A 54,733-nucleotide genomic window follows, 5' to 3' on the forward strand; every position below is an offset into this window, starting at 1 on the left:
TCATGCAGCAGACGAACCCGATCGACGGCCTGACCCACAAGCGCCGCCTCAACGCGCTGGGCCCGGGTGGTCTGTCGCGTGAGCGCGCCGGCATGGAGGTCCGCGACGTCCACCCGTCGCACTACGGCCGGATGTGCCCGATCGAGACGCCGGAAGGCCCGAACATCGGCCTGATCGGCTCGCTCTGCTCGTACGCGCGGGTCAACCCGTTCGGCTTCATCGAGACGCCGTACCGCAAGGTCGTCGAGGGCCGGGTCACCGACCAGATCGACTACCTGACCGCGGACGAAGAAGACCGGTTCGTCAAGGCCCAGGCCAACGCGCCGATCTCGGACGACGGCACCTTCGTCGAAGACCGGGTCATGGCCCGCCGCAAGGGCGGCGAGGTCGAGCTGATCGACCCGCTCGACATCGACTACATGGACGTGTCGCCGCGGCAGATGGTCTCGATCGCGACGGCGATGATCCCGTTCCTCGAGCACGACGACGCGAACCGCGCGCTGATGGGCGCGAACATGCAGCGTCAGGCCGTGCCGCTGCTCCGCAGCCAGGCGCCGTACGTCGGCACCGGCGTGGAGCTGCGCGCCGCGATCGACTCCGGCGACATGCTCGTCGCCGAGCAGTCGGGTGTGGTCGAGGAGCTGTCGGCCGACCTGATCACGGTCATGCACGACGACGGCACGCGGAAGAGCTACAGCCTCTACAAGTTCCGCCGCTCGAACCACGGCACCTGCTTCAACCACCGCCCGATCGTCAACGAGGGCGACCGGGTCGAAGCCGGCCAGGTCATCGCCGACGGCCCGTCCACCGAAAACGGTGAGGTGGCGCTCGGCAAGAACCTGCTGGTCGCGGTCATGCCGTGGGAGGGCCACAACTACGAGGACGCGATCATCCTCTCCGAGCGCCTGGTGCAGGACGACGTGCTGACGTCGATCCACATCGAGGAGCACGAGATCGACGCCCGCGACACGAAGCTGGGCGCCGAGGAGATCACCCGGGACATCCCGAACGTCTCCGAAGAGGTCCTCGCTGACCTCGACGAGCGCGGCATCATCCGCATCGGTGCCGAGGTCCGCGACGGCGACATCCTGGTCGGCAAGGTCACGCCGAAGGGCGAGACCGAGCTGACCCCGGAGGAGCGCCTGCTCCGCGCGATCTTCGGCGAGAAGGCCCGCGAAGTCCGCGACACCTCGCTGAAGGTGCCGCACGGCGAGACCGGCAAAGTCATCGGCATCCGCGTGTTCTCGCGCGAGGACGACGACGAGCTGCCGCCCGGCGTCAACGAGCTGGTCCGCGTCTACGTGGCCCAGAAGCGCAAGATCCAGCCGGGCGACAAGCTCGCCGGCCGGCACGGGAACAAGGGTGTCATCGGCAAGATCCTGCCGGTCGAGGACATGCCGTTCATGGAGGACGGCACCCCGGTCGACATCATCCTGAACACCCACGGTGTGCCGCGACGGATGAACATCGGCCAGATCCTCGAACTGCACCTGGGCTGGCTGGCCTCGCAGGGCTGGACGATCGAGGGCGACCCGGACTGGGCGAAGAACCTTTCGCCCGAGCTCCGCGACGTCGCGCCGGGCACGAACACCGCCACCCCGGTGTTCGACGGCGCGAAGGAAGAGGAGCTCACCGGGCTGCTCAGCGCGACCAAGCCGAACCGCGACGGCGAGCGGATGGTCAAGGAGAACGGGAAGGCCAACCTGTTCGACGGCCGCTCCGGCGAGCCGTACCCGTACCCGGTCGCGGTCGGCTACATGTACATCCTGAAGCTGCACCACCTGGTCGACGACAAGATCCACGCCCGCTCCACCGGTCCGTACTCGATGATCACGCAGCAGCCGCTGGGTGGTAAGGCGCAGTTCGGTGGCCAGCGCTTCGGTGAGATGGAGTGCTGGGCGATGCAGGCGTACGGCGCCGCCTACACGCTGCAGGAGCTGCTGACGATCAAGTCGGACGACGTGGTCGGCCGCGTCAAGGTGTACGAGGCCATCGTCAAGGGCGAGAACATCCCCGAGCCGGGCATCCCGGAGTCGTTCAAGGTGCTCCTCAAGGAGCTCCAGTCGCTGTGCCTCAACGTCGAGGTGCTCTCCAGCGACGGCGCGGCGATCGAGATGCGCGACTCCGACGACGAGGACCTCGAGCGCGCCGCGGCGAACCTCGGCATCAACCTGTCCCGCAACGAGTCGCCCTCGGTGGACGACGTCGTGCACTGATCGCGAGCTGAGCTGGGCCCCACCTCCCGCGGGGCCCAGCTCGCCCGCCAACCCCTCTAGCCGAAACAACCCCAAGGGGATCTAGACGTGCTGGACGTCAACTTTTTCGATGAGCTCCGCATCGGGCTCGCCACGGCCGACGACATCCGTCAGTGGTCGTACGGCGAGGTCAAGAAGCCGGAGACCATCAACTACCGGACGCTCAAGCCCGAGAAGGACGGCCTCTTCTGCGAGAAGATCTTCGGCCCGACCCGGGACTGGGAGTGCTACTGCGGCAAGTACAAGCGCGTCCGCTTCAAGGGCATCATCTGTGAGCGCTGCGGCGTCGAGGTGACCCGCGCCAAGGTGCGCCGCGAGCGGATGGGCCACATCGAGCTGGCCGCCCCGGTCACCCACATCTGGTACTTCAAGGGTGTTCCCTCCCGCCTGGGCTACCTGCTGGACCTGGCGCCGAAGGACCTCGAGAAGATCATCTACTTCGCTGCTTACGTCATCACGGGCGTGAACACGGAGCTGCGTCACAACGACCTGCCGACCCTCGAGAACGAGATCGGCGTCGAGCGCAAGAACCTCGAGACCAAGCGTGACGCCGACATCGAGGCCCGCGCGCAGAAGCTCGAAGCCGACCTGGCCGCGCTGGAGGCGGAGGGCGCCAAGTCCGACGTCCGCCGCAAGGTCAAGGAGGGCGGCGAGCGGGAGATGCGCCAGATCCGCGACCGCGCCGGCCGCGAGCTGGACCGCCTCGAGGAGGTCTGGACGACCTTCACGAAGCTCGACACCCGCCAGCTGATCGCCGACGAGCTGCTCTACCGCGAGCTCGTCGACCGCTACGGCGAGTACTTCACCGGCGGCATGGGCGCGGAGGCCATCCAGAAGCTGGCCACCGAGTTCGACGTCAACGCCGAGGCCGACAACCTGCGCGACACCATCCGCAACGGCAAGGGGCAGAAGAAGCTCCGCGCGCTGAAGCGGCTCAAGGTCGTCGCGGCCTTCCAGGCCACCGGCAACGACCCGCGCGGCATGGTGCTCGACGCCGTCCCGGTGATCCCGCCGGACCTGCGCCCGATGGTGCAGCTGGACGGTGGCCGCTTCGCGACGTCGGACCTGAACGACCTGTACCGCCGGGTGATCAACCGGAACAACCGCCTCAAGCGGCTGATCGACCTCGGCGCGCCCGAGATCATCGTCAACAACGAGAAGCGGATGCTGCAGGAGGCCGTCGACGCGCTGTTCGACAACGGCCGCCGCGGGCGTCCGGTCACCGGCCCGGGCAACCGGCCGCTGAAGTCGCTGTCCGACCTGCTCAAGGGCAAGCAGGGCCGGTTCCGCCAGAACCTGCTCGGCAAGCGCGTCGACTACTCGGGCCGTTCGGTCATCATCGTCGGCCCGCAGCTGAAGCTGCACCAGTGCGGTCTGCCGAAGGACATGGCGCTCGAGCTGTTCAAGCCGTTCGTCATGAAGCGGCTGGTCGACCTGAACCACGCGCAGAACATCAAGTCCGCCAAGCGGATGGTGGAGCGCTCGCGGCCGCAGGTGTGGGACGTGCTGGAAGAGGTCATCACCGGCCACCCGGTGATGCTGAACCGCGCGCCGACGCTGCACCGCCTCGGCATCCAGGCCTTCGAGCCGCAGCTGGTCGAAGGCAAGGCCATCCAGCTGCACCCGCTGGTCTGCGAGGCGTTCAACGCGGACTTCGACGGTGACCAGATGGCGGTGCACCTGCCGCTGTCGGCCGAGGCGCAGGCCGAGGCCCGGATCCTGATGCTGTCGGCGAACAACATCCTGTCGCCGGCGTCGGGCCGTCCGCTCGCCATGCCGCGGCTGGACATGGTGACGGGTCTGTTCCACCTGACCCGCCTCACCGAGACGGCCGAGGGCGCGGGCAACGCGTACTCGTCGCCGGCCGAGGCGATCATGGCCTACGACCGCAAGGCGCTGAGCCTGCACGCCCCGGTCAAGATCCGCATCACCGACCGTCAGCCGGCGAAGGCCGACGAGGCGCGGCTCGCGGAAAAGGGCTGGGAGCCGGGCAAGCCGTGGCTGGCCGAGACCACCCTGGGCCGCGTGCTGTTCAACGAGCTGCTGCCGGCGGACTACCCGTTCATCAACGAGCCGATGCCGAAGAAGCGGCAGGCCGCGATCGTGAACGACCTCGCCGAGCGGTACTCGATGACCCAGGTCGCGCAGACGCTGGACAAGCTGAAGGACGCCGGTTTCTACTGGGCCACCCGTTCGGGTGTCACGGTGGCGATCTCCGACGTCCTGGTGCCGGAAGGCAAGAAGGCCATCCTCGACGAGTACGAGGGCAAGGCCTCCCAGGTGGAGAAGCGCTACCAGCGCGGTCAGCTGTCGCACGCCGAGCGCAACAACGAGCTCGTCAAGGTGTGGACGCAGGCCACCGAAGAGGTCCACAAGATCATGGAGACGGCGCTGCCGGACGACAACCCGATCGCCATGATCGTGAAGTCGGGCGCCGCCGGTAACATGACGCAGGTCCGGTCCCTGGCCGGTATGCGTGGCCTGGTGTCGAACCCGAAGGGTGAGTACATCCCGCGTCCGATCAAGGCCAACTTCCGTGAGGGCCTGTCGGTGGCGGAGTACTTCATCGCGACGCACGGTGCCCGGAAGGGTCTGGCGGACACGGCGCTCCGGACCGCCGACTCGGGTTACCTGACCCGGCGTCTGGTGGACGTCTCGCAGGACGTCATCGTCCGCGAGGTCGACTGCGGCACCACCCGCGGCATCATGATGCCGATCGGCGAGGACATCGGCGACGGCAAGGTCCTGCGCGACCAGCACGTCGAGACCTCCGTGTACGCGCGGAACCTCGCGACGGACGCGGTGGACGCCAAGGGCAACGTCGTGCTGAACGCCGGCGACGACATCGGCGACCCGGCCATCGACAAGCTGCTCTCCAGCGGCATCTCGAAGGTCAAGGTCCGCTCGGTGCTGACCTGCGAGTCGGTCGTCGGTATCTGCGCGACCTGCTACGGCCGCTCGATGGCGACCGGTCTGCTCGTCGACGTCGGCGAGGCCGTGGGTATCGTCGCGGCCCAGTCGATCGGTGAGCCCGGTACGCAGCTGACGATGCGTACGTTCCACCAGGGTGGTGTCGCCGGTGACGACATCACGACCGGTCTGCCGCGTGTCCAGGAGCTGTTCGAGGCCCGCGTCCCGAAGGGCAAGGCGCCCATCGCCGACGTCGACGGCCGCGTGCGGATCGAGGAGAGCGAGCGGTTCTGGAAGATCACCCTCATCCCGGACGACGGGGGCGAGGAGATCGTCTTCGACAAGCTGTCCAAGCGGCAGCGGCTCGCGAACACCCCGAACGGCCCGCTGGGCGACGGCGACCACGTGCACGTCGGTCAGCAGCTGCTCGAGGGCACGCCGGACCCGCACGAGGTCCTGCGGGTCATGGGGCCGCGCGAGGCGCAGATCCACCTGGTGGACGAGGTCCAGAAGGTGTACCGCGCCCAGGGTGTGTCGATCCACGACAAGCACATCGAGGTCATCGTCCGGCAGATGCTGCGCCGGGTGACGATCATCGACTCCGGGTCCACGGACTTCCTGCCGGGCGAGCTGCCCGAGCGGACCAAGTTCGAGGCGACGAACCGGGCCGCGGTCGCCGAAGGCGGCGAGCCAGCTTCGGGCCGTCCGGTGCTGATGGGGATCACGAAGGCGTCGCTCACCACGGACTCGTGGCTGTCGGCGGCGTCGTTCCAGGAGACCACGCGAGTCCTGACCGACGCGGCGATCAACGGCCGCTCGGACAAGCTCGTGGGCCTCAAGGAGAACGTGATCATCGGTAAGCTGATCCCGGCCGGTACGGGCATCAACAAGTACCGCAACATGCAGGTGCAGCCGACCGAGGAGGCCCGGGTCGCGGCGTACGCGATCCCGTCCTACGACGACGGCTACTACACCCCGGACGTGTTCGGTACGGGTACCGGTGCCGCGGTTCCGCTGGACGACTACGACTTCGGCCGCGACTTCCGCTGAAGCTGAGTCACACGGGAAAGGCCCCCGCCGGGTTTCCGGCGGGGGCCTTTCCCGTGCTCACGGCCGATCGCGGAAGCTGATGCGCATCAGCCGGCTGTCGGCCCAGTCTTCGAGCCGCGTCGGCCGGATGGTGCCGGGGTCGTGGGGCTGGTTGAGGTCCGCGACGATCTCCGCCAGCACGGCCTGGCGTTCGGCCGGGTCGGTGACCGGCGTGGCCCGGGCCGGCAGATCGGCCCGGATGCCGTGCTTGAGGTGGAAGGTGAAGTCGGGATCGGCGAGGAGGTTCGCGTACCAGCCGGTCGCGGCACCGCCGGCGCCGCTGCACAGGTACGTCTCGCCCGCGGCTCGGTAGAAGAAGATCTCGATGCGGCGTGCCCGGCCGGTGCGGCGCCCCCGCGTCGTGATGTCGATGATCCGTTCCCCGGTGCCCGCGGCGGGGGTGATCTCGATGGCTCGCCGGAGGGGGCCGGGCAGGTGGGCCGACGACGACCCGGCCGGGTCCGGACTGCTCATGCGGCTTCGGCCTGGAGGGCGGGGCCGAGGAGGAGCCCGCCGTCGATGACGTACTCCGACCCCGTGACGAACGACGCGTCCGACGACGTGAGGAACAGGAGCAGCCGGGTGACGTCGGCGGGCTCCCCGAGCCGGGGGATGGCGAACGGCTCGGGTGAGTAGAACTCGGCGATGGCCGCGGTGGCGCCGGCGGCCGGTTCGTGGATGAACGGCGTCGAGATCACGCCGGGGTGGATGGTGTTCACGCGGATGTGGTCCCGGCCGAGCTCGAGTGCCGCAGTCTGGGTGAGGCCTCGCACGGCCCACTTGCTGGCGACGTAGGGCGCGTAGTGCGCGGTGCCGCCCAGACCCATCGTCGAGGCGATGTTGACGATGGCTCCCCCTGCCGCGCGGCGCAGAGCCGGGGCCGCGGCCTTGATGCCGAGGAACGTCCCGGTGAGGTTGATGTCGAGGATGCGCGACCAGGTGGCCTGGTCGGTGTTCTCGATCGTGGCCGGCGGGTTCTGCACGCCCGCGTTGTTGACGAGCACGTTCAGGCCGCCGAAGGCGCTCTCGGCGGCCAGCACGGCGGCGGACCACGAGCTCTCGTCGGTGACGTCGAGGCGGACGAAGCGCGCGCGAGTCCCGAGCTCGCCGGCGAGGGCGGCGCCGCGGTCCGCGTCGATGCCGCCGATGACGACGTTCGCTCCCTCCGCGTGGAAGGCGCGCACGTGGCTCGAGCCCTGGCCGCCGGTCCCTCCGGTCACCAGCACGGTCTGGTTGTCGAAGCGGGGCATGGGTGTTCCTCCGGTAGGTGGTGAGCCGGTCGACTCACCATGCTCCCGACAGTAGGTCGGCCGCAGTGGCGAGTCAAGCCACTCACCTCGTATGCTCGGGCCATGAGCCGGGTCGTGCCGACGTATCACCAGCGCGTCGCCCAGGAGAAGCGCGCGCTGATCGTGACGGCCGCGACGGCGCTGTTCCTCGAGCTGGGCTACGACCGGACGTCGCTGGCGCGGATCGCGGAGCGCTCGGGCGTTTCGCGGGCCACCTTGTTCAAGCAGTTCCCGACCAAGGCGGCGCTGTTCGACGCCATCGTGACCGAAGCCTGGTCGACCGCCGAGGAGGAGGATCCGCCGCCGGCGGGCAACGTCGCCGACGGGCTCGGCGTCCTCGGCCGCCGGTACGCCGCGCTGCTGGGCCGGACCCGGATGACCGACCTGTTCCGGATCGTCATCGCCGAGCTGCCGCGGTTCCCCGAGCTGGCCCAGGCGCAGTTCGTCCACGGGAAGATGCCGTACTTCGAGTCCGTGCGCAGCTACCTGCTGGCCGAGCGCGCGGCGGGAACGGTGCGGATCGACGACGTGGACCTCGCCGCCACCCAGTTCCTCGGCATGATCTCCAACTACGTCTTCTGGCCGACCCTCCTGGTGCCGGGCTGGGAGGTCAGTGCCGAACGCGTCGCCGAGGTGGTCGACGAGGCCGTCCGCACCACCGCCGCCCGGTACGCCACGCCGGGACCGTCCACTCAGGACTGAGGAGGCGCTTTTCGTTCAGCGCAGGCTTCCCCGGGACACCGGGAAGTCGAAGTACGTGTCCGGGAACGGTTCGCCGTTCAGCGTGAAGTGCCACCACTCCTCGGGCAGGTTGCGGAACCCCGCCGCGGCCATCGTCGAGCGCAGCAGGTCGCGGTGCTGCCGGGCGGCACCGGTGACGGCCGGGTTGTCGGTGTGGGCGAGCGGGTCGAAGCAGTCGTAGCCGGTGCCCATGTCGACGGTGTTGTCCGGGAACCGCTGCTCCCGCGGCGCGAAGCACGGGACGAGCGGCTCGCCAGGAACGTAGGGCCGCTGGACCGGCGGCGGGATGCGGACCAGCGTCAGGTCCATGGTGCTGCCGCGGCTGTGCCCGGACTTCTCGGCGATGTACCCGTCGGCGAAGAGGCGGTCCTTGGCGACGTTGGGGTAGAACTCCGCCTTCATCTTCTCGTCCGCGAGGTCCTTCGCCCACCGCACGAAGTGGTCGACGGCGCGCTGCGGCCGGTAGCAGTCGTACACCTTGAGCGTGTAGCCCCGCCGGACCAGCTGGGCCTGCGCCTCCCGCAGGCCCTCGGCGGCCTGCCGGGTCAGGATGCACAGCGGCCGGCGGTACCCGTCGATCCGGCGGCCGACGAAGTTGTGCCGCGTGTCGTAGCGGATTTCCTGCAGGATCGACGGTGCGACGTCGGAGAGCGCGACGAAGGCGCCGGACGTGCCGGCCTGGGCGGGGGTGGGGACGGCGAGACCGGCCGTCGCGGCGAGGGTGACGGCGAGGGCGCGCACCCGGCGAGTGAAGATCGGCATCCCTCTCGTCTAGCAGCCGGGCGCCCGGAACTCAGCCGCCCTTCGGGTCACGACCAGCCTTCCGAGGTCGTCGCGCGCAGGAAGTCGTCGGACGGCGGCTGCACCGGCCGTCCCTCGAACTGCGTCGACAGCACCACCGACGACCGCAGCTCGCCGTGCTTGCCCAGCCGTTCCAGCAGGCCCTCGAAGTGCTCGAGGGACGCGGCCCGGATCTTCAGCATGGTGCAGTGGTCGCCACTGAGCCGGTGGATCTCGACGACCTCCGGGTAGTCCTCCGACTTCGACGTCTTCAGCAGGCAGCTGCTCAGCGCGCAGCGCATCTCGACGAACGCCCGCAGCGGCTGGCCCGCGCGCCGCGCGTCGACCTGGGCGCGGTAGCCGGTGATCACCCCGGTCTCTTCGAGCCGCCGCACCCGCTCGGCCACCGCCGGCGCCGACAGGTTGATCCGTCGGCCGAGCTCCTTGAACGACAACCGCCCGTCGGCCTGCAGCAGCTCCAGCAGCCGCCAGTCGACGTCGTCCAGCGTCTTTTCCGAACGCAAGGTCATGGCCCCCATCTTCCTTCCGAAGCGGGGGCCGGGCGAGCGAAATCCCGTTCATCGTCCCTTCGAACGACGGCCGGATTTCCCTAACGTTGCTGCTCATGGGGATATCGGAGGTGACCGGCCGGACCCGGTCCATGGGGGCGCTGTTCGCGGGCGTCGCGCTGCTCAACACGGCCATGGTCGGCCTGACGACCGCGGCCACGCTGATCGTCGCCGCCGGCAGCGGCGCGGCCTGGAGCGGACTGCCGAGCGTGGCGAGCGTGCTCGGCACCGCGGGTGGCGCGTTCGGCGCCGGACTGCTGCTGCCGGTCCACGGCCGCCGCCGCGTCCTGGTGTGCGGGTACGGCGTCGCGGCGCTCGGCTCGCTGGTCGCGTTCACCGGCGCGCTGGCGACGGCGGTGCTGCCGCTGCTGCTGGGCATCCTGCTCGTCGGCGTGGGCAACGGCGGCGCCCAGCTGTCCCGCTACCTCGCCGCGGACCTCTACCCGCAGGAACGCCGGGGCCGCGCGCTGGCCACCGTCGTCTGGGCCGGGACGGTCGGCGCGCTCGCCGGCCCGGCGCTGATGGCGCCCGCCGCCGACGCCGCCACCGGGTTCGGCTGGCCGTCGCTGTCCGGGCCGGTCGCGGTCGCCGTGCTCGCCACGGCGGGCGCGGCACTGGCGGCGGCCCTCCTGCCGCGGCACATCCCGCTGCCGCGGGAAAAGCCGGTGACCGCGGCACGCGGGCCGGTGCGCTCGCCCGCCGTCGTGCGGCCGCTGGTCGCGATGGTCGCCGCGCAGCTGGCCATGGTCGCGGTGATGACCATGACGCCGTTGCAGCTGCAGAGCCACGGGCACGGCCTCGACGCCGTCGGCTGGGTGCTGAGCGCGCACATGATCGGCATGTTCGCGCTGGCGCCGCTGTCCGGCCGGATCGCCGACCGCTGGGGCCCGGCCGTGGCGGTCAACGCGGGCCTCGGCGTGCTGGCCCTGGCGACGGCGACCGCGCTCGCGGCCCCGACCGCGCACACGTCCGGGCTGCCGGTGGCGCTGTTCCTGCTCGGCTACGGCTGGAACCTGGTGTTCGTCGGCGGGAGCGCGCAGCTGAGCCGCGACCTCGCCCCGGAGACGCGCAGCCGGGTGCAGGGGACGGTGGACGCGGTCGTGTGGTCGGCCTCCGCGCTGGCCGGCCTGGGCTCCGGGCAGCTGTTCGCGGGCGGCGGGTACGGGCTCGTCGCGGTCGTCGGCGGGGTGCTGGCTCTGGTCCCGCTGGTGCTGCTCGTGCCCCGTGACGGCCGGTAGCCGGACCGTTGTCGGCAAATGTCTCGTCGCCGCGGCCGCGGCGACGCGGCCAAGATGGGCCGTGGCTGACTCTGTGCCCTTCACGGACAACTTCTCGGACCTCTCGAACACGCAGGGGTACCAGTTCGAATTCCGCTGCGAGCGCTGTGGCAACGGGTTCCGCTCCGCCTTCCAGCGCGACAACGTCGAGACGGGCCGAAGCGTGCTCCGCGCGGTGGGTTCGTTCTTCGGCGGCACGCTGCGCGACCTGAGCTATTCGGCCGACCAGTGGCGCTACGACCGCGCGACGAACTCGCCGGCCAAGGACCGGGCCCTGGCGGCGGCGGTGGCGGAGATCACCCCGAGCTTCCGCCAGTGCCGCGGCTGCGGCGACTGGATGTGCCACAGCCAGTGCTGGAACGAGGAGATCGGCCAGTGCCTGCGCTGCTCGCCCAGCGTCACCGAGGAGATCTCGCGCGCCCAGGCGGCGGCCCAGCGCGACCAAATCTGGGACAAGGCCCGCGAGCAGGACTGGACGGCGGGCCTGGACGTCGGCACGCGAGCGAAGGTCACCTGCCCGGGCTGCGGCCTGAAGACGGACGGCGGCAAGTTCTGTTCGTCGTGCGGCACGTCGCTGGCGCTGAAGGTGACCTGCGGTGGTTGCGGCAGCGAGAGCGGCAAGCCGGGAGCGCTGTTCTGCTCGGATTGCGGCGCCAAGCTCTGAGCCGAGTCCTCCGGAAACCGGGGTTTACCCGCCCTTTCCCACGAATTCCGTCACCGGCGCCCGAGTCCTTTTCCGGGCGTCGACAAACCGCCTCCGACCCGGGTATTTGTCTAGGGTGCGCGAGGGGGGCTCGCGGGCACGGAACCGGATCGGCGGTCGTTCCGGGACTCGTGGAGGAGGGTGCGGCGTGGCGGCCGACGGTGCGGGCGAACACAACGCGGAATGGCCCGGTGGCACGGTCATGTCCCGGTTGCCGGGTGCGCTGGCCGAGGAACTGCTGAGACTGGGGAGCCCCAAACCGTGCTCCGCCGGGACCGTGCTGCTGCACCAGGGCGAGCCGAGCACGCACGTTTTCCTGCTGGGGCACGGGAAGCAGCCCCGGTTGGCGTGCGTGAAGGTCACCGCGGCGGACCGGAACGGCACGGAAAGCCTGCTGGGCATCAGGGTGAGCGGTGACCTCGTCGGCGAGATGGGCGTGCTGCGCGACGGTCCTCGCGCGGCCACGGTGACGGCGTGCCGGGCGATGACGGTGCACCGGATCCCGCTGGAGCACTTCCGGCACTTCCTGCGGCGCCGGGAAGAAGCCTGGCGGGTGGTCTGCCACATGATCGCCGACCGGCTCGACTGGGCGAACCGCCGCCGGCTCGACTTCGCCGGGTACGACACGACGGTGCGGCTCGCCCGCGTCCTGGTCGAACTGGCCGAGCGCCACGGTGCGCCGGGTGAAGCCGGGATCCGGCTCGGGATCCAGCTTTCGCAGCCGGAATTCGGCAAGCTGATCGGGGCGGGCCGGGACGCGATCCAATTGGCTGTCCGTCAATTGAAGGTGAAGAACTACATCGCGTACCGATACCGGACAGTAACCATTCTTGACCTGATCGGACTAGCGAAGTTCGCTGATCCTGACTAACGAACCGGTGCAGATCGCGGAATTTTCCGGAGTCTTGGTCACGGAGTGCAGGCAGACTCTCCGCTCATCTCCTACCGGCTCCGAAAAGGACAATGACCTTGGCTCGCGGCAGCGATTTTTCCCGTCATCTGCTTGTTTCCATGGACGTACAGGGCTACGGCGGCCGGGACGACCGGCAGCACGCTTCGATCCAGTCCGGCCTGCTGGCCGTGGCGGACACCGCCGCCCTCCGGTGCGGCCTCGACCGGGACAGCTGGCACCGGCAGGGCGCCGGCGACGGCGAACTGGCGATCCTCCCGGTGGGCACGCCCGAACCGGCCGTCGTGGACGACTACGTCCGCGAGCTGGCCGCGGCGCTCGCCGACCACAACCACGACCTCGCGGCCGAAGCCCGGATGCGCATCCGGATCGCGATCCACCACGGGGTGGCGATGCCCGGCGCGAACGGCTGGACGGGGCAGGGGGTCGTGGGCGTGAGCCGCCTCGTCGACAGCGCGCCCGTCCGCGGCGCCCTCCACGCGTTCCCGGACGCCGACCTCGCCGTGATCGTCTCGCGGCAGATCCACACCGACGTCGTGGCCCAGCGCCACACCTCGCTGAAGCCCGGCGAGTTCCGGGAAGTGGTGGTGCGGCAGAAGGAATTCACCGACGTGGCCTGGCTCCGGGTCCCCGGTCACGACGTGCACGGTGCCCGGCTCTCCGCCGATCCGCCGGAGCGCCCGCCCGCGCCCGGCACCGCGCCCGTCCCCGCCGCCGGGCACACCTACCGCGCGGACGCGATGACCGTCGTGAACGGAAGCGTCGACGCGACGAACGCGGTCTTCGGGATCAAGTACGGCTCATGAGCGAGGAAGAACCGGCGGAAAAGCCGCCCGAGGCGACGGCGCCCGCGCCCGGCGACGACTACACCGAACAGCTCGCGGGCGCGGTCAACCAGTTCAACGGCCCGATCTACGCCGACGGCGCCCAGTTCGGCATCGGCCCGCGGCGGCCGGCGCGCGTCAAGGCCGCGGCCGGCAAGCTCGACGACGCCGACATCCGGGCCGAGCTGAGCCACTACGTCACGCCCGACTGCTACGACACGGCGCTCGGCGCGCTGCGCAAGGACCACGTCGTCAGCCTGCACGGCGACCGGGGGACCGGGAAGCGGGCCGGGGCGATCGCGCTGCTGCGCGAGGTCACCGACGGGCCGCTGTACCTGCTCTCCCCGATGAACCGGCTGAAGAGCCTGGCCGAACGCGACTACCCGGCCGGCAGCGGCTACATCATCACCGACCGCATCGCGGAGCGGAAAGCCGCCGACGACGACTTCACGTGGCGGACGGTCCGCGACCGCGTGCGCGATCAGGGGGCCCACCTCGTCGTCACCACCACCACACCGGCCCACCCCGGCGAAGTCGACGCCGTGGCGCAGGTGCGCTGGGAACCACCCGACCCGCGCCGGGTGCTGCGCGCCAGGCTCGGCGGCATCGAGGACGCCGGCCACGTCATCGACCAGATCTTGCGCGCCTGGCCCGACGGCGGGAAGCTGACCGATCTCGTCGCCGTCGCGGCCGACATCACCGACGGGATGACGGTCGGCGAGGCGCTGCCCAAACTGGACGCGTTCCTCCACGACCGGGTCCGGGCCTGGTTCGACGAAGAGCGGGACGAACGGGACTTCCTGGCCGCCACCGCACTGGCCTTCCTCGACGGCACCCGGCAACGGACCTTCGAGTCGGCGCTGGGAAAGCTGGAGGCGAAGCTCGCCGAGTCGGTGGTGGGCGGCGAGCCGGACCCCGTCGAGCGCCCGCGGCCCGAACTGCTGCGACGGCACCGGCTCAAGCTCTACGCGCACGACAGCCTGATCAAGGTGGAGCGGGCCGGCTCGGACGGCGTCGCCCGGCACTGTCCCCGGTTCCGGGAGCCGGGGTACCGCCGGTTCGTGCTCGCCGAGCTGTGGAGCCGCGAAGAAGCGCCGTTCTGGGACGGCGTCTCCGCGTGGCTCGACGAAGTGATGCCGGAGGAGGGCCTGCGGGTCGCCGCCGGGCTCGCCGAACTCGCGCGGTACGCCTTCGACGAGGTCGACGACATCCTGGCGCCGTGGGCCGACGGGAAGCGCGGCTGGCCGGGCCAGACCACCGCGACCCACGTGCTGTGGCTGCTGAGCTACGACGACGCCCTCGCCCCGGAGGCGCTCCAGCTGGCGGCGCAGTGGGCCGGGCGCGGCACCCCGGCCGAACGGTGGACGGGTGCGGTCGCGCTGAGCGGCGAGCTCGGCGCCCGCTACCCGCACGAAGCGGCCAACCGACTCTGGCAGCTCATCCTGCAGAGCCACACGGTCACGGGCGACGCGCACGTCGCTCTGGCCGCCCTGTTCGTCACGCTGACCCGGCGCACCGAAGACGCCGGGGTCGTCTTGACGCTGCTCGACGGGAAGGCGCGGCGGCTGGGCAACCCGGGCACCAAACCCGAGTACGTCCGGGCGGCCACGCGGGCGATCCTCGCCGTGCTCGCCGCGCGCGACCGGATCTCCGGCCGGCACGTCGCCACCGCCTACCTCTGCCGCACCGGCGACCGGACCGCGCCCGTCCAAGGGCGGCTGTGGGCGACGGTGCTGCGCAACCGGCCGACGCGCAAACGGGCGCTGACCGTCCTGCGGGCGGCGCTGGACGACCTCAAGCACCTCTGCGACGACCCGATCGCCGTCGCGACTTCGCTCGGGCGGGCCATCTCGATGGCCCTGCCCGCCGGCGAAGCCGAGCTCCTCCGCGCGGACTTCGCCGCGTTGGAGGCCCGCACGCACAAGGACAGTTCCCCGCTGGTCGAGCACCTGCTCGCCGCGATCGCCCACCTGCACCGAGAGGCTGCCGCACTGCGATGACCGAGCCCTACCCGATCGTCGAACAACGACCACTGGACCCCGCCCAGACCAAGGGGAAGTTCTTCTGGCGCAAGGAATACCGCGAACACGGCGAACTGCCGAGGCCGAACGCGCACCAGGTCTTCGTCTACCGCGTCGACGGCGAGTACGTCCTCGACAGCGCCCAGCGGCGCCTGGACGAGGAGCAGGTCGTCCGCGCCACCCACGTCAGCCTGGTGGACCTGACCCGCGACGCCGAAGTGCTCGTCGAGCTGGCCATCCCGTCCGCCGAAGCCGACGACTTCACCATGCGCGTCACGTTCGTCTGCACCGTCACCAACGCCGTCAGCGTCGTGCGCGAGGGGCGGGGCGACGCCCAGACGCTGTTGCGGGCCTACCTCAAGAGCCACCACCGGATCTTCGAGCTGGGCCTGGAGTACCGGCTCGGGCAGATCAACGAAGTCCGCCGGGACGTCAACGCCCAGGTGAAGGCGTTCACCACGCTCAAGCCGCCGGTGATCTCCGGCATCGCCGTCGAGCTGCGCAGCGTCGAGGTGCTGACGCCGGACGAGTACCGGCAGCTGATGGGGAACCGCCGCTCCATCGAGTACCAGCACGTGCTGGACACGACGCAGCAGCGGCTCGAGCACTCGCTGACCAAGGAGCGCCAGCACAACGACCAGTACCTCGAGCGCGACCGCACCGGGCACGACCACCGGCTGAGCACCGAGCGGCAGGCGCACGAGCAGCAGCTGGAGTGGGACCGCGTCCACCACTCCGGGGTCGTCGGGATCGAGCAGCAGCGGTACGAGCTCGACCGGCTGGCCGACCGGAAGGCATTCGACCGGCACCAGCGCGGGCAGGACCGCGAGGAGATGACCGCGCTGGCCGAGATCATCCGCAACAACCCGGACAGCGCGCTGGCCAACGCGTACGTGGCCGGCTCGCTGGACGCGTCCGAGATGGCCGAGCGGCTGCTCGTCGAGAACCGCTACCGCGGCGAGATCGAGCGCACCGAGCGGCAGGCCGCGTTCGACCGCCGTCACGAAGAGCGGCTCTACGAGATCGAGCGCCGGAACGAGGAGCGCCGCTGGAACCGCGAGCAGTACCGCGAGGAACGCAAATGGCGGCGCGAGGACCACGGCCTGGCCCGCGCGGAGACCCGGCGCAGGGAGGAGATCACCCTCGAGGTGATCCGGGAGCTCGGCAAGCACGGCTACCTCGACATGACGAACCTCGACCCGAACACGCTGATCACCAAGCTGACCGGAGCCGAGCCGCGTGAGCAGCTCGAGGGCGGCGGCGCGACGGCGCCGGCCGCGGACGGCCGGCCGTCGCCCGCTCCGCGGGCCGGCCTGGACGAAACCGAAGACGACGACACCGGGGTGAGGGAAGAGGATGTCAGTTGAGACCGAGGCGCCCACGCGGGGCGCCCTGCCTCCGGACGTCCCGCTGGGGACCTACCGGCCGGTGGACCCGCACCGCGGGCTCGGCAGGCGGCTGCGGGCACTGGCCGGGATCCGCGAGGAGATCCTCGACTGGGTGCCGGAAGAACGGCCGCGCTACACGCGGCTCGGCGCCATCATCTTCAACACCGGCCTGCTCGCCGGGGTGTCGCTGCTGGTGGCGCTGGCCGGCATGGTCGCCGTGCCGTGGATCCTGCTGCTGCCGGCCGCGGCGCTCTGGGCCTACGTCATCATCAGCTTCGACGGCTGGCTGATCGCCAGCACGCACGGCATGCTCGGCGCGGGCAAGGCCCGGGTGTTCCTGCCCCGGCTGGTGATCTCGCTGCTCATGGGGGCCGTCATCGCGGAACCGCTGCTGCTGTGGATCTTCCAGCCGGCCATCCACAAGGAGGTCCTCGACGGCCGGCAGCACGAACTGTCCTCCTACGAGAGCCAGTACCGGAACTGCAACCCCGCGGGTGCGCCGGCGCTGCAGACCCCCGGGTGCGCCGAGTTCCAGCTGACCATCGCGAACTCGCCCGACGCGGCACAGCAGGAGCTGGAGAAGGCCGTCAAGAACCGCGACGCGGCGAAGGCGGAGTACGACACCCTCTACGCCAAGTGGGACGGGCTGGAGAAGCTGGCACGCGGGGAATGCAGCGGCTCGGCGGGCGAAGGGCTCACCGGAGTGGCGGGCGACGGTCCGGAATGCGACCGGAACCGCGACGTGGCGGACCGCTTCCGCACCGACAACCAGCTGGAGAAGCGGCAGGCCGACCTCACCGCGGCCAACGCGAACATCGACGGGCTGACCGCGAAGCTGGGCAGCGCCCAGCAGACCGCCGGACAGCAGATCAGCGCGGCCATCAAGGCGAAGGTCGATTCGATGCGCGAGCACCAGGGCGTGATCGGCATTCTCGACGAGGACGAAGCGCTCGGCCGGCTGTCCGACCGCAGCACGATGGTGTTCGCGGCCGAGTGGCTCGTGCGGCTGCTGCTGATCGCGATCGACTGCATGCCGGTGCTGACGAAGCTGATGAGCGGCTCGACGGCCTACGACGTGCTCGTCTCGCGGCAGGTCGAGGTCGCGCGCCGGCTGCACGACAAGCACGTCACGCTGCGGGAGCGGCAGGACACCGCGGACAACGACGTCTGGCTGCAGCGGACGGAGTACAACCTGCGGACGCGGATCGACAGCATCGAGGAGGCCGACCGTTCGGCCCGGGCACGCCGGGAGTCGGACCTGGACGCCGAGATCGACCGGCTGGCCGCGAAGCTGCGCAACCAGCAGTAGCGAAGTGCCCGCCGTGGGGGGCACTTTCACGTGAAAGTGCCCCCCCACCTCTTACGGCACCCGCGGCCCGCACCGGGCGGCTCGGCCGCCGTCCGGCGGATCCGGGCGCTCCCGGGCACCATGAAGGCATGACGCCCGTCACGAAGCGCCTCACGGTGGTCGCCGTCGTGCTGATCACCGCGGGCGCGATCCTGCTGTCGGTCGGCGCGATCGGCTTCCGGGCGACGTCGGATCAGCCGGACGCCAACATCGGGGCGGGGTTCGCCCTGCTGGCCGGGCCGTACGTGGTCGGTCTCGGGCTGGTGTTCGCGTTGTCGGCGGCCCTGACCCACCTCACGACGCGTCGCCGCTGAGGTTCCACAGCGCGGCGGGCAGGTGATCGGCCAGGTCGGCGAGGTACCGGGCTTCGGTGGTGAGGTTCTGCCGCGTCGCGCGGCCCGGGCCCCAGGTCCGCGCGGCGCCGTTCTCGACGACGACCTCCCGCTGCCCGAACCGCGGGTTCGCCGCCAGCCAGCGGGCCAGCTCCGCGTCCAGCGCCGAGTCCGGCGGGAGGGTCGGCATGGACACCGGCCGGCCGGGGACGATCCGCAGCTCCGGGCCCGGCGGCACGCGCACCTGCGTCACGTGGAGGTCGCGGAAGTGGATGTGGTCGTCGAAGTGCCGGTACGACTCGCGCGTGTCGATCCCCAGCACCGGCCGGTCGCCGAGGCGGAACTCCACCCAGGGATCTTCCGGTGCCCCGGTCAGTGGTCGCCCGGTCGGGTGAAACACGCCGAACGACGGCACCCGGTCGCCGCCGCCGAACGTGCCGCCCCGCTCGGCCGCGAACGCCTTGAACCAGTGGCCCGCACGGCTCGCGGCGGCCGTCCGCTGCGACCGCCACCAGATCGCGGCGGCCACCGCGGCCACGACCACGAGGACGCCGATCGTGAAGAGCGTCTGCATCGTCAGAAGTCCAGGTCCTCGCGGGTTTCCTCGACGGACTGGTCGCGGCCCGTCCCGTCGTAGCCGCTCGCCTTCTTGGCGTTCTTGACGTGGCTGTTGAGCTTGCCGAGGTGGTCGTTCACCGTCTTGGCCGGGTTGTCGCCGGGGTTGGCCGGGTTGTAGCCGAGGACCCCCTTGATCGCCGCTTCGCCACCCTTCTTCAGCGCTTCGGTGGCACCGGCCCTGAGCATCGTCTTCCGGTAGTCGACCTTGCCCGCGGCGTCGAGCACCGGGTTCTCGAAGGCCGTGGCCCACCGCTTGCCGATCATGCCCTTGTCGCCGACGGCCTTCTGGAGGAGGTCCTTGCCCTCGTTCTCCCGCGCGATCTTCGTGAGCGACTTGCCCAGCGTCGTCGAGGCGAACTTCTGCTGCAGCTTGCGCAGCCAGTCGAGCACCTTCTGCAGGAGCTCGCGCAGCTTGTTCACCTTCTGGGTCGTCTTCGCGGTCGTCTGGGCCGCCTTGACCTCGGTCACCGGGGCGGCGGCGGACAGCGAAGCGCCGCACGTCGGCACCGCGGCGGCCAGCGCCGGCACCCACAGCAGGATCAGCCAGGTCACGAACTCGGTGAGGATGGCCTTGACGAGGTCCTCGACGAAGCTCATCAGCATGCTGTTGAGCTGCAGCATCCGGGCCAGGTCGCCGGACTTCCCGGCGACGCCCTCGATGCCGTGCGCGAACTCGCCCAGCGCCGTCTTCGCCGCGTTGCTCGCGTCGCCCTCCCAGCTCTTGAGGGACTCGTCGGCCACCTCGGCGAAGTTCTTGGCCAGCTCGTCCAGCCCGGTGGCGATCGCCCCGAAGTTCTCCGCGGCGACGCCGAGCGCCGGGCCGTCGCCGCTGACGAAGTGGATCGCGTCCTGGATCGGCTGGACGGCGTTGACCAGGAAGTTCAGCCCCTGCCCGACCAGCCAGCCGAGCGGGTCGGTCGCGATGTCGGTGATCGTGCTCGAACTCGACTGGATGAAGCTCGCGGTGTCGGTCGCGATCGTGCCGAGCGCGAGGGTGATGTCCGCGCCGTCGGGCTGCGGCGCGAAGACGGCCTTCGTCACCGAGACCGCGTTCTTGCCGACGGTGACCGCGCTCCCGGCGAACGGCGTCGCCTTGATCGCGTTGTCGACGTTGACCCCCAGCACGGTTTTCGGGTCGTCGGGCTTGACGGTGATCCCGCTCGCGACGTCTTCGACCTCTGCCATGGCGTTCCCCCTCAGTGCTTCGGCTTGCCCGGGCCGTCGAGGAGGGCCTCGACCTGGCCGAAGAAGGCCTTGTGGTCGTCCTCGACGCCTTGGTAGACGTTCGCCGCGTCGGTCAGCTTGGCCTGCGCCGAGGCGAGCCCGTCCGCGATCGAGGCCAGCAGCGACCGCAGTTCGCGGAGGGTGTCGTCGTAGCCGCCCTTGGTGAAGACGCCCACCACGCCCCACGACTTGTCGCCGACGTCGGCCTCGGCCACCTTCTCGGTGATCTTCGTGCCCTGGTCGCGGTACTTCCCCAGGTCGCCGACGTACTTGTGCAGCGCGTCCACCTCGACCCGGTAACCGCCGGCTCCGTCGGGCATCAGTCCTCCTCGTCGAACAGGTTCCGCAGGAAGCGGTCGCCGGCGCTCGGGCCGGCCGTGGGCGGCGCCGTCGGCGGATCGGCCGGGCGGAGCACCCGCTGCTCCGAGAAGTCCTCGGGCGCCGCCGGCTGCTCCGCCGTGAGTTTCGACCGCAGTTCTTCGACGGTGGTTCCGAACGCGACGGCCTGCGTCTCGAGGACCTGCTCGACCAGGCCCAGGTCGTCGCCCATGCTCTCCTCGACGATCACGGCCTGCCGCCGCGCCGCCTCGCCGACGGCCTCCCGCAGCGTGGCGAGCAGCGTGGCCGAGAGGGCCTGCGGGCCCTTGGCCAGCGCGGCCTCGGTGAACCTGACGTCCAGGACGGCCCCGCCCGGCCCGGTGACCACGGTGACGCCCCCGTCCGGCGACGCGGCGCTCGCCCGCAGCTCGGTCAGCTGCTGCCGCATCGCGCCCAGCCCGGCGAACCGGTCGTCGGCGTCGCGGATCCCGGCCTGGAACCGCTCGAACTCGGCCACCAGCTGCTCGAACTCGCCCGCCATGCCCCCGCCTCTCCGTGTCGTGGTGCACCCATCGTGACCCTTCGGCCGCACTGTGACGCACGGAACGGCCGATCCGATCCCACTGCATCACCCGACCGGGTAATGGGTAGGTTCGGCCGAGAGGGAAGCAGGGGGACAACGCGCGAGGAGTGTGTGATGACCAGCACCGACGGGACGGGAAGCCCGGCCGAAGAACCGAAGTCGACGGGCAGCCACGCGGCTCCCGAGGGCGCCGGCGTGCACCCGCTGATCGACCTGTCCCGCGACCCGAACCCCGGCAAGCCGGACCACGCGAAGCCCGACGAGGACTGAGCCGGCGGGGCGGCTCCGCCGGGGTCTTGAAGGAGTCATTCAAGACCCCGGGCGTCGGGAAGGACTCATTCAGGACATCGAAGGCCCGGGTGAGGGGCGGCCGCGGCCCGGCACCCGGCGACCTCGTCGGAGGCGGTGCGCCGGTGAAGCCGCCGGGCCCGGCCGCCTCGCCGACCACGCGCCCGCCGGGTGTGACCGGCCCCGGGACCCGAACCCGGCAAGCCCGACCCCGGCCGCCAACCGCCGACCCCGGCTCCCGCACCCCGCGCCAGAACAGCCGGCCCACCCCGCGAACCCCGTACCCACGGGCGCGATCGGCCCCGCGACCCGAGGTGTGGAATGTCCCGCGGCACCGGGGCGTTGAGAGGTACGCTGGAGGTTCGCCGACCTACAGACCCCCCGCCGCGTTCCTCCCGGACCCGGGCGGGTATCTTTGGAGACCGTGCCCGGCATGCGTCGGGCCGCTCCGCGTGCCGTGCGCATGGGCGGGGTGCTCAGGCACCCGGTCACCGGCTTCGGCAGGTCGGGGTTCCGACGGAAATCCCTCCGGGAAGTTACCGGTCGCGAGACCGTGACGCGGGCCGACACGCCCGACCGCGGGGGCCGGTGAAGACACGAAGAAGCAGATCACGACAGGAAGCTGGTCCATTGCCCACGATCCAGCAGCTGGTCCGCAAGGGCCGCCAGGACAAGGCTGCCAAGCAGAAGACGGCGGCCCTCAAGGGGAGCCCGCAGCGGCGTGGCGTGTGCACCCGCGTGTACACCACGACCCCCAAGAAGCCGAACTCGGCGCTGCGCAAGGTCGCGCGTGTGAAGCTGACCAGCGGCATCGAGGTCACCGCCTACATCCCCGGTGAGGGCCACAACCTCCAGGAGCACTCGATGGTGCTCGTGCGCGGTGGTCGTGTGAAGGACCTTCCGGGTGTCCGTTACAAGATCATCCGCGGTTCGCTCGACACCCAGGGTGTCAAGAACCGCAAGCAGGCGCGCAGCCGGTACGGCGCGAAGAAGGAGAAGAGCTAATGCCCCGCAAGGGTCCGGCCCCGAAGCGGCCGCTGATCTCCGACCCCGTCTACGCCTCCCCGCTGGTCACCCAGCTGGTGAACAAGGTGCTGAAGGACGGGAAGCGGTCCCTGGCCGAGCGCATCGTGTACGGCGCGCTCGAAGGCGCTCGCGAGAAGACCGGCACCGACCCGGTCGTGACGCTGAAGCGCGCCCTCGACAACGTGAAGCCCACCATCGAGGTGAAGAGCCGCCGCGTCGGTGGTGCCACCTACCAGGTGCCGATCGAGGTCAAGCCGGGCCGCTCCACCACGCTGGCGCTGCGCTGGCTGGTCTCCTTCTCGCAGGCTCGCCGCGAGAAGACGATGATCGAGCGCCTGCAGAACGAGCTCCTGGACGCTTCCAACGGCCTCGGTGCCTCCGTGAAGCGTCGCGAAGACACGCACAAGATGGCCGAGTCCAACCGGGCCTTCGCGCACTATCGCTGGTGATGACCGCCCGGCTGTCGACCAAGCCATGCCGGGCCCCAAGCTTGAGAACAGGGGAACACTCTCGTGGCACGTGAAGTGCTGACCGACCTGAACAAGGTCCGCAACATCGGCATCATGGCCCACATCGACGCCGGCAAGACGACGACCACCGAGCGGATCCTGTTCTACACCGGGGTCAACTACAAGATCGGTGAAGTCCACGACGGCGCGGCCACCATGGACTGGATGGAGGAGGAGCAGAAGCGGGGTATCACCATCACCTCGGCTGCCACCACCACCTTCTGGGACGACCACCAGATCAACCTGATCGACACCCCCGGGCACGTCGACTTCACCGTCGAGGTGGAGCGCAACCTGCGGGTGCTCGACGGCGCGGTCGCCGTCTTCGACGGCAAGGAAGGTGTCGAGCCGCAGTCCGAGCAGGTCTGGCGGCAGGCGGACAAGTACGACGTCCCGCGCATCTGCTTCGTCAACAAGATGGACAAGCTGGGTGCGGACTTCTACTACACCCTGCGCACCATCGAGGAGCGCCTCGGCGTCAAGCCGCTGGCCATCCAGCTGCCTATCGGCGCCGAGAACGACTTCGAAGGCGTCGTCGACCTGGTCCGCATGAAGGCCCTGGTCTGGCGCGGCGAGGTGCAGAAGGGCGAGGACTACGCCGTCGAGGAGATCCCGGCCGATCTGGCCGACCGGGCCGCGGAGTACCGCGAGAAGCTGGTCGAGACCGTCGCCGAGACCGACGACTCCCTGATGGAGAAGTTCCTCGAGGGCGAAGAGCTGTCCGAGGCCGAGATCAAGTCCGGCATCCGCAAGCTCGTGATCACCCGGGCGGCCTTCCCGGTCCTGGCCGGTTCCGCGTTCAAGAACAAGGGCGTGCAGCCCATGCTCGACGCGGTGATCGACTACCTGCCGTCGCCGCTGGACGTCCCGGCCGTCGAGGGCCTGCTGCCCGACGGCGAGACCACGGCGACCCGCAAGGCGTCGGTCGACGAGCCGTTCGCCGCGCTCGCGTTCAAGATCGCCGCGCACCCGTTCTTCGGCAAGCTGACCTACATCCGGGTGTACTCGGGCAAGGTCGCTTCCGGCGCGCAGGTCATCAACGCGACCAAGGAGCGCAAGGAGCGCATCGGGAAGATCTTCCAGATGCACTCCAACAAGGAGAACCCGGTCGACGACGCCCAGGTCGGCCACATCTACGCGGTCATCGGGCTGAAGGACACCACCACGGGTGACACCCTGGCGGACCCGCAGAACCCGATCGTGCTGGAGTCGATGACGTTCCCCGAGCCGGTCATCCGGGTCGCGATCGAACCGAAGACGAAGGCCGACCAGGAGAAGCTGTCCCTGGCGATCCAGAAGCTGGCCGAAGAGGACCCGACGTTCCAGGTGAAGCTGGACGAGGACACCGGCCAGACGATCATCGCGGGCATGGGCGAGCTGCACCTCGAGGTGCTGGTGAACCGGATGAAGTCCGACTACAAGGTCGAGGCGAACATCGGTAAGCCGCAGGTCGCCTACCGCGAGACGATCAAGAAGACGGTCGACAAGCTCGACTACGTCCACAAGAAGCAGACCGGTGGTTCCGGCCAGTTCGCGAAGGTCATCGTGAAGCTGGAGCCGCTCGAGCGCACCGACGGCGCGCTCTACGAGTTCGACAACAAGGTGACCGGTGGTCGCGTGCCGCGGGAGTACATCCCGTCGGTGGACGCGGGCGCGCAGGACGCGATGCAGTACGGCGTCCTGGCCGGCTACCCGCTCGTCGGGTTGAAGTTCACCCTGTTGGATGGTGCGTACCACGAGGTCGACTCTTCGGAGATGGCGTTCAAGATCGCCGGTTCCATGGCGATGAAGGAAGCCGCGAAGAAGGCCGGCCCGGTGATCCTGGAGCCGATGATGGCGGTCGAGGTGACCACGCCCGAGGACTACATGGGTGACGTCATCGGTGACCTCAACTCCCGCCGTGGTCAGATCCAGGCCATGGAGGAGCGGTCCGGTACCCGCGTCGTGAAGGCGCTGGTCCCGCTGTCGGAGATGTTCGGCTACGTCGGCGACCTGCGGTCCCGCACCCAGGGCCGGGCGAACTACTCCATGGTGTTCGACTCCTACGCCGAGGTTCCCGCGAACGTCGCGAAGGAAATCATCGCGAAGGCGACGGGGGAGTAAGTCCCCCCCCAGCGCTCGCGGGCATTAAGGGACTCTCCTGAACGTCCGCAGCACCGACGAAGGAACAATCGTGGGGCGGCAGCCACGCCGCCCCACGAGCACAAAGCGAAATCAGTCCAGGAGGACATTCCAGTGGCGAAGGCGAAATTCGAGCGGACCAAGCCGCACGTCAACATCGGCACCATCGGTCACGTTGACCACGGCAAGACGACTCTGACCGCGGCCATCACCAAGGTGCTGCACGACAAGTACCCGGAGCTGAACGAGTCGCGGGCGTTCGACCAGATCGACAACGCGCCGGAAGAGAAGCAGCGCGGCATCACGATCAACATCTCGCACGTCGAGTACCAGACCGAGAAGCGTCACTACGCCCACGTGGACGCCCCCGGTCACGCGGACTACATCAAGAACATGATCACCGGTGCCGCCCAGATGGACGGCGCGATCCTGGTCGTGGCCGCCACCGACGGCCCGATGCCGCAGACCCGTGAGCACGTGCTGCTCGCCCGCCAGGTCGGCGTGCCCTACATCGTGGTCGCGCTGAACAAGGCCGACATGGTCGACGACGAGGAGATCCTCGAGCTCGTCGAGCTGGAGGTCCGCGAGCTGCTGTCCTCGCAGGAGTTCCCGGGCGACGACGCGCCGGTCGTGCGCGTTTCCGGCCTGAAGGCCCTCGAGGGCGACGAGAAGTGGTCCGAGGCCGTTCTCGAGCTGATGAGCGCCGTCGACGACAACGTGCCCGACCCGGTGCGTGAGCTCGACAAGCCGTTCCTGATGCCGATCGAGGACGTCTTCACCATCACCGGTCGTGGCACCGTGGTGACCGGTCGCGTCGAGCGCGGCCAGATCAACGTCAACGAAGAGGTCGAGATCGTGGGTATCCGCGAGAAGTCGACCAAGACCACCGTCACCGGTGTCGAGATGTTCCGCAAGCTGCTCGACTCGGGCCAGGCGGGCGACAACGTCGGCCTGCTGGTCCGCGGTATCAAGCGCGAGGACGTCGAGCGCGGCCAGGTCGTCGTGAAGCCGGGCACCACCACCCCGCACACCGACTTCGAGGGCCGGGTCTACATCCTGTCGAAGGACGAGGGTGGCCGTCACACCCCGTTCTTCAACAACTACCGCCCGCAGTTCTACTTCCGCACCACCGACGTGACCGGCGTCGTGACCCTCCCCGAGGGCACCGAGATGGTCATGCCGGGCGACAACACCGACATCTCGGTCCAGCTGATCCAGCCGGTCGCGATGGACGAGGGTCTGCGCTTCGCCATCCGTGAGGGTGGCCGGACCGTCGGCGCGGGCCAGGTCACCAAGATCATCAAGTGACGTAGGCGCCCTGCGCCCGGGTAATACACCCCCGGGTGCAGGGCGTCAACTCACGTGTGCGACACTATTTTGGTTGCTCGTCCTGGGGCGGCCGATCCCTTCGAGGTCTACTTCGAGAGGGTCCGGCCGCCTCGGTGCGAGTGGCCACGGTCCGCGGAGCTCTTCCCTTCGGGTGAGGCGAGCGGGCAAGGGCAGTGAGGCGGTCCAGCCGGCTCATAGCCTCCTCACGTTGAGGAAGACCAGGCAAGACGACGATCCCGCGGGATCCGTCTGTGCGTCGGGCGCGACACGCCCGACCGCGTGGACCGGGGACAGGGCCGTTGAACTGCGGAAACCCGGCCAGGGTGGGGACACCCGGCGGGGTTTTGTGAGATAGCGGCACGAGACGACAAGGAACGAGCAGCCACCATGGCGGGACAGAAGATCCGCATCCGGCTCAAGGCCTACGACCACGAGGCGATCGACACCTCGGCGCGCAAGATCGTGGAGACGGTCACGCGCACCGGCGCCCGGGTTGTCGGGCCGGTGCCGCTGCCCACCGAGAAGAACGTTTACTGCGTCATCCGCTCGCCGCACAAGTACAAGGACTCGCGCGAGCACTTCGAGATGCGCACGCACAAGCGTCTGATCGACATCCTCGACCCGACGCCGAAGACGGTCGACGCGCTCATGCGCATCGACCTGCCGGCGAGCGTCGACGTCAACATCCAGTAAGCGTTGGGCGAGCGGCGGAGATAAGAGACTCATGTCTGACAGGCAGATGAAGGGCATCCTGGGCACCAAGCTCGGCATGACCCAGGTCTTCGACGAGCAGAACCGGGTTGTCCCGGTCACCGTCGTCAAGGCCGGTCCGAACGTGGTCACCCAGGTTCGGACCCAGGAGAAGGACGGCTACAAGGCCGTGCAGCTGGCGTTCGGCGCGGTCGACCCGCGCAAGGTGAACAAGCCGCGCACCGGCCACTTCGACAAGGCGGGCGTGACCCCGCGCCGGTTCCTCGCCGAGCTGCGCACCACCGACGCCGAGACCTACGAGGTCGGCCAGGAGATCACCGCCGAGGTGTTCGCCGCCGGCGTCGAGGTCGACGTGACCGGGACCAGCAAGGGCAAGGGCTACGCGGGTGTCATGAAGCGCCACGGCTTCAAGGGCCAGGGCGCGAGCCACGGTGCCCAGGCCGTGCACCGCAAGCCGGGTTCCATCGGTGGCTGCGCCACCCCCGGCCGCGTCTTCAAGGGCCTGCGCATGGCGGGCCGGATGGGCAACGACCGGGTCACCACGCAGAACCTGACCGTGCACGCCGTGCGTGCCGACGACGGCCTGCTGCTGATCAAGGGCGCCGTGCCCGGTCCCAAGGGCGGCGTGCTGTTCGTTCGCAGCGCCGCGAAGGGTGGTAACTCCGAATGACAAGCGTCGAGCTGAAGACCCCGGCCGGTAAAGCCGACGGCACCGTGGACCTCCCCGAGGAGATCTTCGACGTGCAGGCCAATGTCGCGCTGATGCACCAGGTCGTGGTGGCCCAGCAGGCCGCCGCGCGCCAGGGCACGCACGACACGAAGACCCGTGGTGAGGTCTCCGGTGGCGGCAAGAAGCCGTACCGGCAGAAGGGCACCGGCCGTGCCCGCCAGGGTTCGACCCGCGCGCCGCAGTTCGCCGGCGGTGGCGTCGTCCACGGCCCCACGCCGCGTGACTACACCCAGCGCACCCCGAAGAAGATGAAGGCCGCCGCCCTGCGTGGCGCCCTCTCCGACCGGGCCCGCGCCGGCCAGCTGCACGTCGTCACCGAGCTGGTGACCGGCGAGAAGCCGTCCACGAAAGCAGCCCGCGCCGCCCTCGCCGCCGTCACGGCCGCGAAGCGCGTGCTCGTGGTGCTGGACCGGGCCGACGAGCTGAGCTGGGTTTCCCTGCGGAACCTGCCCGAGGTGCACATCCTCTGGGCGGACCAGCTCAATACCTACGACGTGCTGGTCAACGACGACGTCGTGTTCACCAAGGCCGCGTACGACGCGTTCGTCGCCGGCCCCGTCCGCGGGAAGACCGTCAAGGCTTCCGCGCGCTCGGGCGAGGTCACGGAAGGGAGTGACGAGAAGTGAGTTCGGTCGCCATTCCGGACCCCCGCGACATCCTGCTCGCGCCGGTCATCTCCGAGAAGTCCTACGGGCTGCTCGAGGACCACAAGTACACGTTCATCGTCCGCCCGGACGCCAACAAGACCCAGATCAAGATCGCGGTCGAGAAGGTGTTCGGCGTCAAGGTGGTCAGCGTCAACACGGCCAACCGGCAGGGCAAGCGGAAGCGGACTCGCGCCGGCTTCGGCAAGCGCAAGGACACCAAGCGCGCCATCGTGACTCTTTCGCCCGAAAGCAAGGCGATCGAGATCTTCGGCGGACCCACCGCGTAAAGGACTGAGCTGACAATGGGCATCCGCAAGTACAAGCCGACGACCCCGGGTCGTCGCGGTTCGAGCGTCTCGGACTTCGCCGAGATCACCCGCTCCACCCCGGAGAAGTCGCTGCTTCGTCCGCTGAGCGGTTCGGGCGGTCGCAACTCGTCCGGCAAGATCACCACCCGGCACAAGGGTGGCGGCCACAAGCGCGCTTACCGCGTCATCGACTTCCGTCGCAATGACAAGGACGGCATCCCCGCCAAGGTCGCGCACATCGAGTACGACCCCAACCGGTCCGCTCGCATCGCGCTGCTGCACTACGCCGACGGCGAGAAGCGCTACATCATCGCGCCGGAGAAGCTGAAGCAGGGCGACACCGTCGAGAACGGCCCCCGGGCCGACATCAAGCCGGGCAACAACCTGCCGCTGCGCAACATCCCGGTCGGCACCGTGATCCACGCGATCGAGCTCCGCCCCGGTGGCGGCGCGAAGATGGCGCGGTCCGCCGGCGCGAAGGTGCAGCTCGTCGCCAAGGACGGTCCGTACGCCCAGCTGCGTCTCCCCTCGGGCGAGATCCGCAACGTGGACGTGCGCAACCGCGCCACGGTCGGCGAGGTCGGCAACTCCGACCACGCCAACATCAACTGGGGCAAGGCCGGCCGCAACCGCTGGCGCGGCAAGCGCCCCACGGTCCGCGGTGTCGTCATGAACCCGGTCGACCACCCGCACGGTGGTGGTGAGGGCAAGACCTCCGGTGGTCGCCACCCGGTCAACCCGAACGGTAAGCCCGAGGGCCGCACGCGTCGCCGCAAGGCGTCCGACGCCCTCATCGTCCGCCGCCGTCGCACCGGCAAGAACAAGCGCTGAGCAGGGAGGTAGAACCAAATGCCACGTAGCCTCAAAAAGGGCCCGTTCGTGGACGACCACCTGCTCAAGAAGGTGGACGCGCTGAACGAATCGGGCAAGAAGACCGTGATCAAGACTTGGTCGCGCCGCTCCACGATCATCCCGGACTTCCTGGGTCACACGATCGCGGTGCACGACGGTCGGAAGCACGTCCCGGTGTTCGTCACCGAGGCGATGGTGGGTCACAAGCTGGGCGAGTTCGCCCCGACGCGGACCTTCAAGGGCCACATCAAGGACGACCGCAAGTCGCGCCGCCGCTGAGCGGGCACGAGAGAGAACAAGGGAAGTAGCGATGAACGCCCAGAACGACGCGACGACCGAGGCTCTGCCTACGGCGTACGCGCGGGCTCGCTTCGTCCGGGACTCGCCGACCAAGGTGCGCCGGGTGATCGAGCTCATCAAGGGACGTAGCGCCGCCGACGCCTTGGCCGTGCTCCGGTTCGCCCCGCAGGCGGCCAGCGAGCCGGTCGCGAAGGTGCTCGCCAGCGCCGTGGCCAACGCCGAGAACAACCTTCAGCTGGACCCGGAGACGCTCTGGGTCAAGAACGCGTACGCCGACGAGGGCCCGACCCTCAAGCGCATCCGGCCGCGGGCCCAGGGCCGCGCGTACCGGATCCGCAAGCGGACCAGCCACATCACCGTCGAGGTGGAGTCGCGTCCCGCCGTCGCGCAGAAGGCTCAGAGCAAGAAGAAGGCAGGTGGCCGGTAGTGGGCCAGAAGATCAACCCGCACGGTTTCCGCCTGGGTATCACCACGGACTGGAAGTCGCGCTGGTACGCCGACAAGCAGTACGCCGAGTACGTGGCCGAGGACGTCAAGATCCGCAAGCTCCTCGCCACCGGCATGGAGCGCGCGGGCATCTCCAAGGTCGAGATCGAGCGCACCCGTGACCGCGTCCGCGTGGACATCCACACCGCCCGGCCGGGCATCGTCATCGGTCGCCGCGGTGCGGAGGCCGACCGGATCCGCGGCGCGCTGGAGAAGCTGACCAAGAAGCAGGTCCAGCTGAACATCCTCGAGGTCAAGAACCCCGAGGCCGACGCCCAGCTGGTCGCCCAGGCGGTCGCGGAGCAGCTCTCCAACCGCGTGGCGTTCCGCCGCGCGATGCGGAAGGCGATCCAGACCTCCATGCGCTCGCCGCAGGTCAAGGGCATCCGCGTGCAGTGCGGCGGTCGTCTCGGCGGTGCCGAGATGTCCCGCTCCGAGCACTACCGCGATGGCCGCGTCCCGCTGCACACGCTGCGCGCCGACATCGACTACGGCTTCTTCGAGGCCAAGACGACGTTCGGTCGCATCGGCGTCAAGGTGTGGATCTACAAGGGTGAGCTCGTCGGTGGCCTGAAGGCCCGCGAGGCCCGCGACGCCGCCGAGCGCGCGCCGCGTGGCGGTCGTGACCGCGACCGCAGCGACCGGCCGTCCCGCCCGCGTCGTTCCGGCGCGTCGGGCACGACGGCGACCTCGACCGAAGCCGGTCGGGCCGCCGCTGCCGCCACGACCGAGGCCCCGGCGGCCCCGGCCACCGAGACCGCAGAAAAGACGGAGGGCTGAGACGTGCTCATCCCGCGCAGGGTCAAGCACCGGAAGCAGCACTCCCCGAAGCGCCACGGCGCCGCCAAGGGTGGCACGAAGGTCAGCTTCGGCGAGTACGGCATCCAGGCGCTTGAGCACAGCTACGTGACGAACCGGCAGATCGAGTCCGCTCGTATCGCCATGACCCGTCACATCAAGCGTGGTGGCAAGGTGTGGACGACCATCTACCCGGACCGCCCGCTGACCAAGAAGCCGGCCGAGACCCGGATGGGTTCCGGTAAGGGTTCGCCGGAGTGGTGGATCGCGAACGTGAAGCCGGGCCGCGTGATGTTCGAGATCTCGTTCCCGAACGAGGAGACGGCTCGCGAGGCGCTGCGCCGCGCGATCCACAAGCTGCCCATGAAGTGCCGCATCGTGACCCGTGAAGGTGGTGAGTTCTGATGGCTAACGCAGGTGCCGCTCAGGCATCGGAGCTGCGTGAGCTCACCGCGGAAGAGCTCGTCCTGCGTCTGAAGGAATACAAGGAGGAGCTGTTCAACCTCCGCTTCCAGATGGCGACCGGTCAGCTCGACAACAACCGCCGTCTGCGCACCGTCCGCACGGACATCGCGCGGATCTACACGGTCATGCGCGAGCGCGAACTCGGCCTGTCCGTTGCCCCCGACGCCGAGAGTGAAGGTGCCGCATGAGCGAGCCCACCACCGAGACGCCGGCCCGGAACGACCGCAAGGTCCGCGAGGGCTACGTCGTCTCGGACAAGATGAACAAGACGATCGTGGTCGAGCTCGAGGACCGCAAGAAGCACCCCCGTTACTCGAAGGTCGTCCGCTCCACCTCCAAGGTGAAGGTGCACGACGAGAACAACGAGGCGGGCGTGGGCGACCGGGTCACCCTGATGGAGACCCGCCCGCTGTCGGCGACGAAGCGGTGGCGCCTGGTGCAGATCGTGGAGAAGGCCAAGTAAGCAGGGCTCTTCGGAGTCTTTAGTTCCGCAAGGCTCGCCAATGTGAAACCTCACAAGCGGGCGAGAACCGGCGCGACATACAGGAGTTGACGTGATCCAGCAGGAGTCGCGGCTTCGGGTAGCCGACAACACGGGTGCGAAGGAAATCCTCTGCATCCGCGTTCTCGGTGGCTCCGGGCGGCGCTACGCCGGCATCGGCGACATCATCGTCGCCACCGTGAAGGACGCCATCCCGGCTGCCGGGGTGAAGAAGGGCGACGTCGTCAAGGCCGTCATCGTCCGCACGGTCAAGGAGCGCCGTCGTCCGGACGGTTCCTACATCCGGTTCGACGAGAACGCCGCCGTGCTCATCAAGAACGACAACGAGCCCCGCGGCACCCGCATCTTCGGTCCGGTGGGCCGCGAGCTGCGCGACCGAAAGTTCATGAAGATCATTTCGCTCGCGCCGGAGGTGCTGTGATGAAGGTGAAGAAGGGCGACACGGTCGTCGTCATCGCCGGCAAGGACAAGGGCGCCAAGGGCAAGGTCATCCAGGCTTACCCGGAGCGCGAGCGCGTGCTGGTCGAGGGCGTGAACCGGATCAAGAAGCACACGCGGATCAGCCAGACCCAGCGCGGTGCGCAGTCCGGCGGCATCGTCACGCAGGAGGCGCCCATCCACGTCTCGAACGTGATGGTCGTCGACTCGGACGGCAAGCCGGCCCGGGTGGGTTACCGCATCGGCGAGGACGGCAAGAAGGTCCGGATCTCGCGCCGGAACGGTAAGGACATCTGATGACCACCGCAGAGAAGACCTCGCCGCGCCTCAAGGTGCGGTACCGCGAGGAAATCAAGGGCCAGCTGCAGGCTGAGTTCTCCTTCGCCAACGTCCACCAGATCCCGGGCGTGACGAAGGTCGTCGTGAACATGGGCGTCGGCGACGCCGCCCGCGACAGCAAGCTGATCGAGGGCGCGATCAAGGATCTCGCCCTGATCACCGGCCAGAAGCCGGAGGTCCGGAAGGCCCGCAAGTCCATCGCGCAGTTCAAGCTGCGTGAAGGTCAGCCGATCGGTGCGCGCGTCACGCTGCGCGGCGACCGGATGTGGGAGTTCCTCGACCGGCTGCTGACCATCGCGCTGCCGCGTATCCGCGACTTCCGCGGGCTTTCGCCGAAGCAGTTCGACGGCCACGGCAACTACACGTTCGGTCTCAACGAGCAGTCGATGTTCCACGAGATCGACCCCGACTCCATCGACCGCCCGCGCGGCATGGACGTCACCGTCGTCACGACCGCCACGAACGACGACGAGGGCCGGGCGCTGCTGCGCAAGCTCGGCTTCCCGTTCAAGGAGAACTGAGCCGATGGCCAAGAAAGCACTGGTTCACAAGGCCGCGAAGAAGCCGAAGTTCGCCGTGCGCGCCTACACCCGCTGCCAGCGGTGCGGCCGCCCGCACGCCGTGTTCCGCAAGTTCGGGCTCTGCCGGATCTGCCTTCGCGAGATGGCACACGCGGGCGAGCTGCCCGGCGTCCGCAAGTCCAGCTGGTAAGAGCTTCTTTTTAACTCCCACTTCGCCACAGGCCCCGCCGCTCGCATTACCGGCGGCGGGGAACCAGGCGAGAAAGGTTGACAGGTCACCATGACGATGACCGACCCCATCGCAGACTTCTTGACGCGTCTGCGCAACGCGAACTCGGCGTACCACGACGAGGTCAAGCTCCCGCACTCGAAGCTCAAGGCGAACATCGCCGAGATCCTCAAGCGCGAGGGCTACATCGCGGGTTACCACGACGAGCCGGGCGAGAAGCACAAGAACCTCGTCGTCGAGCTCAAGTACGGCCCCAACCGTGAGCGGAGCATCGCCGGCCTGCGGCGCGTCTCCAAGCCCGGTCTGCGGGTCTACGCAAAATCGACCGAACTGCCGTCCGTGCTCGGCGGTCTGGGCATCGCGATCATTTCGACCTCCGGTGGTCTGCAGACCGACCGGCAGGCCAAGCGCAACAGCGTGGGCGGCGAAGTCCTCGCCTACGTCTGGTAAGGGAAGGGGAACAGGCATGTCACGCATCGGAAAGCTGCCGGTCGCCGTCCCTTCCGGGGTCGAGGTGACCATCGACGGTCAGCTGATCAAGGTCAAGGGGCCGAAGGGCACCCTGGAGCACACCGTCGCCGAGCCGATCACCGTCGAGCGCGACGAGGACGGCACGCTGCTGGTCAAGCGCCCGGACGACGAGCGCACCAGCAAGGCGCTGCACGGGCTCACCCGCACGCTGGTGAACAACCTCGTCGTCGGCGTCACCGCCGGCTACGAGAAGAAGATGGAAATCCACGGCGTCGGTTACCGCGTGCAGGCCAAGGGCTCGGACCTCGAGTTCGCCCTCGGCTACTCGCACCCGGTCAAGATCGAGGCTCCGGAGGGCATCACCTTCAAGGTGGAGACCCCCACCCGGTTCTCGGTCTCGGGCATCGACAAGCAGAAGGTCGGCCAGATCTCGGCCGTCATCCGCAAGCTGCGGCGCCCGGACCCGTACAAGGGCAAGGGCCTGCGCTACGAGGGTGAGAAGATCCGCCGCAAGGTCGGAAAGACGGGTAAGTGATCATGAGCGACACGACTACGAAGCGCAAGCCGGTGGGCAAGGACATCTCGACCCGCCGCCGCGTCGCGAAGGCCCGTCGGCACTTCCGGCTCCGCAAGAAGGTCTCGGGCACCGAGCAGCGTCCGCGCCTGGTCGTCAAGCGGTCCTCGCGGCACATCGCCGTGCAGGTGATCGACGACCTCGCCGGCCACACGCTGGTGTCGGCGTCCACCCTCGAGGCGGACGTCCGGTCGGCCGACGGCGACAAGAAGGCCAAGGCCGCCAAGGTCGGCGCCCTCGTCGCCGAGCGGGCCAAGAACGCCGGGATCTCGGCTGTGGTGTTCGACCGTGGGGGCAACGCCTACCACGGCCGCATCGCCGCGCTCGCCGACGCCGCCCGTGAGGCGGGGTTGGAGTTCTGACGATGCAGAAGCTTGTTAACGGAAGGAAAGCCTGATGCCGGGACGTACACGGCAATTCGGCGGCGGACAGGGCGGACCCGGCGGGCAGGGCGGCAACGACCGCAATGACCGCCGCGGTGGCGGCCGGGACCGGCGCGACAGCGGCCGTGGCGGGGCCGGCCAGGACAAGACCCCGCACCTCGAGAAGGTCGTGACGATCAACCGCGTCGCCAAGGTCGTCAAGGGTGGTCGTCGCTTCAGCTTCACCGCCCTGGTGGTCGTCGGCGACGGCGACGGTCAGGTCGGCGTCGGCTACGGCAAGGCCAAGGAAGTTCCCGCGGCCATCGCCAAGGGCGTCGAGGAAGCGAAGAAGAACTTCTTCCGCGTCCCGCGCGTCGGCGGCACCATTCCCCACCCGATCACGGGTGAGGAAGCCGCCGGTGTGGTGCTGCTCCGCCCGGCTTCCGCCGGTACCGGCGTCATCGCCGGTGGCCCGGTGCGCGCCGTGCTGGAGTGCGCGGGTGTCCACGACGTGCTGTCGAAGTCGCTCGGCTCCGACAACGCGATCAACATCGTGCACGCGACCGTGGCGGCCCTGAAGGGCCTGCAGCGTCCCGAAGAGGTGGCGGCCCGCCGTGGCCTGCCCCTCGAGGACGTCGCTCCGGCCCGGATGCTGCGCCAGCGCGCGGGCCAGGTGGTCTGACATGGCACAGCTCAAGGTCACCCAGGTCAAGAGCAAGATCGGCACGAAGCACGCTCACCGCGAGTCGCTGCGCACCCTCGGGCTGCGCAAGATCCGCCAGAGCGTCGTGCGTGAAGACAGCCCCCAGGTGCGCGGCCTGATCCACACCGTCCGCCACCTGGTGGAGGTCGAGGAGGTCAAGGCATGACGGCCATCAAGATCCACCACCTGCGTCCGGCTCCGGGCGCCAAGCGCGACAAGATCCGCGTGGGCCGTGGTGAAGGTTCGAAGGGCAAGACGGCCGGCCGCGGTACGAAGGGCACCAAGGCCCGGAAGAACGTGCCGGCCCGGTTCGAGGGTGGGCAGATGCCCATCCAGATGCGGCTCCCGAAGCTCCGCGGCTTCAAGAACCGCTTCCGCACCGAGTACCAGCCGGTGAACGTGGGCGACATCGCCCGCGTCTTCCCGGACGGCGGCACCATCGGTGCCGAGGAGCTCGTCAAGGGCGGTCTGGTCCGCAAGGGCAAGCTGGTGAAGGTCCTCGGCAACGGCGACGTGAACGGCGTCAAGCTGAACGTCACCGCCGACGCGTTCTCCGGCTCCGCCAAGGAGAAGCTCGAAGCGGCCGGTGGCTCCGCCACCACCAACTGAGGCTCGTTCTCGCGTTCGAAGGCCCGTCTGGCTCCGCCAGGCGGGCCTTCGGCGTTCTCGTGGTGCCGGACTTCCTCGCCGGGCTTCCTTGCCGGACGCCGGATCCGGGCGGAGGATCACCAGGGTGGACAGATCCGCACAGGAGCCCCCGGAACCGGCCGGCGCGGCGGACTCGCCGCTGAGCTTCCCGGTCGAGGCGCCGAAGCTCGCGGGTGTCGAGCCGGGAGCCGGGGCACCGGTGGGCTCCGCCGCCGAGGCCATCCTGCCGCGGCAAGGCGACCCGTTGGCCTTCCCCTCAGCGGCCACACCACCGCCCACACCACCGCCCGGCGCACCGTTGCCGTTCCCGGTCGCCGAACTGCCGAAGGCCGCCGCCGCACCCCAGCCCGCCCCCGGGCCCGCCCCAACCCCCGCCCCCGGCCCAACGGCAGAGACAGCGGCGTCCCGCCTGCCCCGCACCCTCCCGGCGGTCCTTGCCACCCTGGCCGCCCTGCTGGCCGTCGGCGGCTGCTTCCTGCCGCTCTTCCAGATGCTCCAGGAACTCGACTTCCGCCAGGGCTTCGGCGTCGCCCGGCTGACCGTCACCGAGACCGCCTGGGGCACCCGGATCGGAGTCTCCGGCCAGGAGCCCACCGATCGCCCCGGTGTGCCCTTCGGCATCCCCGTGATCGTCGCTGTCGCCCTCCTGGCCGCCGCGGCGTTCGCGGGCTTCTCGCGGCCTGATCGGGGCCTCACGCGGTGGCTGCTGTCGGCCGGGGCCGTTTTCGCCGCGGGTGTCGTCACCACCATCGGGATGAGCCGGTTCGAGCTCTCCGCCATCGCCGGGGAGGAGCTGAACCTGGAGGTCTCCACCGGGCCCGGGATGTGGCTGCTGGTCCTGGCGACCCTGTCGGCCGCCGCCGCGGCGGTGCTCGCCCACCTTCCCCTCCGCAGGCCCGGCTGGGCCGATCCGGCCGTCGCCTACGCCGACACCCCGACGCCGCCCTCCGGGGTCGCCATCACCGTCCTGCCACCCGACGAGCCCGGCGATCCGCCGCTACGGTGAACACGTGTGGGTCTTCTTCGGCGCCTCCGTGCTCGTCGCCCTTACGAGGGGCGAACAACCTGCTCGGCCTCCACCACGGGATGACGCACGGTGTTCGCCACGGCCTCGCCGGGCTGGGCGGCCGGCTGGCCGCTTTCACCCTGTTGATCGCCGCCGTCGCGGCCGGGCTCGGGCAGCTCCTGGCCGCCTCCGAGACCGCGCTGACGCTCATCAAGTGGGCCGGTGCCGCCTACCTGCTCTTCCTCGGCCTGCGCCTGCTCTGGTCCACCTTCCGCGGGGAAAACACCCCGAAAGAGCTACCGGACACCCCCACGACGGCCTGGCGCGTCACCCGCAAGGAGTTCGGTGTCGCCATCACCAACCCGAAGGCGATCCTGATCTTCACCGCCTTCGTCCCGCAGTTCATCGACGCAGGTCACGGGTCCTTTTCCGGCCAGATCGCGGTGCTCGGCGCGGTCTACCTGCTGGCCGAGTTCCTGGCAGGCTCGGTCTACGTCGGCGTCGGCGCCGCGGTGAAGACGATCAGGCTGTCGCGGCGGGCCCGGCGCAACGTCGACCGGGGGACCGGTGTGGTCCTCGTCGGCCTGGCCAGCGTGCTCGCGACATCGAACGCCTGAGTCACATCCTGTCAAGGAATACGGCCAAGACGGCGATGTGGATCAACCCGCCGGAGCAACCTTGGTACGGAAAACGCACACGGACTGCGGACACGCCCTGTGAAGCTGTTAGAGTCGGCGACACGCTTCGGGACGAGTGTGCCCCGAAGCGTTCCTGGCTTGCGTGCCAGTAGTGCTGTGTGTTCCCGCCGGCCCCGTGCCGGCCAAGCCGATCGTCGGTTAGGACAGCCGACGACGCCGAGGAGGTCCCCCGCGTGCTCAGCGCCTTCCGCTCGGCTCTCGCGACGCCGGATCTACGCAAGAAGATCCTGTTCACGCTAGCCATCGTCGCGGTTTACCGAATCGGTGCGACCATTCCGGCGCCCGGCATCTCGTACGGTGCCGTACAGGCCTGTAGCTCCCAGGCGCAGCAGGAGGGCGTCTACCAGCTGCTGAACCTGTTCAGCGGTGGTGCGCTGCTGCAGCTGTCGCTCTTCTCGACCGGCATCATGCCGTACATCACGGCGAGCATCATCATCCAGCTGCTCACCGTGGTCATCCCGCGGTTCGAGGAGCTGAAGAAGGAAGGGCAGTCCGGCCAGGGCAAGCTGACCCAGTACACCCGGTACCTGACGATCGCGCTGGCGATCCTGCAGGCCACCGGCGTGGTCGCGCTCGCGGACCGCAAGCAGCTCTTCCCGGACTGCGACCAGCCGATCATCCCGGACAACAGCGTCTACTCGCTGGCGATCATCGTCATCACCATGACCGCGGGCACCGCCGTCATGATGTGGCTGGGCGAGCTGATCACCGAGCGCGGCGTCGGCAACGGCATGTCCGTCCTGATCTTCCTGAACATCGCCGCCCGCATCCCGGTCGAGGGCGGGAACATCCTCAGCAACGCGGGTGGCCTCGGCCTGGCCGTCGTCTGCGCTTTCGGCCTGGTGATCATCGCCAGCGTCATCTTCGTCGAGCAGGGGCAGCGCCGGATCCCGGTGCAGTACGCCAAGCGCATGATCGGCCGCCGGATGTACGGCGGCACGTCGACCTACCTGCCGATCAAGGTGAACCAGGCCGGTGTCATCCCGGTCATCTTCGCGTCGTCCCTGCTGTACCTGCCGGACCTGATCAGCCGCCTCGTCGGCGACCAGAACAGCAACTCCGGCTGGCAGGTGTTCATCAAGAACTACATCGTGAACCAGTCCAGCTGGGTGCACATCCTGCTGTACTTCGCGCTGATCATCTTCTTCACGTACTTCTACATCACGATCACGTTCAACGTGGACGAGCGTGCGGAGGAGATGAAGAAGTTCGGTGGCTTCATCCCGGGCATCCGCCCCGGCCGCCCGACCGCCGAGTACCTGAGCTTCGTGCTCGGCCGGATCACCCTGCCGGGCTCGCTGTACCTGGGCATCATCGCGATCCTTCCGAACTTCTTCCTGTCTCTGACCGGTAGCGGGAACAACCAGAACTTCCCGTTCGGTGGCACGGCTGTGCTGATCATGGTCGGTGTCGGCCTCGACACCGTGAAGCAGATCGAAAGCCAGCTGATGCAGCGCAACTACGAAGGGTTCTTGAAGTGACGCGCCTGGTTCTCGTCGGCCCGCCCGGCGCGGGCAAGGGCACCCAGGCGGTGGCCCTCTCCGAGCAGCTGCGCATCCCGCACATCTCGACCGGTGACCTGTTCCGCGCCCACGTCGGCCAGGAGACGCCGCTCGGCCAGGAGGCGAAGCGCTACCTGGACTCGGGCGAGCTCGTGCCCGACACGGTGACCAACGAGATGGTCCGCGAGCGGCTCGCCGAGCCGGACGCCAAGGTCGGCTTCCTGCTCGACGGCTTCCCCCGCAACACCAAGCAGGCCGAGGTCCTCGGCGAGATCCTCGGCGACGCGGACGTCTCGCTCGACGCCGTGATCCAGCTGCAGGTCCCGGAGGACGTCGTCGTCGCGCGGCTCATGTCGCGCGGCCGGGCGGACGACACCGAAGAGGTCATCCGCCGCCGTCAGCAGATCTACGTGTCGGACACCGCGCCGCTGCTGGAGTACTACGCCGACATCCTGGTGACCGTCGACGGTGTCGGCAGTGTCGAGGAGATCTCCGGCCGGGTCCTGGAAGCGCTGCGCGACCGCACGTGAACCTCGGAGGATTGCGTGTTCTGCAAGTGCTCCGCCGTGGGCGCATGATCGAAGTCAAGACCCCGGACGAGCTGCAGGCGATGCGGGCCGCCGGCCTCGTCGTCGCCCGCACGCTCGCGGCGGTCCGCGCGGCGGCGAAACCGGGCGTCAGCACGGCCGAGCTCGACGAGCTGGCCGAGCAGACGATCCGGGACGCCGGCGCGGTGCCGTCGTTCAAGGGCTACCACGGTTTCCCGGCGTCGATCTGCGCCTCGGTCAACGAGCAGATCGTCCACGGCATCCCGGCGAAGACCCAGGTGCTGGCCGACGGCGACATCATCTCCGTCGACTGCGGTGCCATCCTCGACGGCTGGCACGGCGACTCCGCCGTCACGCTGGCCATCGGCAAGGTCTCCGACGCCGACCTCGCGCTGTCCGCGGCGACCGAGGCGGCGATGTGGGCCGGCATCGAGGCGGTCACCGCCGGCGGCCGGCTCACCGACATCTCCTACGCCGTCCAGTCCGCCGCCGAGCGCGCGAGCCGCGACGACGGCATCGAGTACGGGATGATCGTCGAGTACGGCGGCCACGGCATCGGCCGCCAGATGCACATGGACCCGTTCCTGCCGAACGTCGGCAAGCCCGGCAAGGGCCCGCGGCTGAAGCCCGGCATGGCGCTGGCGATCGAGCCGATGCTCACCGGCGGTGGCGGCGAGACCCGCGAGCTGGACGACGGCTGGACGGTCGTCACGGCGGACGGCTCCCGGGCCGCCCACTGGGAGCACACCGTCGCGATCACCGAAGACGGCCCCTGGGTGCTCACCGCCCCGGAAGACGCCTGACCTGGGCTTTCGTCCGTTGACGTTCAGTCAACGCGGTGAACCTCTACCATGCTCACCCCCGGTTTGGGGGTCGCGACACGGGTTGCGTACACTGTCAAGTCGGCGCACTTATCGCGCCCGGATCCTGCGCGCTCGTGATTTCACGGTCTACTGGGACTCGGGCACCAGTGTGCCACGCAACACCCAACCCGGCACCAGTGCTCGAGTTGATCAGGTGTGGCGACAGACGATACCGACAGGGAAATGCGGAGGACATGGCGAAGAAAGACGGGGCCATCGAGGTCGAAGGCCGCGTAGTCGAGCCGCTCCCCAACGCGATGTTCCGCGTCGAGTTGGAGAACGGTCACAAGGTCCTGGCACACATCAGCGGCAAGATGCGGCAGCACTACATCCGCATCCTGCCCGAGGACAGGGTTGTCGTGGAGCTGTCGCCCTACGACCTCTCTCGTGGTCGCATCGTCTACCGCTACAAGTGATCACGAAGAGCAGCTCAACAGCAGGAGAGCAGAAGACGTGAAGGTCCAGCCGAGCGTCAAGAAGATCTGCGACAAGTGCAAGGTGATCCGCCGTCACGGCCGGATCATGGTGATCTGCGAGAACCTGCGGCACAAGCAGCGGCAGGGCTGATTACCCAGCACTCGACCAGAGTGGCTTGACGGCTACACAACCTCCCCGCACCTGCCGGTTCACGAGAGCGAACCGGTTCACCCCCGGGCTTCAGGCCGGGGCCGGGACACCCGAAGCGCAAGCCGAGGGCACGACAGGCGAGTCGGTCCCGGAACCGGACGGGGAGCAGACCTGAAGATGAAACCGAAGAAGGAGCATCAGCGCCAATGGCACGACTCGCTGGCGTAGACCTCCCCCGCGAAAAGCGGTTGGAGATCGCGCTTACCTACATCTACGGCATCGGCCGTACCCGCTCGAAGCAGCTCATCAAGGCTGCCGAGCTCAACGCGGACACCCGCGTCAAGGACCTCAGCGATGACGACCTCGCGAAACTGCGTGTGTACATCGAAGAGAACTTCAAGGTCGAGGGTGACCTTCGCCGTGAGGTGAACGCCGACATCCGTCGGAAGATCGAGATCGGGTGCTACGAGGGCCTTCGCTGGCGCCGCGGCCTTCCCGTCCGTGGTCAGCGCACCAAGACGAACGCCCGCACCCGCAAGGGTCCGAAGAAGACGGTCGCCGGCAAGAAGAAGGCTGGCAAGAAGTGAGCGTCCAGGGCAAGAAGGTCGTGCAGATGGGTGGCGTTCACCGCCGCGGCTCGGCTTGTGTCTCGCCCAAGGCGCTCTACGCCCGCCCGATGGCGCTCCGCAACCTGTACACCGACGCCGGTTCGATCATCCGGCGCGGCCAGGCCGAAGCGGTCGCCGCTCACCAAGAGAACGCGCGCTAACAGGAGATCCCTCACAACATGCCACCGAAGTCTCGTACTGCGGCCGGGGCCAAGAAGGTCCGCCGCAAGGAAAAGAAGAATGTCGCGCACGGTCACGCGCACATCAAGAGCACCTTCAACAACACCATCGTCTCGATCACGGACCCGACCGGTGCCGTGATCGCGTGGGCGTCGAGTGGTCACGTGGGCTTCAAGGGCTCGCGCAAGTCCACCCCGTTCGCCGCGCAGATGGCCGCCGAGAACGCTGCCCGCAAGGCCGCCGAGCACGGCATGAAGAAGGTCGACGTCTTCGTGAAGGGCCCGGGTTCGGGCCGCGAGACGGCGATCCGCTCGCTGCAGGCGGCCGGCCTCGAGGTCGGCACCATCCAGGACGTGACCCCGCAGCCTCACAACGGCTGCCGCCCGCCCAAGCGGCGCCGGGTCTGAGGAACGGGGAGGAGTAAGAAGAAATGGCTCGTTACACCGGCCCCGCGACGCGTATTTCGCGTCGCCTCAAGGTTGACCTCATCGGCGGCGACCAGGCTTTCGAGCGTCGCCCCTACCCGCCGGGCCAGCACGGCCGCGGGCGCATCAAGGAGTCCGAGTACCTCCTGCAGTCGCAGGAGAAGCAGAAGGCTCGCTACACCTACGGCGTTCTCGAGCGTCAGTTCGTCCGGTACTACAAGGAAGCCGTCCGGCGTCCGGGCAAGACCGGTGAGAACCTGCTGCAGATCCTCGAGTCCCGCCTGGACAACGTGATCTACCGCGCCGGCATCGCCCGCACGCGCCGCCAGGCGCGCCAGCTGGTGAGCCACGGCCACTTCCTGGTCAACGGCCAGAAGGTGAACGTCCCGTCGTTCCAGGTCACCAAGTGGGACATCATCGACGTGCGGCCGAAGTCCATGGGCATGCTGCCGTTCGTGGCGGCGAAGGAGTCCTTCGGCGACCGCCCGATCCCGGCGTGGCTGCAGGTCGTCCAGTCCAACCTCCGCGTGCTGGTCCACCAGCTCCCGGAGCGTGCGCAGATCGACGTTCCGGTTCAGGAACAGCTGATCGTCGAGCTCTACTCGAAGTAGTCCGGCACCGTCGGACAAGGCGGCGGCGCGACAGGTGCGCCGCCGCCGCGCCATCCCTTCGACGTCATATGGCGGGCGTCGTCTGGAAAGGAACCAGGAAGAAATGCTGATTTCCCAGCGGCCGGCTCTCGGCGAAGAGACGGTCAACGAGACCCGCTCCCGGTTCACCATCGAACCGCTGGAGCCCGGCTTCGGCTACACGCTCGGCAACTCGCTGCGGCGCACGCTGCTGTCGTCCATCCCGGGCGCGGCCGTGACGAGCATCCGCATCGACGGCGTGCTGCACGAATTCACCACCGTTCCCGGGGTGAAGGAAGACGTCACCGACATCATCCTGAACCTCAAGGAGCTCGTGGTGTCCTCGGAAGAGGACGAGCCGGTCACCATGTACCTGCGCAAGCAGGGCCCGGGTGAGGTCACGGCGGCCGACATCGTGCCGCCGGCCGGCGTCACCGTGCACAACCAGGACCTGCACATCGCGTCGCTGAACGGCAAGGGCAAGCTCGAGATCGAGCTCGTCGTCGAGCGCGGCCGCGGTTACGTTCCCGCCCTGCAGAACAAGCAGGCGGGCGCGGAGATCGGCCGGATCCCGGTCGACTCGATCTACTCGCCGGTCCTGAAGGTGACGTACAAGGTCGAGGCGACCCGTGTCGAGCAGCGCACCGACTTCGACAAGCTGATCCTGGACGTCGAGACCAAGCCGTCGATCACGCCGCGCGACGCGGTCGCGTCGGCCGGCAAGACGCTGGTGGAGCTGTTCGGTCTCGCCCGCGAGCTGAACGTCGACGCCGAGGGCATCGAGATCGGCCCGTCGCCGCAGGAGGCGGACACCATCGCCGCCTACGCGATGCCGATCGAGGACCTGGACCTCACCGTCCGGTCGTACAACTGCCTCAAGCGCGAGGGCATCCACACGGTGGGCGAGCTGGTCTCGCGCAGCGAGGCGGACCTGCTCGACATCCGCAACTTCGGCGCCAAGTCGATCGACGAGGTCAAGCTGAAGCTCGTCGGCCTCGGCCTCGCGCTCAAGGACAGCCCGCCCGGGTTCGACCCGACCGCGGCGGCCGCGAGCTACGACGGTGAAGGCTGGTCGGAGGGTGTCGGCGGCATCGCCGACGGGATTTCGGACGGCCACGACGATGGCCAGGACTACGCAGAGACCGAGCAGCTCTGAGGCTTTGTGCCTGGACGCTGTGAGCTGAACTAGGAGAACCAATGCCCACCCCTACCAAGGGAGCCCGGCTCGGCGGGTCGTCCGCGCACGAGCGGCTGATCCTGGCCAACTTGGCCACGCAGCTGTTCGAGCACGGCAAGATCACGACCACCGAGGCGAAGGCCCGCCGGGTTCGCCCGCTGGCCGAGAAGCTGATCACGAAGGCGAAGCGGGGCGACCTGCACAACCGCCGTCAGGTGCAGAAGGTCGTCCGTGACAAGGACGTCGTGCACAAGCTGTTCGCCGAGATCGGTCCGCACTTCGCGGAGCGCCCCGGTGGCTACACCCGGATCACCAAGACGATGGCGCGCAAGGGCGACAACGCCGCCATGGCCGTCATCGAACTGGTGGCCGAGAAGACCGTGACGTCCGAGGCCGAGCGCGCTCGCAAGACGAAGTTCGCCAAGGACGAGAAGGCCGCCGCTCCGGCTGCTGCCGAGGAGACCTCGACCGAGGAGACCACCGAGGCGCCCGCCGCCGAGGAGGCCAAGGTCGAGGACACCACCGCCGAAACCGAGGCCCCGGCTTCGGAAGACGCGGACGCCAAGAAGGACTGACGTCCTGACGGCCGATTCGACACCGGACGAGCCCGCCACTCCCCCCGGGGAGGGCGGGCTCGTTCGTCTGCGCCTGGACGTCTCCTACGACGGCACGGACTTCTCGGGCTGGGCCCGCCAGCCGGGCCGCCGCACGGTCCAGGGCGTCCTGGAGGAGGCTCTGCTGCGGCAGCCGCCGGGGGCCGCCGTGCCGAAGTCCGTGGTCGTGGCGGGCCGCACGGACGCCGGGGTGCACGCGACGGGCCAGGTGGTCCACGTCGACGTGGTGCCGCTTTCCGAGCCCTCAGGCCGCGTTCCCGTGTCTTCCGAGGGCATCCCGGACCTGACCCGCATGGTGGGCCGCTGGAACCGCCTGCTGCCGGGTGACGTCCGGGTGCTGGGCGCCCGGGTCGCGCCGGAGGGCTTCGACGCCCGGTTCTCGGCGATCCGCCGGCACTACCGCTACCGGGTCTCGGACGCGCCGTGGGGCGTGGACCCGTTGCGCCGCCACGACACCCTGGCCTGGAACCGTCCACTGTCGACGGACGCGATGAACGCGGCGGCCGCGGAGCTGCTGGGTCTGCACGACTTCGCGGCGTACTGCAAGCAGCGCGACACGGGCACGACGATCCGCGAGCTGCAGCACCTGGAGTGGACCCGGGTGGACGACCACCTGCTGGAGGTCCGGGTCTCGGCGGACGCGTTCTGCCACTCGATGGTCCGCAGCCTGGTCGGCGTCCTGCTCCTGGTCGGCGACGGCCGCCGCACCGACGCGTGGCCCGCGAAGGTCTTGGAGAGCGGCATCCGCGACAGCGCGGTCGCCCCGGCCCACGGCCTCACCCTGCTCGGCGTGGACTACCCGCCGGACGAGGAACTCGCGGCCCGCGCGGAACAGACGCGCAACGTCCGCACTGCGCCGTAACCGGAAGCGGGTGGCTCCCCGAGGGGAACCACCCGCTTCCGGCTGTCCGAAAAGACCTCAGTCGCCGCGGCGGACGGGGCCGAGGAGCTGCTGCTCCTTGCCCGTGGTGACCAGGCGCAGGGGGCGCCAGAGGTTGCGGCCCAGTGCCACCACCTGGTCGTCCTTCAACGTCGTCAGCTGGCGCATCATCTGGGGCGGCAGCCGCCAGATGCGGGCCGCCAGCTCGGCCTGGCCGGCCGGGAGGCGCTGCATCAGCACCAGGTCCGCCGCGTTGGCCGTCGCGCCCGCCTGCGGGTGCAGGTACGGGAGCACGTAGACCGTCGTCTGCCAGGGCGAGCGGGGCGGGAACAGGTCCTGCGGGGTCGGGCCGCCGTCGGTCACCACCAGCAGCGGCGCGTCCTCCGACGGCCGCGGCAGCTCGACCGGCGACAGCCGGCGGATCTGCACCAGCGGTGACGGCCGTCCGTCGCGGCTGCCTGCCGCCCGGGACAGCACCTGCCACTCGGTGGGGCGCCCGGTCGCGACCACCACCCACGCGCCGACCGCCATCGCGCGCATGGCCACCTGGCGGGCCAGGTACAGCCCGCCCACCAGCACGATCCGGGTGGGGGTCGAACGCAGCGCCGAGATCGTCAGCGGCTCGCCCTTGAGGCCCGAGCCGAGCACGATCCCGCCGCGGTCACCCGAGGGGCTGATGGCGTCGAGCATCGCCGGGTCCACCGTGAACTCCGGGGCCACGCCGCCGTTCTGCCCGGCGTCACGGACGCGCGAACTCATGCTGTGCCTCCGATCGGCAACGTCGCGGCGAGCGCGGAAACCTGCAGCCCGCGCAGCGGCGTCAGGTCCACCCCGAGCCGCTCGGACAACCCGTGCAGCCGCTGTTCGGCGGCGTCGAGCTCACGCGGGTTCCGCGCGCTCAGCCGGACGACGCCGCGCAGCCCGATCTTGCCTTCGTCGGACGCCGGGGAGATCGACATCGCCAGCGTCGCCGACAGCGCGCGGACGCTCGTCAGCGCGTTGAGGCTGCTGGTGACCTTGCCCTTCGGCCAGCCGGTGATGGCGTAGCTCGCGTGCCCGATGCCGGCCGCGGTCACGCCGGACCAGCGTTCCTGCAGCGTCACCTTGGTCGGCGAGCCGGCCACGGCGGTCAGCTCCGCGGCCGAGATGCTCGCCCGCAGCAGCTCGTCCGGGTCGAGCGGCCGCGTCGGCACGCCCTGGGACTCCAGCGCGTTGCGCACCCGCGACAGCGCGCCGATCAGCGCGCGGTGGGCGCCGACGACGCCGCCGCCGCGTTCCCGGATCGCGGCCGGGCACCGCCTGGGGTCGAGCCGGATGGCCACCCACGTCGTCCGCCGCGCCGCCGCGGGCAGCGGGCCCAGCACCTCCATGTAGGAGCTCAGCGCCGGCGAGTCCGACGGCAGCGCCGCGCTGCCCGGGTAGCAGTGCCAGATCATCTGGATCGAGTCGAGGACCACCCCGCGGTCCTCGAGGCAGGGCGCCAGCGCCGAGAGCGGCAGGCTCGGCGCGCCGTCGGCCTGGGTGATCAGCGCCGGCGTCGGTTCGACGAGCAGCACCGCCGTCCACGTGCCGTCGTTCCAGGCGAGCCCGACCTGCTGGCGCTCGTGGTCGACGCCGTGCGCGACGACGAGGTCCGGCACGGCGATCCGGAGCAGGTTGACGCGGGCGTCGTCGGGGCCGGTGACCGTGGTCTCTTCGGCGGTCATGGCTTCGACGGTGCTCGGCGGCAGCGGGTCGGCCACCCGGTCGTGCGAGCGGAAGCTGTAGCGCAGCGTCAGGCCGACCCACTGGGTGAACCAGCGGCCGCGCCAGCGCAGCAGCGCGACGATGAGGGCGAAGCCGAGGATGCCGACGCTGACCCACTTGAGCGACATGTCGATCGCGAGCAGGACCAGGCCGATCGCGAGGCCGACTTCGAGCACGACGAGGTTGGCCACGGGCAGCGGGCCGAGGGTGACACCGGAGGACCGGCGCCGCGCCGGCGGGGCCACCCGGACCGGGCCGGGCGGGGGAGTGGCGGGACCACTGTCGTCGGGCCCCTGCGGGCCGCCGGGACCACCCGGGCCGCCACCGCCGGGACCGCCGGGACCGCCACCGCCGGGACCGCCGGGACCGCCGGGACCGCCAGGACCACCGGGTCCGCCCGGGCCGCCGCCGCCGGGTCCACCGGGTCCGCCTGGGCCACCCGGACCGCCTGGGCCACCAGGACGTCCGCCCGGACCGCCGGGACCGGGACCGGGGCCGCCAGGACCGCGCGGAGGCATCCCAGGACCGCCGGGACCGCCAGGGCTACCGGGTCCGCCACCCGGGCCACCGGGCACGCCACCGGGTCCGCCAGGGCCACCGGGAAGGCCGGGACCACCGGGTCTGCCCGGCCGCGGCGGGGGGCCCGGCGGACGGCCACCGGGCGGCGGGGGCCCGGGCGGGCCAGGCGGACGTGGAGGAGTGGTGACGGACATCCGCGCTTTCTCTTCCCCTCGTGCTTGCTGCGTACCCGGAAGCCGGGTCCCGGGGTGCCCGACACTAGCTTGAGTTGGTAGAAACCCCACACCAGACGGTCCCCGTACGGCTATCCTGCGGAACCGTACCGCGACGGGGAGAGCTGTAGGTCGAGAATGCCATCAACACCCACGACTAAGTCTCAGGTCCAGGCGTATCAGTTCGTCCTACGGCGGATGCAGTCGGCGCTGGTCCGGCGGGACGCCGTGATGCTGCACGACCCGATGCGCACCCACACGCGGGCCACCATCGTGGGCGTGGTGCTGGGCGCGCTCGGCATGATCGTGTTCGTCGTCTGGGGCCTGCTCAGCCCGGCGCCGTCGGTGCCCGAGGCCGGGAACATCGTGATCGGCGAGCAGTCCGGCACGGTCTACGTCGTGGCGGGCAACCCGAAGAAGCTGATCCCGACGTTCAACCTCGCGTCGGCGCGGCTTCTCCTGCTGGCCCAGCAGAAGCAGCCGGGGGGCGGTGCCGGTGGCGCGACCCCGCCGCCCGCCGCGGCCGCCGCCGCGGGCGCGGCGAGTGTGAAGAATCCCACGGTCGTTTCCGACGAGCAGCTGAAGGACATTCCGCGCGACAAACTGACCGGAATTCCGGACGGCCCGCAGCTGATCCCGACGGATTCCCAGCGCATTTCCCCCAATTGGGCCGTCTGCGACCAGGTCCAGCTCGACACGGCGCTGCCGAACCCCGACACGGGCCGGACCAACACCTACGTTTTCGGCGGCGTCGCGCCGAGCGGCCTCGGTGCCGAGCTCGGCGAGAACGAGGCGTTGCTGACGAAGGCCGACAACGGGAAGACCTACCTGGTCTACCGGCTGCCGAGCTCCCGGAACCGGCCGAACGCGAACACCGTGCGCGCCGAGATCGACGTCGACAACCCGAACGACGCCGTCCGCACGGCGCTGCAGCTGCCGCCGTCGCCGCGGAAGATCACCCAGGGGCTGCTCAACGCGATCCCCGAGGTCGCCAAGCTGACGCCGCCGAAGATCCCGAACGGCCCGGCTCCGGCGGACTTCGACGGCCTCGCCTCCGGCGACGTCTTCGCCACGCAGCAGGCCGGTCAGCGGGAGCTGAACTACTGGGCGATCACCCCGGCCGGCATCCAGCGGGTGTCCAACGCCGTCGCCGACATCATCCGCGTCGCGAAGAACGGCAGCTCCAGCAGCATCCAGACGCTGGGTCTCGACAAGCTGGCCGGCGTGAAGACCCTGCAGCCCACCGACCCGGACTACATCCCGGTCGACGACTTCCCGCGCTCGGTGCCGACGGTCCTCGACGCGACGAAGAACTCGTCCGTCGCGTGCCTGGGCTGGTCGCTGGTCGGGTCCGGTCCCGACCAGGACGGGCACACCTCGGTGTACGTCGACACGCAGCTGCCCGGTCAGAAGAGCACCGGCGACAGGTTCGCCCCGATGACGGTGACCACGCCGGGCCCGAACCGGGTGCCGCTCAACGGCTTCTACCTCAAGCCCGGGTTCGCGGCGGTCGTCCAGTCCGCCACCGGCAAGGCCAGCTTCGGCAAGGGCCAGATCCAGCTGATCTCCGACCGGGGCGTGCGCTACAGCGTCCCGGACGCCCAGACCGCGGACGCGATCGGCCTGAACAACCGGCAGCCCGCGCCCGAGTCGATCATCGGGCTGCTGCCGACCGGGGCGTCGCTGAACACCCAGGACGTGCTGCGGCAGTTCGACGCGGTGCCGATCGACCCGAACGCCGGCTCGTACCCGACCCCGTCCGCGCCGCCGGGCAACTGACGCTTTCGGGGGGTCCGGGTGGCGTAGCCCCCGGCCCGGGGCGAAGCCTCGGCTGAACACTGACGCTTTCGGGGGTCCGGGTGGCGTAGCCCCCGGCCCGGGGCGAAGCCTCGGCTGAACACTGACGCTTTCGGGGGTCCGGGTGGCGCAGCCCCCGGCCCGGGGCGAAGCCTCGGCTGAACACTGAGCGGAACCACCGGACCGCGGCGGACGTCCCACGCTCGAAGGTCTTTCTCGCGAGTGGAGGTGCCGTGGCCGGCTTGAGGATGGACGGTGTGGTCGTCGCCCGGTACGCCGAGACGGCCGAAGCCGCCGCGGACGACCTGGACGCGGCGGCGGCCGAGGTCGGCGGGGACGTCACCGCGGAGTCCTACGGGACGCTGGGCGCGCAGATCGGCCTCGGCGAGTCGTACGGCCGCGCGGCCGGGGCGTTGCGGCGGCAGCTGGCCGACGGCGCCGAGGCGCTGCGCTCGGCCGCGGAGGCGCTGCGGCAGGTGACGGTCCGCCACGGCGGGCAGGACGACGAAGCCGCGGAACTGATCAAGCGGGCCGGGAGGCTTGACGGATGACGACCGGAAGCTCCCCCTCGGCGGCCGCGGTGCCCGTGCCCGCGGGCGAGGACATCACGGCGGCGGCCGAGCCGTACCTGGACTACCTCACGGACCTCTCGCGGCAGCTGGGTGTGATCGACCCCGTCGAGACGTACTTCCGCCCGCTGCTCGGCCGCTGGGCCGACCTCGGCGCCGAGGCGGACCGCCTGCGCCAGGCGGCGTCGGTCGCGGCCGAGGTTTCGGCGCGCCTCGACGACCAGCTCGGCCGGCTCGACGCGGGCTGGGAAGGCCGTGACGCGGACTCCTTCGTCGCGTACATCGGTGCTGTCGGCGCGGCGGGCGGCGACCTCCGCGAGGCCCTCGACACCCTGGCCGGCGCGCTCGACGAGCTGGTGACGACCCTGCGGCACGTCGTCGTCGACCTCGTCGAGGTGCTGGTGGACGCGGCGGAGCTGACGTCGGAGACGATGCTGCTGCCGAGCGGCGGCGCCAAGCGGGCGCGGGCCCAGCTGCAGGAGACGCGGGATTCGGCGAAGGCCCTGTACGAGACCGCGCGCGACGTGCTGGAGGCGTTCGACCGGCTGTGCGACGGCGTCGACGACCCGGACGCGGCCTCCCGCACCATCGAGATCCGGCACCGGTACCCGCCGGAGCGCTTCAAGCTGCACGACGACGCGCTGAACGAGGCGGGCGAGCAGGCCGCCGCGGAAACGGCTTCGGCCGACGAGGCGACGACGCCGTCTTCGGCCGACGAGGTCACGACGCCGTCTTCGGCCGGCGATGCCACAACGCCGTCCGCGGCCGAGGGGCGGCACACCGGCTCCGGGACTCCGGAGCCCGACCGGCCCGCCGACCCGCCGCCGTCGCCGCCCGCGGAGCCGGACCACGGCACGTCCGGCGGGGTCCCGATGATGCCGATGATGGGCTTCGGCGCCTTCGGCTCGGGCGGTCAGGCTCGCCGCCCGTCGAAGACGCGTCCGGTCACGAAGTCGTCGGACCTGCTCGGCGAGCCCGGCCTGGTCGCTCCGCCGGTGATCGGCGAGGACGAGAACCCGCAGCCGAAGAAACCGGCGGCCCCGCCCGCGAACTGAGGCCTCAGCGGCGGGTCGAACCGCTCGATTCCGGGCGGTTGCGGCGGATCGTGTGCATCACGAACAGCGTGATCAGCAGCGCGACCACGCCGGCGCCGGTGCCGGCCAGCGCCACGATCACCGGCGTCGGGCTGCGGTCGTTCGCCGGGGGGAGCTGGGCCATCTGCGGGGACGGGACCGGGGCCTGCTGCCCCAGTTCCGAAGGCAGGCTCTGCGTCAGCGCCGCCACCGGGTCGACGACCCCGTAGCCGACGTAGTTGTCGCGTCCGCCGGGCGCGGCGGGGTGCTGGGCGGTCTCCTTGATCCGGTTGACGATGGCCCGCCCGCTCAGCTCCGGGAACTTCGCCTTGACCAGCGCGGCCAGTCCCGCGACGTAGGGCGCGGCGAAGCTCGTGCCCTGGATTTCGCTGGCCTTGTCGCCGCTTTCGAACGTCAGGTTCGCCAGTCCGCGCGAGCCCTCGGCCGGGTCGAGCGAGACGATCTTCGTGCCCGGAGCCGCGACGCCGACCCAGGGACCGTGGACGCTGAACGGCGCCACGCCACCCGTTTCGTCGATCGCGCCCACGGACAGCACGTCGTCCGCGAACCACGGCGGCGTGACGATCGTCTTCGGCCGCCTCGCGTCCGGCTGGTCGTTCTGCGGGCAGGTGTCCGTCGCGTTGCCCGCCGCCGCGACGACGACGATGCCCGCTTCGGCGGCGAAGTGCACGGCCGCCTGGACCTGCTGTTCGCCTTCGGTGATCGAGCCGGTGGCCGGACGGCAGTTGTCGACCGACATGTTGATGATGTCGGCTTCCCGCCGCTCGGCGATGCCGTGGATGATCTCGGCCAGCGACTTCAGCGTGCCCGCCGTGCCGGCCTTTTCCAGCTGCCGCCCGCCGTTGGACTGCCCGGGCAAGGTCCCGTCGCCCTCGGCGCCGCCACCGCCACCGCCCGGCGGCGGGTTCGTGCTGGACGACGGCGCGCCCTCGGTGCTGCTCGACGGCGGGGTCTGGGTCTGGGTCTGGGTGTCGGGCTCGTAGTTCTCGCTCAGCTGGCGGTAGGACACGATCGTCGCGTCCGGGGCGACGCCGACGAACCCGACCTCCGGGTTGTCCGGCTTCGCCGCGATGATCCCGGCGACCTCGGTGCCGTGACCGTCGCAGTCCTCGAGGCCGTCGGGCTGGCCCTTCGTCGGCTTGGCCACGTAGTCGCCGCCGGACTTGAGCCGGTCCTGGAACCACGGATGGCGCGTCACCCCGGTGTCGACGACGGCGACCTTGACGCCCCGGCCGGCGCCACCGTCCGTGGCGGCCTTGACGATTTCCTGCGCCTTCGCGATCTGGAGGTAGTCCTGCCCCCACGGCCGGTACTTGAGTTCGATGTTCTCGCCGAGGCTGCGCTGGACGCAGCCCTTCTGCTGCTTGTACCGCTTGTCCGGCTGGCGCGAGTCCGGGATCAGCTTGCTGTTGTCGACCGGCGGCGGCGCCGCGAAGTAGCCGTCGGCCGGGGCGGTCTGGGCCTGCGCCGTCCCCGCGCCGGCGAGCGAGGCCAGGACGCCGATCGTGCCGGCGAACAGGGCCGTCGTGGTGCGCCGGGCCGGGCCGAAGGGGCGTCCTGCTGACATCCGAGATTCACCCGATCCGGTCACTTGAAGTTCAGGTGCCGCAGGGTGGTGTAGAGGTCCATCACACCGAGGGCGAGGGGGAGCACGGAGGCGATGCAGATCGCTTCGATGATCTCCACCGTGCGCCGCAGCGGCGGCGAGAACCGCTGGTTCGGGAAGATCACGCCGACGACGAGCGCGCCCGCCGCGAGCAGGATCAGCAGGCCGAAGACGTAGAGCAGGCGGTTCTGCGCGCTGGCCGAGATCAGCCAGCCGACGGCGATCCCGGTGGCCGAGACCAGGCCCGTGGTGAGCAGGGCGATCGCCTGGCTGCCGTTGGCGTACGCGCGGGCGCGCAGCAGCAGGACGAGCGTCGCGACGACGCCGAGGATGATCCCGAACGCCCCGGGCGCGCTCGCCGCGATGACCGCCGAGACGGCCACCGTGGCACCGCAGCCGACCATCAGTCCGGTCATGTAGTTGTGCGCGATCGCCGTGCGGCGCTCGATTGCCCGGTAGTCGGGGAAGCCGGAGTCTTCCTTCAGCTCTTCGGCGTTGCTCGGCACGTGCGGCAGCGGCAGCTTCGCGAGCCAGATCGTGGCGCGGGGCAGGATCGAGATGCAGGCGAGGGCGACCGCGACGGTGCCGGCCGCGATCCCGGCCGCCGGGTGCGCGACGAGCGTGCCGAACAGGAAGGCCAGCGCGCCGAAGGTGCCGGCCGTGGCCGCGGCGATGAACGTCGTGATGCCGGCGCCGATGACCATGATGCAGACCGAGGCGACGATGATCACCAGGACCGCGCCGAGCAGCAGGTTCGCCCGCAGGGACAGCCCGGGCACGATGTAGAAGCCGCTGACGAAGGCCAGCGGCAGCCCGCCCGCCGCGGCGATCAGCACGCCGGTCGCCTCGGCCTGGTAGCCCTTGGCGAGCGTCGCGCCGATCGCGACGCAGGCGATCGCGGCGATGCCGCCGGCGATGGCCGCGCCCAGCGCGCTGCCGCCGTAGAAGGAGCCGCTC

66 protein-coding genes (2 of these 66 only partly in view) are annotated in these 54,733 nt (G+C 69.8%); 54 read left to right on the forward strand and 12 right to left on the reverse strand.

The window, feature by feature from the left end:
* Both rpoB and DV20_RS18415 read left to right on the forward strand, forming a co-directional pair.
* Window positions 1-2,216 carry the 3' portion of a DNA-directed RNA polymerase subunit beta gene (gene rpoB / locus DV20_RS18410; protein WP_043781872.1) on the forward strand. Its footprint begins 1,288 nt before the window's first position, so the window shows 2,216 of its 3,504 coding nt (coding positions 1,289-3,504); its start codon lies beyond the left edge, outside the window; the stop codon is at window positions 2,214-2,216.
* Window positions 2,217-2,303: 87 nt separating this feature from the next.
* Window positions 2,304-6,215, forward strand: a complete 3,912-nt coding sequence (locus tag DV20_RS18415; RefSeq protein WP_043781873.1) for a DNA-directed RNA polymerase subunit beta' — start codon at window positions 2,304-2,306, stop codon at window positions 6,213-6,215.
* 57 nt (window positions 6,216-6,272) lie between these two features.
* Here the strand turns inward: DV20_RS18415 and DV20_RS18420 are convergent, their stop codons facing one another.
* Both DV20_RS18420 and DV20_RS18425 read right to left on the reverse strand, forming a co-directional pair.
* On the reverse strand, window positions 6,273-6,728 hold the full coding sequence (locus DV20_RS18420) for a nitroreductase/quinone reductase family protein (RefSeq protein ID WP_043781878.1): 456 nt from the start codon (window positions 6,726-6,728) through the stop codon (window positions 6,273-6,275).
* Complete coding sequence (locus DV20_RS18425; RefSeq protein WP_043781880.1) at window positions 6,725-7,504, reverse strand: glucose 1-dehydrogenase; 780 nt, start codon at window positions 7,502-7,504, stop codon at window positions 6,725-6,727. The genes DV20_RS18420 and DV20_RS18425 overlap by 4 nt, the downstream gene beginning before the upstream one ends.
* Before the next feature lie 102 nt (window positions 7,505-7,606).
* Here DV20_RS18425 and DV20_RS18430 point away from each other — a divergent pair, with 102 nt between their 5' ends.
* Window positions 7,607-8,245: a TetR/AcrR family transcriptional regulator gene (locus DV20_RS18430; protein ID WP_043781883.1), complete on the forward strand. Its 639-nt coding sequence runs from the start codon at window positions 7,607-7,609 to the stop codon at window positions 8,243-8,245.
* 15 nt (window positions 8,246-8,260) lie between these two features.
* On the opposite strand, the gene DV20_RS18435 is transcribed toward DV20_RS18430, so the two are convergent.
* Window positions 8,261-9,046, reverse strand: coding sequence for a M15 family metallopeptidase (locus DV20_RS18435; RefSeq protein ID WP_043781886.1), 786 nt, complete (start codon window positions 9,044-9,046; stop codon window positions 8,261-8,263).
* Window positions 9,047-9,093: 47 nt separating this feature from the next.
* A complete protein-coding gene (locus tag DV20_RS18440; RefSeq protein ID WP_043781887.1) occupies window positions 9,094-9,594 on the reverse strand; it encodes an Lrp/AsnC family transcriptional regulator in 501 nt (166 codons plus the stop codon).
* A gap of 95 nt (window positions 9,595-9,689) precedes the next feature.
* On the opposite strand from DV20_RS18440, the gene DV20_RS18445 reads away from it, so the two are divergent.
* From DV20_RS18445 to DV20_RS18480, 8 genes are all read left to right on the forward strand, one after another.
* The gene (locus tag DV20_RS18445; RefSeq protein WP_043781890.1) at window positions 9,690-10,871 is read left to right on the forward strand and encodes an MFS transporter; all 1,182 of its coding nucleotides are present in this window, start codon (window positions 9,690-9,692) and stop codon (window positions 10,869-10,871) included.
* 61 nt (window positions 10,872-10,932) lie between these two features.
* Window positions 10,933-11,574, forward strand: a complete 642-nt coding sequence (locus DV20_RS18450; RefSeq protein WP_235190871.1) for a zinc ribbon domain-containing protein — start codon at window positions 10,933-10,935, stop codon at window positions 11,572-11,574.
* Window positions 11,575-11,761: 187 nt separating this feature from the next.
* Window positions 11,762-12,484: a Crp/Fnr family transcriptional regulator gene (locus DV20_RS18455; RefSeq protein ID WP_043781894.1), complete on the forward strand. Its 723-nt coding sequence runs from the start codon at window positions 11,762-11,764 to the stop codon at window positions 12,482-12,484.
* 140 nt (window positions 12,485-12,624) lie between these two features.
* A complete protein-coding gene (locus DV20_RS18460; protein WP_043781896.1) occupies window positions 12,625-13,329 on the forward strand; it encodes a hypothetical protein in 705 nt (234 codons plus the stop codon).
* Window positions 13,326-15,347 (forward strand): hypothetical protein, encoded by a 2,022-nt coding sequence (locus DV20_RS18465; protein ID WP_043781898.1) that lies wholly within the window; start codon window positions 13,326-13,328, stop codon window positions 15,345-15,347. The genes DV20_RS18460 and DV20_RS18465 overlap by 4 nt, the downstream gene beginning before the upstream one ends.
* Window positions 15,344-16,735, forward strand: coding sequence for a hypothetical protein (locus DV20_RS18470; RefSeq protein WP_043781901.1), 1,392 nt, complete (start codon window positions 15,344-15,346; stop codon window positions 16,733-16,735). The genes DV20_RS18465 and DV20_RS18470 overlap by 4 nt, the downstream gene beginning before the upstream one ends.
* Entirely contained in the window at window positions 16,725-18,065 is a 1,341-nt protein-coding gene (locus DV20_RS18475) for a DUF4407 domain-containing protein (protein ID WP_235190872.1), read from the forward strand. The genes DV20_RS18470 and DV20_RS18475 overlap by 11 nt, the downstream gene beginning before the upstream one ends.
* Window positions 18,066-18,193: 128 nt before the next feature.
* Window positions 18,194-18,418, forward strand: coding sequence for a hypothetical protein (locus DV20_RS18480; protein ID WP_043781905.1), 225 nt, complete (start codon window positions 18,194-18,196; stop codon window positions 18,416-18,418).
* On the opposite strand, the gene DV20_RS46615 is transcribed toward DV20_RS18480, so the two are convergent.
* The 4 genes from DV20_RS46615 to DV20_RS18500 are packed head-to-tail and all read right to left on the reverse strand — an operon-like array spanning window position 18,399 to window position 21,137.
* Window positions 18,399-19,010: a hypothetical protein gene (locus tag DV20_RS46615; protein ID WP_235190873.1), complete on the reverse strand. Its 612-nt coding sequence runs from the start codon at window positions 19,008-19,010 to the stop codon at window positions 18,399-18,401. The genes DV20_RS18480 and DV20_RS46615 overlap by 20 nt on opposite strands.
* A 2-nt stretch (window positions 19,011-19,012) precedes the next feature.
* Entirely contained in the window at window positions 19,013-20,239 is a 1,227-nt protein-coding gene (locus DV20_RS18490) for a hypothetical protein (protein WP_043781907.1), read from the reverse strand.
* Between the two features lie 11 nt (window positions 20,240-20,250).
* Complete coding sequence (locus tag DV20_RS18495) at window positions 20,251-20,598, reverse strand: hypothetical protein (RefSeq protein WP_043781910.1); 348 nt, start codon at window positions 20,596-20,598, stop codon at window positions 20,251-20,253.
* Complete coding sequence (locus tag DV20_RS18500; protein ID WP_043781913.1) at window positions 20,598-21,137, reverse strand: YbaB/EbfC family nucleoid-associated protein; 540 nt, start codon at window positions 21,135-21,137, stop codon at window positions 20,598-20,600. Before DV20_RS18500 ends, DV20_RS18495 begins: the two co-directional genes overlap by 1 nt.
* A gap of 156 nt (window positions 21,138-21,293) precedes the next feature.
* On the opposite strand from DV20_RS18500, the gene DV20_RS18505 reads away from it, so the two are divergent.
* The 40 genes from DV20_RS18505 (at window position 21,294) to truA (ending at window position 46,215) form a co-directional block, all read left to right on the forward strand.
* Window positions 21,294-21,449 (forward strand): hypothetical protein, encoded by a 156-nt coding sequence (locus DV20_RS18505; protein ID WP_043781915.1) that lies wholly within the window; start codon window positions 21,294-21,296, stop codon window positions 21,447-21,449.
* Between the two features lie 648 nt (window positions 21,450-22,097).
* On the forward strand, window positions 22,098-22,472 hold the full coding sequence (gene rpsL / locus DV20_RS18510; protein WP_003102113.1) for a 30S ribosomal protein S12: 375 nt from the start codon (window positions 22,098-22,100) through the stop codon (window positions 22,470-22,472).
* Entirely contained in the window at window positions 22,472-22,942 is a 471-nt protein-coding gene (gene rpsG, locus DV20_RS18515) for a 30S ribosomal protein S7 (RefSeq protein WP_003102106.1), read from the forward strand. Before rpsL ends, rpsG begins: the two co-directional genes overlap by 1 nt.
* A gap of 63 nt (window positions 22,943-23,005) precedes the next feature.
* Complete coding sequence (gene fusA, locus DV20_RS18520; RefSeq protein WP_043781919.1) at window positions 23,006-25,105, forward strand: elongation factor G; 2,100 nt, start codon at window positions 23,006-23,008, stop codon at window positions 25,103-25,105.
* 132 nt (window positions 25,106-25,237) lie between these two features.
* Window positions 25,238-26,431: an elongation factor Tu gene (gene tuf / locus DV20_RS18525; RefSeq protein ID WP_043781921.1), complete on the forward strand. Its 1,194-nt coding sequence runs from the start codon at window positions 25,238-25,240 to the stop codon at window positions 26,429-26,431.
* A 408-nt stretch (window positions 26,432-26,839) separates the two neighbouring features.
* Entirely contained in the window at window positions 26,840-27,145 is a 306-nt protein-coding gene (gene rpsJ, locus DV20_RS18530; RefSeq protein ID WP_003102098.1) for a 30S ribosomal protein S10, read from the forward strand.
* A gap of 31 nt (window positions 27,146-27,176) precedes the next feature.
* A complete protein-coding gene (rplC, locus tag DV20_RS18535; protein WP_043781926.1) occupies window positions 27,177-27,833 on the forward strand; it encodes a 50S ribosomal protein L3 in 657 nt (218 codons plus the stop codon).
* The gene (gene rplD, locus DV20_RS18540) at window positions 27,830-28,519 is read left to right on the forward strand and encodes a 50S ribosomal protein L4 (protein ID WP_043781930.1); all 690 of its coding nucleotides are present in this window, start codon (window positions 27,830-27,832) and stop codon (window positions 28,517-28,519) included. The genes rplC and rplD overlap by 4 nt, the downstream gene beginning before the upstream one ends.
* Window positions 28,516-28,827, forward strand: coding sequence for a 50S ribosomal protein L23 (gene rplW, locus DV20_RS18545; protein ID WP_003102087.1), 312 nt, complete (start codon window positions 28,516-28,518; stop codon window positions 28,825-28,827). Before rplD ends, rplW begins: the two co-directional genes overlap by 4 nt.
* A gap of 15 nt (window positions 28,828-28,842) precedes the next feature.
* Window positions 28,843-29,679, forward strand: coding sequence for a 50S ribosomal protein L2 (gene rplB, locus DV20_RS18550; RefSeq protein WP_043781934.1), 837 nt, complete (start codon window positions 28,843-28,845; stop codon window positions 29,677-29,679).
* An 18-nt stretch (window positions 29,680-29,697) separates the two neighbouring features.
* Window positions 29,698-29,979, forward strand: a complete 282-nt coding sequence (rpsS, locus tag DV20_RS18555; protein WP_003102083.1) for a 30S ribosomal protein S19 — start codon at window positions 29,698-29,700, stop codon at window positions 29,977-29,979.
* Window positions 29,980-30,010: 31 nt separating this feature from the next.
* Window positions 30,011-30,427 (forward strand): 50S ribosomal protein L22, encoded by a 417-nt coding sequence (rplV, locus tag DV20_RS18560; RefSeq protein ID WP_003102079.1) that lies wholly within the window; start codon window positions 30,011-30,013, stop codon window positions 30,425-30,427.
* Window positions 30,427-31,266, forward strand: a complete 840-nt coding sequence (gene rpsC, locus DV20_RS18565) for a 30S ribosomal protein S3 (RefSeq protein WP_013222607.1) — start codon at window positions 30,427-30,429, stop codon at window positions 31,264-31,266. The genes rplV and rpsC overlap by 1 nt, the downstream gene beginning before the upstream one ends.
* Before the next feature lie 3 nt (window positions 31,267-31,269).
* Window positions 31,270-31,689 (forward strand): 50S ribosomal protein L16, encoded by a 420-nt coding sequence (gene rplP / locus DV20_RS18570; protein ID WP_004558864.1) that lies wholly within the window; start codon window positions 31,270-31,272, stop codon window positions 31,687-31,689.
* Window positions 31,689-31,937: a 50S ribosomal protein L29 gene (gene rpmC, locus DV20_RS18575; protein WP_013222608.1), complete on the forward strand. Its 249-nt coding sequence runs from the start codon at window positions 31,689-31,691 to the stop codon at window positions 31,935-31,937. Before rplP ends, rpmC begins: the two co-directional genes overlap by 1 nt.
* Window positions 31,934-32,212, forward strand: a complete 279-nt coding sequence (gene rpsQ / locus DV20_RS18580) for a 30S ribosomal protein S17 (RefSeq protein ID WP_043781942.1) — start codon at window positions 31,934-31,936, stop codon at window positions 32,210-32,212. The genes rpmC and rpsQ overlap by 4 nt, the downstream gene beginning before the upstream one ends.
* 91 nt (window positions 32,213-32,303) lie before the next feature.
* Complete coding sequence (rplN, locus tag DV20_RS18585) at window positions 32,304-32,672, forward strand: 50S ribosomal protein L14 (protein WP_004558867.1); 369 nt, start codon at window positions 32,304-32,306, stop codon at window positions 32,670-32,672.
* Complete coding sequence (rplX, locus tag DV20_RS18590; protein ID WP_013222610.1) at window positions 32,672-32,986, forward strand: 50S ribosomal protein L24; 315 nt, start codon at window positions 32,672-32,674, stop codon at window positions 32,984-32,986. Before rplN ends, rplX begins: the two co-directional genes overlap by 1 nt.
* Complete coding sequence (gene rplE / locus DV20_RS18595) at window positions 32,986-33,549, forward strand: 50S ribosomal protein L5 (protein ID WP_043781944.1); 564 nt, start codon at window positions 32,986-32,988, stop codon at window positions 33,547-33,549. Before rplX ends, rplE begins: the two co-directional genes overlap by 1 nt.
* 4 nt (window positions 33,550-33,553) lie before the next feature.
* Window positions 33,554-33,739 carry a type Z 30S ribosomal protein S14 gene (locus DV20_RS18600; protein WP_004558870.1) on the forward strand — a complete coding sequence of 62 codons (186 nt, stop codon included), beginning with the start codon at window positions 33,554-33,556 and terminating at the stop codon, window positions 33,737-33,739.
* A 90-nt stretch (window positions 33,740-33,829) separates the two neighbouring features.
* Window positions 33,830-34,228, forward strand: coding sequence for a 30S ribosomal protein S8 (gene rpsH / locus DV20_RS18605; RefSeq protein ID WP_004558871.1), 399 nt, complete (start codon window positions 33,830-33,832; stop codon window positions 34,226-34,228).
* Window positions 34,229-34,244: 16 nt separating this feature from the next.
* Window positions 34,245-34,784: a 50S ribosomal protein L6 gene (gene rplF / locus DV20_RS18610; RefSeq protein ID WP_043781945.1), complete on the forward strand. Its 540-nt coding sequence runs from the start codon at window positions 34,245-34,247 to the stop codon at window positions 34,782-34,784.
* 2 nt (window positions 34,785-34,786) lie between these two features.
* Window positions 34,787-35,185, forward strand: coding sequence for a 50S ribosomal protein L18 (gene rplR / locus DV20_RS18615; RefSeq protein WP_043781997.1), 399 nt, complete (start codon window positions 34,787-34,789; stop codon window positions 35,183-35,185).
* A 34-nt stretch (window positions 35,186-35,219) separates the two neighbouring features.
* Entirely contained in the window at window positions 35,220-35,867 is a 648-nt protein-coding gene (rpsE, locus tag DV20_RS18620) for a 30S ribosomal protein S5 (RefSeq protein ID WP_043781947.1), read from the forward strand.
* 1 nt (window position 35,868) lies between these two features.
* Complete coding sequence (gene rpmD, locus DV20_RS18625) at window positions 35,869-36,054, forward strand: 50S ribosomal protein L30 (RefSeq protein ID WP_020662785.1); 186 nt, start codon at window positions 35,869-35,871, stop codon at window positions 36,052-36,054.
* Entirely contained in the window at window positions 36,051-36,497 is a 447-nt protein-coding gene (rplO, locus tag DV20_RS18630; protein ID WP_043781950.1) for a 50S ribosomal protein L15, read from the forward strand. The genes rpmD and rplO overlap by 4 nt, the downstream gene beginning before the upstream one ends.
* Window positions 36,498-36,621: 124 nt before the next feature.
* Entirely contained in the window at window positions 36,622-37,542 is a 921-nt protein-coding gene (locus DV20_RS47010; RefSeq protein WP_268747431.1) for a hypothetical protein, read from the forward strand.
* A gap of 80 nt (window positions 37,543-37,622) precedes the next feature.
* Entirely contained in the window at window positions 37,623-38,159 is a 537-nt protein-coding gene (locus DV20_RS18640) for a LysE family translocator (protein WP_235190874.1), read from the forward strand.
* 254 nt (window positions 38,160-38,413) lie between these two features.
* Window positions 38,414-39,721, forward strand: coding sequence for a preprotein translocase subunit SecY (secY, locus tag DV20_RS18645; protein ID WP_043781952.1), 1,308 nt, complete (start codon window positions 38,414-38,416; stop codon window positions 39,719-39,721).
* On the forward strand, window positions 39,718-40,272 hold the full coding sequence (locus DV20_RS18650) for an adenylate kinase (RefSeq protein WP_043781954.1): 555 nt from the start codon (window positions 39,718-39,720) through the stop codon (window positions 40,270-40,272). The genes secY and DV20_RS18650 overlap by 4 nt, the downstream gene beginning before the upstream one ends.
* 44 nt (window positions 40,273-40,316) lie before the next feature.
* A complete protein-coding gene (gene map / locus DV20_RS18655; protein WP_043781957.1) occupies window positions 40,317-41,093 on the forward strand; it encodes a type I methionyl aminopeptidase in 777 nt (258 codons plus the stop codon).
* A 254-nt stretch (window positions 41,094-41,347) separates the two neighbouring features.
* The gene (infA, locus tag DV20_RS18660) at window positions 41,348-41,569 is read left to right on the forward strand and encodes a translation initiation factor IF-1 (protein WP_004558881.1); all 222 of its coding nucleotides are present in this window, start codon (window positions 41,348-41,350) and stop codon (window positions 41,567-41,569) included.
* A gap of 37 nt (window positions 41,570-41,606) precedes the next feature.
* A complete protein-coding gene (gene rpmJ / locus DV20_RS18665; RefSeq protein ID WP_004558882.1) occupies window positions 41,607-41,720 on the forward strand; it encodes a 50S ribosomal protein L36 in 114 nt (37 codons plus the stop codon).
* Window positions 41,721-41,926: 206 nt separating this feature from the next.
* A complete protein-coding gene (gene rpsM / locus DV20_RS18670) occupies window positions 41,927-42,307 on the forward strand; it encodes a 30S ribosomal protein S13 (RefSeq protein WP_034285908.1) in 381 nt (126 codons plus the stop codon).
* A complete protein-coding gene (locus DV20_RS18675; RefSeq protein ID WP_004558884.1) occupies window positions 42,304-42,489 on the forward strand; it encodes a hypothetical protein in 186 nt (61 codons plus the stop codon). The genes rpsM and DV20_RS18675 overlap by 4 nt, the downstream gene beginning before the upstream one ends.
* An 18-nt stretch (window positions 42,490-42,507) precedes the next feature.
* Window positions 42,508-42,915, forward strand: coding sequence for a 30S ribosomal protein S11 (gene rpsK / locus DV20_RS18680; protein ID WP_004558885.1), 408 nt, complete (start codon window positions 42,508-42,510; stop codon window positions 42,913-42,915).
* A gap of 23 nt (window positions 42,916-42,938) precedes the next feature.
* Entirely contained in the window at window positions 42,939-43,544 is a 606-nt protein-coding gene (gene rpsD, locus DV20_RS18685) for a 30S ribosomal protein S4 (RefSeq protein ID WP_043781959.1), read from the forward strand.
* A gap of 82 nt (window positions 43,545-43,626) precedes the next feature.
* A complete protein-coding gene (locus DV20_RS18690) occupies window positions 43,627-44,718 on the forward strand; it encodes a DNA-directed RNA polymerase subunit alpha (protein WP_268747432.1) in 1,092 nt (363 codons plus the stop codon).
* Window positions 44,719-44,759: 41 nt separating this feature from the next.
* On the forward strand, window positions 44,760-45,314 hold the full coding sequence (gene rplQ / locus DV20_RS18695; protein WP_043781963.1) for a 50S ribosomal protein L17: 555 nt from the start codon (window positions 44,760-44,762) through the stop codon (window positions 45,312-45,314).
* Between the two features lie 73 nt (window positions 45,315-45,387).
* Complete coding sequence (gene truA, locus DV20_RS18700) at window positions 45,388-46,215, forward strand: tRNA pseudouridine(38-40) synthase TruA (protein WP_084093548.1); 828 nt, start codon at window positions 45,388-45,390, stop codon at window positions 46,213-46,215.
* A gap of 57 nt (window positions 46,216-46,272) precedes the next feature.
* On the opposite strand, the gene DV20_RS18705 is transcribed toward truA, so the two are convergent.
* Both DV20_RS18705 and eccE read right to left on the reverse strand, forming a co-directional pair.
* On the reverse strand, window positions 46,273-46,992 hold the full coding sequence (locus DV20_RS18705; RefSeq protein WP_043781968.1) for a hypothetical protein: 720 nt from the start codon (window positions 46,990-46,992) through the stop codon (window positions 46,273-46,275).
* A complete protein-coding gene (gene eccE, locus DV20_RS18710) occupies window positions 46,989-48,170 on the reverse strand; it encodes a type VII secretion protein EccE (RefSeq protein ID WP_043782001.1) in 1,182 nt (393 codons plus the stop codon). Before eccE ends, DV20_RS18705 begins: the two co-directional genes overlap by 4 nt.
* Window positions 48,171-48,848: 678 nt before the next feature.
* On the opposite strand from eccE, the gene eccB reads away from it, so the two are divergent.
* The 3 genes from eccB to DV20_RS18730 all read left to right on the forward strand — a co-directional run bounded on the left by eccB (window position 48,849) and on the right by DV20_RS18730 (window position 52,131).
* Complete coding sequence (eccB, locus tag DV20_RS18720) at window positions 48,849-50,489, forward strand: type VII secretion protein EccB (protein WP_084093549.1); 1,641 nt, start codon at window positions 48,849-48,851, stop codon at window positions 50,487-50,489.
* Between the two features lie 251 nt (window positions 50,490-50,740).
* Window positions 50,741-51,058, forward strand: a complete 318-nt coding sequence (locus DV20_RS18725) for a hypothetical protein (protein ID WP_235190875.1) — start codon at window positions 50,741-50,743, stop codon at window positions 51,056-51,058.
* Complete coding sequence (locus tag DV20_RS18730; protein WP_043781973.1) at window positions 51,055-52,131, forward strand: WXG100 family type VII secretion target; 1,077 nt, start codon at window positions 51,055-51,057, stop codon at window positions 52,129-52,131. Before DV20_RS18725 ends, DV20_RS18730 begins: the two co-directional genes overlap by 4 nt.
* A 4-nt stretch (window positions 52,132-52,135) precedes the next feature.
* Here the strand turns inward: DV20_RS18730 and DV20_RS18735 are convergent, their stop codons facing one another.
* Together DV20_RS18735 and eccD are read right to left on the reverse strand one after the other, a co-directional pair.
* On the reverse strand, window positions 52,136-53,737 hold the full coding sequence (locus DV20_RS18735; protein WP_043781975.1) for a S8 family serine peptidase: 1,602 nt from the start codon (window positions 53,735-53,737) through the stop codon (window positions 52,136-52,138).
* Window positions 53,738-53,757: 20 nt separating this feature from the next.
* Window positions 53,758-54,733: the 3' portion of a type VII secretion integral membrane protein EccD gene (eccD, locus tag DV20_RS18740; RefSeq protein WP_084093550.1), read on the reverse strand. 389 nt of this gene lie beyond the right edge of the window; the window shows 976 of its 1,365 coding nt (coding positions 390-1,365); its start codon lies off the right edge, out of view; it ends in the stop codon at window positions 53,758-53,760.

The organism is Amycolatopsis rifamycinica (assembly GCF_000695625.1).
Lineage (GTDB): Bacteria > Actinomycetota > Actinomycetes > Mycobacteriales > Pseudonocardiaceae > Amycolatopsis > Amycolatopsis rifamycinica.

Coding starts and splice junctions, on each gene's coding strand:
- rpsD (WP_043781959.1), top strand. CDS start 42,939: ATGGCTCGTTACACCGGCCCCGCGACGCGTATTTCGCGTCGCCTCAAG.
- rpsH (WP_004558871.1), top strand. CDS start 33,830: ATGACGATGACCGACCCCATCGCAGACTTCTTGACGCGTCTGCGCAAC.
- map (WP_043781957.1), top strand. CDS start 40,317: ATGATCGAAGTCAAGACCCCGGACGAGCTGCAGGCGATGCGGGCCGCC.
- DV20_RS18435 (WP_043781886.1), bottom strand. CDS start 9,046: ATGCCGATCTTCACTCGCCGGGTGCGCGCCCTCGCCGTCACCCTCGCC.
- rplF (WP_043781945.1), top strand. CDS start 34,245: ATGTCACGCATCGGAAAGCTGCCGGTCGCCGTCCCTTCCGGGGTCGAG.
- DV20_RS18600 (WP_004558870.1), top strand. CDS start 33,554: ATGGCCAAGAAAGCACTGGTTCACAAGGCCGCGAAGAAGCCGAAGTTC.
- DV20_RS18735 (WP_043781975.1), bottom strand. CDS start 53,737: ATGTCAGCAGGACGCCCCTTCGGCCCGGCCCGGCGCACCACGACGGCC.
- rplX (WP_013222610.1), top strand. CDS start 32,672: ATGAAGGTGAAGAAGGGCGACACGGTCGTCGTCATCGCCGGCAAGGAC.
- DV20_RS18420 (WP_043781878.1), bottom strand. CDS start 6,728: ATGAGCAGTCCGGACCCGGCCGGGTCGTCGTCGGCCCACCTGCCCGGC.
- eccB (WP_084093549.1), top strand. CDS start 48,849: ATGCCATCAACACCCACGACTAAGTCTCAGGTCCAGGCGTATCAGTTC.
- DV20_RS18505 (WP_043781915.1), top strand. CDS start 21,294: ATGACCAGCACCGACGGGACGGGAAGCCCGGCCGAAGAACCGAAGTCG.
- DV20_RS18460 (WP_043781896.1), top strand. CDS start 12,625: ATGGACGTACAGGGCTACGGCGGCCGGGACGACCGGCAGCACGCTTCG.
- DV20_RS18480 (WP_043781905.1), top strand. CDS start 18,194: ATGACGCCCGTCACGAAGCGCCTCACGGTGGTCGCCGTCGTGCTGATC.
- rpsQ (WP_043781942.1), top strand. CDS start 31,934: ATGAGCGAGCCCACCACCGAGACGCCGGCCCGGAACGACCGCAAGGTC.
- DV20_RS46615 (WP_235190873.1), bottom strand. CDS start 19,010: ATGCAGACGCTCTTCACGATCGGCGTCCTCGTGGTCGTGGCCGCGGTG.
- rpsG (WP_003102106.1), top strand. CDS start 22,472: ATGCCCCGCAAGGGTCCGGCCCCGAAGCGGCCGCTGATCTCCGACCCC.
- DV20_RS18500 (WP_043781913.1), bottom strand. CDS start 21,137: ATGGCGGGCGAGTTCGAGCAGCTGGTGGCCGAGTTCGAGCGGTTCCAG.
- DV20_RS18490 (WP_043781907.1), bottom strand. CDS start 20,239: ATGGCAGAGGTCGAAGACGTCGCGAGCGGGATCACCGTCAAGCCCGAC.
- rpsK (WP_004558885.1), top strand. CDS start 42,508: ATGCCACCGAAGTCTCGTACTGCGGCCGGGGCCAAGAAGGTCCGCCGC.
- DV20_RS18495 (WP_043781910.1), bottom strand. CDS start 20,598: ATGCCCGACGGAGCCGGCGGTTACCGGGTCGAGGTGGACGCGCTGCAC.
- rpsM (WP_034285908.1), top strand. CDS start 41,927: ATGGCACGACTCGCTGGCGTAGACCTCCCCCGCGAAAAGCGGTTGGAG.
- rplB (WP_043781934.1), top strand. CDS start 28,843: ATGGGCATCCGCAAGTACAAGCCGACGACCCCGGGTCGTCGCGGTTCG.
- DV20_RS18730 (WP_043781973.1), top strand. CDS start 51,055: ATGACGACCGGAAGCTCCCCCTCGGCGGCCGCGGTGCCCGTGCCCGCG.
- rplV (WP_003102079.1), top strand. CDS start 30,011: ATGAACGCCCAGAACGACGCGACGACCGAGGCTCTGCCTACGGCGTAC.
- rplD (WP_043781930.1), top strand. CDS start 27,830: ATGACAAGCGTCGAGCTGAAGACCCCGGCCGGTAAAGCCGACGGCACC.
- rplE (WP_043781944.1), top strand. CDS start 32,986: ATGACCACCGCAGAGAAGACCTCGCCGCGCCTCAAGGTGCGGTACCGC.
- rpmC (WP_013222608.1), top strand. CDS start 31,689: ATGGCTAACGCAGGTGCCGCTCAGGCATCGGAGCTGCGTGAGCTCACC.
- rplC (WP_043781926.1), top strand. CDS start 27,177: ATGTCTGACAGGCAGATGAAGGGCATCCTGGGCACCAAGCTCGGCATG.
- rpsJ (WP_003102098.1), top strand. CDS start 26,840: ATGGCGGGACAGAAGATCCGCATCCGGCTCAAGGCCTACGACCACGAG.
- DV20_RS18465 (WP_043781898.1), top strand. CDS start 13,326: ATGAGCGAGGAAGAACCGGCGGAAAAGCCGCCCGAGGCGACGGCGCCC.
- rplO (WP_043781950.1), top strand. CDS start 36,051: ATGACGGCCATCAAGATCCACCACCTGCGTCCGGCTCCGGGCGCCAAG.
- DV20_RS18445 (WP_043781890.1), top strand. CDS start 9,690: ATGGGGATATCGGAGGTGACCGGCCGGACCCGGTCCATGGGGGCGCTG.
- DV20_RS18640 (WP_235190874.1), top strand. CDS start 37,623: ATGACGCACGGTGTTCGCCACGGCCTCGCCGGGCTGGGCGGCCGGCTG.
- DV20_RS18440 (WP_043781887.1), bottom strand. CDS start 9,594: ATGACCTTGCGTTCGGAAAAGACGCTGGACGACGTCGACTGGCGGCTG.
- infA (WP_004558881.1), top strand. CDS start 41,348: ATGGCGAAGAAAGACGGGGCCATCGAGGTCGAAGGCCGCGTAGTCGAG.
- rpmD (WP_020662785.1), top strand. CDS start 35,869: ATGGCACAGCTCAAGGTCACCCAGGTCAAGAGCAAGATCGGCACGAAG.
- rpsS (WP_003102083.1), top strand. CDS start 29,698: ATGCCACGTAGCCTCAAAAAGGGCCCGTTCGTGGACGACCACCTGCTC.
- rplQ (WP_043781963.1), top strand. CDS start 44,760: ATGCCCACCCCTACCAAGGGAGCCCGGCTCGGCGGGTCGTCCGCGCAC.
- DV20_RS18430 (WP_043781883.1), top strand. CDS start 7,607: ATGAGCCGGGTCGTGCCGACGTATCACCAGCGCGTCGCCCAGGAGAAG.
- DV20_RS18425 (WP_043781880.1), bottom strand. CDS start 7,504: ATGCCCCGCTTCGACAACCAGACCGTGCTGGTGACCGGAGGGACCGGC.
- rplR (WP_043781997.1), top strand. CDS start 34,787: ATGAGCGACACGACTACGAAGCGCAAGCCGGTGGGCAAGGACATCTCG.
- DV20_RS18705 (WP_043781968.1), bottom strand. CDS start 46,992: ATGAGTTCGCGCGTCCGTGACGCCGGGCAGAACGGCGGCGTGGCCCCG.
- rpsE (WP_043781947.1), top strand. CDS start 35,220: ATGCCGGGACGTACACGGCAATTCGGCGGCGGACAGGGCGGACCCGGC.
- DV20_RS18470 (WP_043781901.1), top strand. CDS start 15,344: ATGACCGAGCCCTACCCGATCGTCGAACAACGACCACTGGACCCCGCC.
- DV20_RS18475 (WP_235190872.1), top strand. CDS start 16,725: ATGTCAGTTGAGACCGAGGCGCCCACGCGGGGCGCCCTGCCTCCGGAC.